Source organism: Streptomyces acidicola, assembly GCF_009377235.1.
Classification (GTDB): Bacteria; Actinomycetota; Actinomycetes; order Streptomycetales; family Streptomycetaceae; genus Streptomyces; species Streptomyces acidicola.
Genome location: NZ_VMNX01000006.1, coordinates 55,806 through 110,989, shown reverse-complemented (window position 1 = coordinate 110,989; position 55,184 = coordinate 55,806). Strand labels below are relative to the sequence as shown.

Sequence of the window (55,184 nt, the reverse complement as noted above, 5' to 3'; positions counted from 1 at the left end):
CGTCCCGGTCCCCCATGCTCATCAGCGCCTCCAGCCCCAGCTCCACCGCCTGCACCGGCACATCGCCGAAGAGGGCGTACTGCGCGGCGAAACCCTGGACCAGCGCGACCATGGTCCGCGCGACGCTGAGGGCGGGGATGTCGGCCCGCATCATGCCGGCGTCCTGGTAGCCCTCGACGATCTTCACCCACAGCACGCGGACCGTCTCGAATCCCTGCCGCAGGACGGCCGCCAACGCGGGGTCACGCAGCGTCTCGGCCCACACCTGGATCATCAGCCGGGGGGAGAGGGAGGTCCATTCCCCACCCTGCGCCGACTTCGCACCGAGCAGTCTGCGCAGAACCGTCCCGATGAGGACGTCCGGGGGTGGCGGCGGGCTGGTGCGGGCTGCCTCCTCGAAGGCGCTGCGGATCTCCTCAAGTACCTCGTTTACGACCGCGGCGATCAACTCTTCCTTGCCCGCGAAGTACCGGTAGACGGCACCGGCGGAGAGGCCGGCCTCCTTCAGCACGTCCTGCATCGACGTGGCATGGAACCCGTTGCGGGCGAAGCAGCGGGCCGCGGCTTCGAGAATTTGGCGGCGGCGGGCGTCGAGGCGTTCCTGGGATACGCGGGGCACACCGCCCAACGTAAAACGAACGTTCCTTTCTTGACAAGCCAGGGCACCGGGAGGATGGTGACCAAAGAAAACGAACGATCCTTCTTTTTAGTGCGGCCCCAAGTCGAGATCCGCCAACCCGAACCGAGGAATGCCATGCCCACCCCTACTCCACCACCCCGGCCCGAATCACCCGCCCAGCAGCAAAACCGCCGGCTGATCGCGGTCATCGGACTGGCCCCCGTCCTCGTGGCGCTGGCGCTCTGGGCCTTCGCCTGGCCGGCCGCCCGTATCGCACCCCGCGACCTGCCGCTCGGTGTGGCGGGTCCTGCGACCGCCACCGCCCCGGTCCAGCGGCAGCTGGAACAGCGCGACGGCGCCTTCGAGATCCACCGCTACGCCGACGAGGCCTCCGCCCGGGACGCCATCGAGGACCGGACCGTATACGGTGCGGTGGTCGTCACCGCCGAGGGACCCAAACTGCTCACGGCGTCGGCCGCAAGCCCGTCCGTAGCCCAGATGCTGCAGCAGGCGGTGGCCGAGCAGACGCCCCAAGGCACCAAGCCCACGACGGTTGACGTCGTGCCCACCTCCGCCGGCGATCCCCGCGGCTCGGCCTTCGCCGCGAGCGTGCTGCCACTGGCGCTGGCCGGCGTCGCCTCCGGGGCCGTGGTCACCCTGCTCGGACTGCACGGGACGCGCGCGGCCGGAGCGCTGCTCGGGGCCGCCGCACTGGTCGGCATGGTCGCCACCGCGATCACTCACAGCTGGCTGGGCGTCCTGGAGGGGAACTGGTGGACCGAGGCCGGTGTGCTCAGCTTGACGGCGCTGGCCGTGGGCGCCGCCGTAGCCGGGCTCGCCGCGCTGACGGGACCGGCCGGGATGGGGTTGGGCGGGCTGCTGGTGGTTCTACTCGGAAACCCCTTCGCGGGCGCGTCCTCGGCGCCGGAGCTGCTGCCCGAGCCGGCCGGGACGATCGGCCAGTGGCTGCCGCCGGGCGCGAGTGCGTCGCTGCTGCGCTCGGTGTCGTTCTTCGACGGCGCCGCGGCGACCGGTCCCGCACTGACCCTCACCTGGTGGGCGGCGCTCGGCCTGGGTGCGGTACTGCTCGGCAGCGCGCTCACACGACGCCGCAAGCCCGGCGCCCCGGCCACGAGACGGGCACCCGCCCTGGCCGGGTGAGCCTGGCGGCCGGGGCCGGGAACCAGCACCAGACCGACCGTGCGCCCCCGCAGTAGCGGACGGGGCGGACGGTCTTTCTCGTAGCACTGCCCGTGTCAGGAAACGCTGGTCCCGCCAGGAAGCGCTGCCCCCGTAAGGAAACGCTGGTCGCGTCAGGAAGCGCCGGTCCCGCGATGCTCCGCCGTGATCCCGAACCGCTGGCGTTCTTGTGGGGCCGACGCGACGTCCCGGACACCGGAGACCGAGGTGATCACAGGCTCCTCCGTCGAGGCCGACTCCTCCAGCCGCTCCAGATCGGCTGCGGAGACCAGGGCGACGAGGGGCTTCCCGTGCCGCGTCACGACGACGCGCTCGCCGCCGTACACGACGCGGTTGATCAGGTCGGCGAGTTCAGCCCTGGCTTGCGTCACCGGAATCTCGTAGGCCATGTCCCCAGCTTAGGGGGCGTCCGCGTGGCATGACCGGGGAAGGGCGGCGAAGACCCAGGTCAGAGCCGCTTTGGCGAGCACGCTCCGGATCGCGGCCCGCGGCCTCGACCAGGCAGGGGGATGGGGGCACGGCCATCAGCCGGCAGTCGGCAGTCGGCAGTCGGCAGTCGGCAGTCGGCAGTCGGCAGTCGGCAGTCGGCAGTCGGCAGTCGGCAGTCGGCAGTCGGCAGTCGGCAGTCGGCAGTCGATCGAACACTCACGGCAGCGGAGCCAAGGCGAAGAGGGTGGAGAGCAGCAACGTACGTCCTGTACATTTCTTACAGAGACCGCCGTGAGGAGGGGTACCCCATGACCCGACCGACCGCCCGACATGTCCTGCCGGAGTTCACCGAACGCACGACCGCGGGCCACCGGACGATGGATCCGTACTCGAAGCTGCTGGAGGAGCGGATCGTGTTCCTCGGGACGGCGATCGACGACACGGCCGCGAACGACGTGATGGCGCAGTTCATGTACCTCGAGCACGCCGAGCCAGAACGGGACATCTCGCTCTACATCAACTCGCCGGGCGGCTCGTTCAGTGCGATGACGGCCATCTACGACACGATCCAGTTCGTCACCTGCGATGTGGAGACCGTCTGCCTGGGCCAGGCGGCGTCGGCCGCCGCGGTACTGCTGGCCGGCGGCACCCCGGGCAAGCGGTCCGCGCTGCCGGGCGCCCGCGTGCTCATCCACCAGCCCTCGCTGCCCGAGCCGGTGGAGGGGCAGGCCACCGACCTGGCCATCCAGGCCGACGAACTGATGCGCAGCCGCCGGATGCTGGAGGAGATGCTCGCCCGGCACACCGGCCAGAGCGCGGAGCGGGTGCGCGACGACATCGAGCGGGACAAGATCCTGGACGCCGAGGCGGCCATGGAGTACGGCCTGGTGGACCGGATCATCCCGAGCCGGAAGACCTCTCGCACCCTGCCCGGTGCGAGGTGAGCCGTCGATGCTCCCACCCGAACTGCCGCCGCTGCCCGCGCTGACCCGCGCCGAGGCCGAGTTGATCGACCGTTACCTCGACGTGGTCGACCTGCTCGGCCGGATCAACCCGGCTCGACCCGGTGACACCTATGGCGGACTGAGGGCGGCCCAGGCCCTGGTCGCCAAGGCGACCGCCCTGCGCAGCGCACTGGAACTGATGCACACCCGGGGTGAGAGCGTGGTGCACGCATCGACTCTCGCGAGGGCCCTGCGGGTCCTTGACGGAGAGCGCCGTGCGGCACGCGTCGCGCTGCCTCCCGGATCGGAGAGTTGACGCGACGACACGGGCCCGGGTCGCGTGCCGAACTGACGAGGCGTCCGACCCGGACCTCGAACGGACCAGACGACGTACCTGCGAACGGGCAGTCTTCGCTCCCGCCGCGGGCCCAGGCGAGTTGCGCGACACGCGTACCGCAACGGCGGAATCCACTGTTTCATCGCTGGTCGGAGGCTCATCGGGCTCCTTGACTTCCGGGCATGCGAAGGGCTGTCCACCCGAACGGGTGAGTGGTGACCAACCCCACAAACAGCCGATTCCGTTCGCTGCTTCCAACATTCGTGCGCCAAGATCCGTATCTGACGACAAGTCCCCGCCGCAGCGGCGGGGCGGTCCGGGCGGACGCCGAATCCTGCCGCCGCCCGGATGACCGGTCGACAGGAGTGGATCGGCAGGAGTGGAGGACCCGAGCACGACGGGCCGCCGGAGCGTCAGTTCCGAGCAGTCCTTGGGGTGAAGCCGCGGCAACGCGGCCGGGCAACTTCGCCAGCCCGAATCCGACAGGTCATCCTTCACAGGCGGCTGACGAAGGGTTGCGCATGACTGCGCTCAATCGTGTCCCGTCGCTCATGGCCCGGGCCGGCACGGCCTCGGCTCTCACCATCGCCGCAGTGGGCGGCAGCATCGCGGTCCCTGGCGCCGCGTCGGAGGCCGAGGCGGCCTCACTGGCGTCGAAGGCGCTCAAGGTCGCGGCCTCCAAGAAGGGCTCGCCCTACAAGTGGGGCGCCGTGGGCCCGAAGCGATTCGACTGCTCCGGTCTGACGCTGTACTCGTTCAAGAAGGCGGGCAAGAAGCTCCCCCGTACGGCCGCGGCGCAGTACAACAAGACGAAGCACATCTCCGCCAAGAGCCGCAAGGCCGGGGACCTCGTCTTCTTCCACTCGGGCTCGTACGTCTACCACGTCGGCATCTACGCCGGTAAGGGCAAGATCTGGCACTCCCCGAAGACCGGGGAGGTCGTGAAACTGGAGAGGATCTGGACGAAGAGCGTCTGGTACGGCCGGGTCCGCTGACCCGCCCGAGGGGCGGCGGCCGTGAGGGCAGCCGCCGCCCCTCGGGGCCCCGGCCCGCGACGTGGCTGCTGGGCCGCCTCGCGGCGCATGACACGGTCCTCAGTGCAACCTCACCCAGGCCAGGTGCAGGTCCTCGTCACCCAGGCCGGGTGCAGGTCCTCTTCACCTTCCTGCTGACCCCGGCGTTCACCCCGCAGCCGCCGCCCCTCAGGGCCCGGCCCGCGATGCCGGCCGCGCACCAACGCTGAAGCCGCCGCCCTGACCCGACGGCAGCCGCACCCGGGCGCCACTCGACGCTCTCCGCGTCAACTCAGGGTTCTTGCTGTCCCCCGGTAGTGACCGGTTGTACGGGGATCGTCCAGGGCAACTCGATGGACACCGTCTTGCCTCCTTCCCGCGTGGGTCTGACGCTGAGTCTGCCGCCGCACTCGGCCGCCAGCCAGCGGATGATGACCATGCCCCGGCCGTTGTCCTGCTGGACGGCCGCGGGCAAACGTTTCGGAAAGCGCGGATGGCTGTCGGTGACGCCGATCCGCAACTGCTCGTCACGGTCGAGTGCCATGTCCACGGTGAAGGTGGGCGACTGCCCGAACGTGTGCTGGACGGCATTGGTGGCGAGTTCGGACACGATCAGCCGTACGGTGTCCGCGACTTCGGTGTCGCTCGGCAGGCCCCATTCGGCCAGCACGGTGGCGACGTATTTTCGAGCCGCGGAGACCGAGGCCGGATCGCTCGGCAGAGTGACGGATGCTTCCTGGTGGTCTGCCATGGCGACGTCGTCCCTTTCCCAGGGGACCGGAGTCCGACACGGAGCGAGTGGATTCGAGTACGGTCCCGGACTGGTGCTTCGCGCCAGATTGCCATCAACCAGGGCCGTCACGGTGCCGATCCACCAAGATATGCATATATCTGTCGCTCGAAGCGGTGAACTATCCGACGACCGACCGTATTTGGGTGGGCCTTTCGGTCCATCCTCTACCGTCGCCCCGACACCGCTGCCGGGCGGAAGGAGACGACCCATGCAATACGGTCCTGCGGTGCGCCGACGCAAGCTCGGCACTGAACTGCGCGACCTGCGCACCCGCGTCGGCCTCACCAGCATCGAGGCGGCCCGCCTCGTCGGCTGGCACCAGTCGAAGGTGAGCCGTATCGAGACCGGCTCCAGCGGAGTGAAACCGGCCGACGTGCGCCGTCTGCTCGACGCGTACGAAGTCCAGGATCCCGAGTTTCGGGAACTGCTGCTGATCCTCGCGGGCGGCGAGGACGGCGGCGGGCGGCAGAACTGGTGGCACGCCTACCGCGGGGTGCTGCCGGCGGCATACCGCGACTTCATCAGCCTGGAATCCCAGGCCAGCGGCATACGCACCCTGGAGACCTCGGTGGTGCCGGGGCTGCTGCAGACGCCCGAGTACGCCCGCGCGGTGACCCGCGCCGCGGTGGAGGGAGTGCCGGAGGACAAACTGGACGCACTGGTGGAGGTGCGCATCGCCCGGCAGGACGTGCTGCGCGCCGATACTCCGCTGAAGTTGAACGCGCTCCTGGACGAGGCCGTGCTGCGCCGGGAGGTCGGCGGCCCGGCGGTGATGGCGCGGCAGCTGCGACAGCTGTGGGAGGCGGCCGCGCTTCCCCAAGTGCGACTCCAGGTACTTCCGTTCACTGCTGGGGCGCATGTTGGCGTCACAGGGCCGTTCGTAATCTTTTCATTTTCGAGCGCATCTGATCTGGATGTGGTTGTTCTCGACAACTTGACGAGTAGCCTCTACCTGGAGCGGAAAGAAGACCTCCAGGCGTATGTCGAGGCCTTCAACGCCCTTCAGATCCACGCCCTTTCGCCCGAGGAATCGTTGGATTACATCGCCGGGATAGCCGCCGGCGCGTAAGGAGGCACCATGTTCACCCCCCCACTGCCTCGGAACATCCCCTCAAGTACCGAACTGCACGATGTGCGGTGGCTGCGCAGCAGCCGCAGCACCGGAATGAACAACTGCGTCGAAACGGCCCGTCCAGGCCCCGGCCCCTGGGTCGGACTGGTCGCGGTGCGCGACTCGAAGAACACGGCAGGGCCCGCCCTGCTGTTCGCCCCCAAGGCATGGGAGGGGTTCATCACAGCACTTCGGTGACCGCCCCGACCACCACAGCCACGATCGCTCCTTCGTGATCATTTCCATCGATCGCGACCCACGGCCGTGTCACGCCGACTCACGGTCGGGTCTCGCCGATCACCCTTACAGCTCGGTCGAGTTGCCCGTCGGTGAGGTCCGCACGGGCGGTCAGCCGCAGCCTTGAGATGCCGTCGGGCACGGACGGTGGGCGGAAGCAGCCGACGGCGAGACCGGCCGCGCGGCAGTCCGCCGCCCACCGCACCGCCTGTTCGGGAGACGGCGCGCGCACGGAGATCACGGCGGCGTCGGGCCGCACCGCTTCCAGGCCCGACGCCGTCAGCCGTGTGTGAAGCCGTGTCGCCACCTCGCGCGCCCGCGCGGCACGCTCCGGCTCCCGGCGCAGCAGCCGCAGCGCCGCGAGAGCGGCGCCGGTCGCGGCGGGGGCCAGACCGGTGTCGAAGATGAAGGTGCGGGCCGCGTTGACCAAGTGGTCGATCACCCGCGCCGGGCCGAGGACGGCGCCGCCCTGACTGCCCAGCGACTTGGACAGCGTGACGGTCGCGACGATGTCCGGCGCTCCCGCGAGCCCCACCGCGTACGGGGCGCCCCGGCCCCCGTCACCCAGGACGCCCAGCCCGTGCGCGTCGTCCACGAGCAGCCCGGCCCCGAACTCCCGGCAGACATCGGCCAGTTCGCCCAGCGGGGCCGCGTCGCCGTCCACCGAGAACACCGTGTCGGACACGACCACCGCCGGCCCGCTGCCGGTGCCGAGCGCCTTGCGGACGGCCTCCGGGTCGGCGTGCGCGACCACCTGGGTGGCGCCCCGGGCCAGCCGGCACCCGTCGATGAGTGAGGCGTGGTTGCCCGCGTCGGAGACGACCAGCGAGCCGTGCGGGGCCAGCGCGGTGACCGCGGCGAGGTTGGCCGCGTATCCGGAGGAGAAGACCAGGGCCGCCTCGAAGCCGCAGAAGTCGGCCAGCTCGCGCTCCAGCTCACCGTGCAACTCGGTCGTGCCTGTGACGAGCCGGGACCCGGTGGCGCCGCCGCCCCACCGCCGCGCGGCGTCGGCGGCGCCCTCGGTGACCTCGGGGTGCCGGGCCAGGCCCAGGTAGTCGTTGCTCGCGAGGTCCAGGAGAGGCGAGTCGGCGGGGCGCGGGCGCAGGGTCCGCAGCAGTCCCGCGCGGCGGCGCGCGTCCGCCTGCTCGTCGATCCAGCCGAACGCCATGGTTCCTCCGAGCGTGCGTGACGTCTCCTGACGTCTGACGTCTTTGTAGGCAGTGCACAGACCCTAGCGGCGCGGCCGGCCACGCAGGATGTGGTCATACCCACACGTCGAACCGTCTCTGTTGTGCGAACCCTCCTTGGCCCGGAGTGCCCGCGTAGGCCAGGATCAGCTCTCATGGACCTGCTGACGACGCTGGTGGACAAGGGGCTTCGGCGCGAGCTGCCGACCCGCGAGGAAGCGCTGGCCGTACTGGCCACCTCCGACGACGACCTGCTCGATGTGGTGGCCGCGGCCGGCAAGGTGCGCCGGCACTGGTTCGGCCGCCGGGTCAAGCTCAACTACCTGGTCAACCTCAAGTCCGGGCTGTGCCCGGAGGACTGCTCCTACTGCTCCCAGCGGCTCGGCTCCACCGCCGGCATTCTCAAGTACAGCTGGCTCAAGCCTGATGAAGCGTCGAAGGCGGCGGCCGCCGGTTTGGCAGGTGGTGCCAAGCGGGTGTGTCTGGTGGCCAGCGGCCGGGGCCCGACGGACCGGGACGTGGACCGGGTCTCCGACACCATCAAGGCGATCAAGGACCAGAACGAGGGCGTCGAGGTGTGCGCCTGTCTCGGCCTGCTCTCCGACGGCCAGGCCGAACGGCTGCGTCAGGCGGGCGCGGACGCCTACAACCACAACCTCAACACCTCCGAGGCGACCTACGGAGGCATCACCACTACGCACACGTACGCCGACCGCGTCGACACCGTGCACAAGGCGCACGCGGCCGGTCTGTCCGCCTGCTCCGGGCTGATCGCGGGCATGGGTGAGAGCGACGAGGACCTGGTGGACGTGGTCTTCTCGCTGCGTGAGCTGGACCCGGACTCGGTGCCGGTCAACTTCCTGATCCCGGTCGAGGGCACGCCGCTGGCCAAGGAGTGGAACCTCACCCCGCAGCGGTGCCTCAGGATCCTGGCGATGGTGCGGTTCGTCTGCCCGGACGTCGAGGTGCGGATCGCGGGCGGCCGCGAGGTCCATCTGCGCACCATGCAGCCCCTCGCCCTGCACCTGGCCAATTCGATCTTCCTCGGCGACTACCTGACCACCGAGGGCCAGGCCGGCAAGGCCGACCTGGAGATGATCGCGGACGCCGGGTTCGAGGTGGAGGGCGCCGACCAGGTGACGCTGCCCGGGCACCGGGCGACGGGCGGGGGCGGGTGCGGCTCGCACGAGAGCGACGGCGGCTGCGGGCCCCAGGGAGTGTGCGGTTCCGCGGCTGCGGCCCCAGTCCAGGAAGCCCGTACGGACCTGGTGGCCGTACGCCGCCGGGGTGCCGGAACGGATCTCGCGCCCAATGCCTGACCTGCCCGTACCGGAGTTGCTGGCCCTCGACCGGCAGCACGTCTGGCACCCGTACGGCCCGATGCCCGGCCTCCAGGAACCGCTCGTCGTGGAGTCGGCGAGCGGCGTACGCCTGAAGCTGCGGACGGCCGACGGAGCCCAGGACGAAGTCGTGGACGGAATGTCGTCCTGGTGGTCGGCCATCCACGGCTACAACCACCCGGTGCTCAACGACGCGGCGCACGAGCAGCTGGCGCGGATGAGCCATGTGATGTTCGGCGGGCTCACCCACGAGCCCGCCGTCCGGCTGGCCAAGCGCCTCGTCGACATCTCGCCCGAGGGCCTGGAGCATGTCTTCCTGGCCGACTCGGGCTCGGTGTCGGTCGAGGTCGCGGTCAAGATGTGCCTGCAGTACTGGCGTTCGCTGGGGCGACCGGCCAAGCAGCGGCTGCTGACCTGGCGCGGCGGCTACCACGGCGACACCTGGCAGCCGATGTCCGTGTGCGACCCCGAGGGCGGCATGCACGAGCTGTGGCAGGGCGTGCTGCCCCGGCAGGTGTTCGCGGACCCGCCCCCGGCCACGTACGAGGAGTCGTACGCCGACCAGTTGCGCGAGCTCATCGCGCGGCACGCGGACGAGGTGGCCGCGGTCATCGTGGAGCCGGTGGTGCAGGGCGCGGGCGGCATGCGGTTCCACTCCCCCGCGTATCTGCGGGTGCTGCGTGAGGCGTGCGACGCGCATGACGTGCTGCTGGTGTTCGACGAGATCGCGACCGGGTTCGGGCGCACGGGCGCGCTGTTCGCGGCCGGGCACGCGGGAGTGACGCCGGATGTGATGTGCGTGGGCAAGGCGCTGACCGGCGGCTATCTGACGATGGCGGCGACGCTGTGCACCGCGCGGGTGGCCGAGGGGATCTCGCGGGGCGAGGTGCCGGTGCTCGCGCACGGGCCCACGTTCATGGGCAACCCGCTGGCGGCGGCCGTGGCGTGTGCCTCGATCGACCTGCTCCTGGGACAGGACTGGCAGACCGAGGTGCAGCGGATCGAGGCGGGCCTGCGGGAGGGGCTCGCCCCGGCGTCGGAGATCGAGGGCGTCCGGGACGTCCGTGTCCTCGGAGCGATCGGCGTGGTGCAGCTCGATCGCGAGGTGGATGTGCGGGCGGCGACGCGGGCCGCCGTACGCGAGGGCGTGTGGCTGCGGCCGTTTCGCGACCTCGTCTACACGATGCCGCCGTACGTGACCGGCGACGCGGACGTGACACGGATCGCGCGCGCGGTGTGCGCGGCGGCGCGGGAGGGCTGACATGCCGGTACTGGTGATCACGGGGACGGGCACGGAGGTCGGGAAGACGGTCACCACGGCCGCCGTCGCCGCGGTGGCCGTCCGGGCCGGGCGTTCCGTTGCCGTGCTCAAGCCCGCACAGACCGGGGTGCGGCCGGACGAGCGCGGCGACGCCGACGAGGTGGCCCGGCTCGCGGGCGCCGTGACGACGCTGGAGCTGGCCCGCTATCCCGAGCCGTTGGCTCCGGCGACGGCCGCCCGGCGGGCCGGTCTTCCTCCGGTCCGGCCCGAGGAGGTGGCCGATGCCGCTGCCAAGCTCGCCGTGGACCACGACCTCGTGCTGGTCGAGGGCGCGGGCGGCCTGCTCGTACGGTTCGACGAGGCGGGCGGCACGCTGGCGGACGCGGCCCGGCTGCTGGACGCGCCCGTGCTGGTCGTCGCCTCGGCGGGGCTCGGCACGCTGAACACGACCGAGTTGACGGCGCGTGAACTCCGGGGTCGTGGGCTCGACCTGGCGGGCCTGGTGATCGGCAGCTGGCCCGCCGAGCCTGACCTGGCGTCCCGGTGCAACCTCGCGGACCTGCCGGTGGTGGCGGGGGCGCCGCTGCTGGGTGCGGTGCCGGCGGGGACGGGAGCGTCCGACCCGGCCGGCTTCCGGGCGGGCGCGGCGCGTTGGCTCGCGCCCCAGCTGGGCGGGACATGGGAGGCGGAGACCTTCACGGCTCGGGAAGCCGCCAGGCGCGGGCCGGGTGAGCACGCCGCTGACCCGGCGGGGTGACCTCGGCCCGCCGTGTGTTCCCGTCGTGCGAGGGGTGAGCCGGAGCGAGGCGAGGGACAATCGCGGTAACCAGCCGCGCTTCTCGGGAGGACCGCCATGGCCCGCGCCACCAAGAACGCCGTCCACCACCCCCTCTTCGCCCGGTTCTACGTCCGTCTCAGCGAGGCGGCCGAAAAAGAGGTGGGCCCCCACCGCGGCGAGCTGCTCGCCGATCTCTCGGGGCGGGTCATCGAGATCGGCGCGGGCAACGGGCTGAACTTCGCGCGCTACCCCTCCACCGTCTCCGAGGTCGTGGCGATCGAGCCGGAGCCCATGCTGCGCCAGTCGGCCCTGAACGCCGCCCGGCGCGCCGAGGTCCCGATCGACGTCGTACCCGGCACGGCGGAGGCGCTGCCGGTCAAGAGCGAGGCCTTCGACGCGGCCGTGGTGTCACTGGTGCTGTGCAGTGTGCGGGACGTCCAACGAGCCCTCGCGGAGGCTCGGCGTGTGCTGCGGCCCGGCGGGGAGCTGCGGTTCTTCGAGCACGGCCGGGGCGGTGGGCGCACTATGACGACGGCTCAGCGAGTGCTGGACCGCACGGTGTGGCCGCTGCTGTTCGGGGGGTGTCACACGGCACGGGACCCGATCGGTTCGATACGGGCCGCCGGGTTCGACATGGGCTCGTACCGGAACGTGCTGGTGCCCGAGAAGGGGTTGCGTCTGCCGAGCTCGTACTGCGTGCTCGGTACGGCGCGGAGGCCCGAACCCGAGGAAGCGAGCGGCTGAGCCGTTCCCGGGACGGCGGGCCGTCCGCGGCTGCCGTGGCCGCGCGGCATGGCCGTATCTCCCGTATGCCGGCAGGGCCCCGCACCGCTACGGGGCGCTCCACCTCCGGAGCTCGTCCGCGATGTCCCGCAGCGTCGCCTCGCCGCTCTTCACCAGTCTGGCCAGGTCCCGTACCTGCACGGGCGACGTGATGACCTTGACGCCGCTGGCGACGAGGTAGGCGTACGCGACGGCGGAGGCGAACAGCGCGTTGGAGCGCTCCAGGGCCGGCACGTGCAGGAGGAGCTGGAGCAGCGCGGCGGCGCGGGCGTGCGGAGTGTCGTAGACAGGGACGTCGAAGATCTCGGCCTGGTGCCGGGCGACGGCCGCGACGAGGGCGCCCCAGTCGGTGACCTCGGGGTCTCCAGGTGTCTTCTGCTCGGCGACCATCAGGAGCCAGGCGAGGTCGATGCTGAGATTACTCAAGGGTTCAGAGCTGTCCTCGGCGGCCTTCGCGCTCCTCCCCCGCTCTCGGCTTGGCGCGAGCGGGGGCACCCCCGTCGAATTCCTCGGCGAAGACGCTCTCGTACTGCTTCATGAAGTCGGCGGCGGCCTCCACGAAGGTGTGTCCCACCTCGCCCGTGTCCTGTCTCACCAGCTCCTCGATGTAGCGGTTGACACTCATCCCACGCTCCAGGGCTCGCTCCCGGGCGGCGCGGGCCGTGTCCTCGTCCACCCGTACGTTCAGCTGGGTCTTGGCCATATCTCGAAGCTAGCGCCAGAGCGCTAGCAGGGCAAGAGGGCCTGGCGTCGCCCCGGAGACCATATTGGGTGCCCCTTACATACGCATCGGGGAACCGACCTACGGGGGAGGGCGTCTGGGCCTTCGGGAGGATACCGAGTGTGTACTCGATCACACTACGCTTGCCGGGAACACCGGGGGCCGTCCCGGAAACACCGGAGTCGTCCTGGTCCGACCAAGGAGGCCGCCTTGCCCACAGCTGCTCCGGAGCACGCCCGCGGCCATGCGGAGGCCGACGGGATCGCCGCCCGCGCGCGGGGGCTGACGAAGGCGTACGGCTCGGGCGAGACGACCGTGCTCGCCCTCGACGCGGTGGACGTGGACATCGCGCGCGGCCGTTTCACCGCCGTGATGGGCCCGTCCGGCTCGGGCAAGTCCACGTTGATGCACTGCCTGGCGGGGCTCGACACCGTCTCGGCCGGTCAGGTGTGGCTCGGCGACACCGAGATAACCGGGCTGAAGGAGCGGGAGCTGACGCGGCTCCGGCGGGACCGGATCGGGTTCATGTTCCAGTCGTTCAACCTGATCCCGACGCTGAACGCGGCCGAGAACATCACGCTCCCCATGGACATCGCGGGCCAGAAGCCCGACCAGAAGTGGCTGGACGAGGTCATCGACACCCTCGGACTGCGCGCCCGGCTGCGGCACCGGCCCTCACAACTGTCCGGCGGCCAGCAGCAGCGCGTGGCCTGCGCCAGGGCGCTCGCCTCGCGCCCCGAGCTGATCTTCGCGGACGAGCCGACCGGCAACCTCGACTCACGGGCCGGCCTCGAAGTGCTCGGCTTCCTGCGGCAGGCGGTCGACAACCTCGGCCAGACCGTCGTGATGGTCACCCACGACCCCGGCGCCGCCGGCCACTCCGACCTGGTGCTCTTCCTTGCGGACGGGCGCATCGTGGACGAGATGCAGCGTCCCACGGCGGAGGCGGTGCTGGAGCGTATGCGCCTGTTCACCGGGGGAACCGGCACCCCGGTACAGGTACGACCCGACGGTGACGCGCACCCCGGCACCATCCCGGAAAAGTCCCCCGAAGGCTCCCCCGACAAGGACTGAGGCCGTGCTCAAGGCGACGCTCCGGAGCTTTCTCGCGCACAAGGGCCGGCTGCTGCTGTCCGCGCTGGCCGTCCTGCTGTCCGTGGCCTTCGTCGCGGGCAGCCTGATCTTCTCGGACACGGTCAGCCGCACCTTCGACCGGCTGTTCGCCTCCACGTCGGCCGACGTGACCGTGACACCCAAGGAGGACCTGGAGTCACAGATCCCGTCGGGTGCGACGCCGACGGTGCCCGCGTCGCTCGCGCAGCGGATCGCCCGGATCGACGGCGTCGCGGACACCCATGTCGACGCCTCCGTGGAGAACATCACCGTCGTCGACCGCGACAACGAGCCGGTCGGCCCGACGACGGGCGCCCCCACCATCGCCACCAACTGGTACGTCACCGACCGCAGCCCGGTGAAGCTGACCTCGGGACACGCGCCCGAGGGGCCGGGCCAGGCGCTCCTCGACGCGGACACCGCGAAGAAGCAGGACGTGAAGATCGGCGACACCCTGACGGTGCTCGCCCAGCCGGGCTCCTTCAAGGTGGAGGTCGTCGGGATCGCCACCTTCACCACCACCAACCCGGGTGCCGCACTGGTGTTCCTCGACACCCGGACGGCACAGACCGAGCTGCTCGGTTCGCCCGACGCCGCCACCGGGATCTCGGTGACCGCCGCACCCGGAGTCGGCGACACGGTGGTCAAGCAGCGCATCGCCGCCGAGCTCGGGCGCACCACGTACGCGTACCAGACCGCCGACGAACAGGCCGAGTCGTCCGCGGCCTCCCTCGGCGGCTTCCTCGACGTCATCAAGTACGTCATGCTCGGTTTCGCCGGGATCGCCACGCTCGTCGGCATCTTCCTGATCGTCAACACCTTCTCGATGCTGATCGCCCAGCGCACCCGCGAACTGGGCCTGTTGCGGGCGCTGGGCGCCGACCGTCGGCAGGTGCGCCGGTCCGTGCTCACCGAGGCGACGCTGCTCGGCCTGGTCGGCTCGACGCTGGGCCTCGCCGCGGGCATCGGGCTCGCCTTCGGGCTGATCGGGCTCATGGGTGCCCTCGGGATGAACCTCAAGTCCACGGAGATCGTGATCGGCTGGGCCACTCCCGTCTCGGCGTACGCCGTGGGCGTCGGCGTCACCTTCGTCGCGGCGTACCTCCCGGCACGGCGCGCGGCGGGCGTCTCGCCGATGGCGGCGCTCGCGGACGCCGAGATCGCCGGTGTGGGACGGCCCCTCAAGGTGCGTGCGGTGGTCGGTTCGGTCGTCGGCGTGGCCGGCGCCGCCGCGCTCGTGGGCTGCGCCGTCTCCACACGGACCGCGTCGGCGGCCTCACTGCTGGGCCTCGGGGTGGTCCTGACGCTCGTCGCGACCGTGACCGCGGGCCCGCTCCTGGTGCGGCCGGTGATCCGGGTGCTGGGCGGGGCCTTCCCCGCGCTGTTCGGCTCCATCGGGCGGATGAGCCAGCGCAACGCCCTGCGCAACCCGCGCCGTACGGGCGCCACCGCGGCCGCGCTGATGGTGGGGCTCGCGCTGGTCGGCGGGATGTCCGTGGCCAGTGCCTCCATGACCAAGTCGTTCGACGACCAGATCGACAAGACGCTGGGCGCCGACTTCATCGTCCAGAACCAGAACTTCACGCCGTTCCCGCCGGAGGTCACCGAGAAGATCCGCGCCACGGACGGCGCCGGACTGGTCGTGCGGCAGCGGTTCTCACCGGTCGCGGTACGGCTGCCGGACGGCGAGCGGATCGAGAGCACGGCCGCTGCCTACGACCCGCGGCTCGACGACGTCGCCCACATCACGTACACCGAGGGCGACACCGCCGCCGCGCTCGCGGACGGCTCCCTCGCCATGGACGGGAAGTTCGCGAAGGACCACGGCGTGAGGATCGGCAGCACCATCCCGGTGGAGTTCCCGGCCGGCCGGAAGGCGGACCTGACGGTGGCCGCGCTCACCGACCAGAACACCGGCGACGGCTTCGGGACCCAGGGCGGGCTGTACTTCGGCTTCGGGACCATCGAGAAGTACGTGCCGGACGGGCAGGACTCGGCGCTCTACGTGAACGCCGCCCCCGAAACCACCGCCGACCAGCTCCGCTCGCGGCTGGAGAAGACCCTCGACCCGTATCCGCAGGTGCAGGTCCGCGACCAGGCCGACTACAAGAAGCTGGTCCGCGACCAGATCGCGGTACTGCTCTACCTGGTGTACGCGCTGCTCGGCCTCGCGATCGTCATCGCGGTGCTCGGCGTGGTCAACACCCTCGCTCTGTCGGTGGTCGAGCGCACCCGCGAGATCGGGCTGCTGCGCGCGATCGGGCTCGCCCGTCGGCAGCTGCGGCGGATGATCCGGCTGGAGTCGGTGGTGATCGCCGTGTTCGGCGCGGTCCTCGGGCTGGCGCTGGGGCTGGTCTGGGGCGTGTGCACACAGCAGGTGCTGGCGCTGCAGGGCATGAAGGCGCTGGCGATCCCCTGGGGCACGGTCGTCGCGGTCGTCGTAGGGTCGGCCGTCGTGGGCATCGTGGCGGCGCTGCTGCCCGCGCTGCGCGCATCCCGGATGAACGTACTGGCGGCCATCGCGCACGAGTGATGTACTCGCCAGGCGTGCTCAAGTCCCTTGAGTGTGAGGAGAGTTCATGCCACGGCCGTTCCGCTTCGGGGTCAGTCTGCTGCAGTCCACGACCGCCGAGGAGTGGCGCGCGAAGTGCCGCCGGGCCGAGGAGCTCGGGTACGACGTGATCCTGGTCCCCGACCACCTCGGTATGCCGGCCCCGTTCCCCGCCCTGGTCGCGGCGGCCGAGGCGACCGAGCGGCCACGCCTCGGCACGTTCGTGCTCAACGCGGGCTTCTGGAACCCGACGCTGCTGGCCCGCGAGGTGGCCACCACGGACGCGCTGACGGACGGCCGTCTCGAACTCGGGCTCGGCACCGGGTACGTGGAGGCGGAGCACGCGACCGCCGGCCTTCCGTGGGGTTCGCCGGGCGAACGCGTCGACCATCTGCGGCACACGATCGAGGAGCTCGACCGGCTCCTCGGCTCGGACGAGTTCCGGCCCCGGACCGTGCAGCGCCCAGGTGTGCCGCTTCTGGTCGGCGCCAACGGCGACCGGATGCTGCGGCTCACCGCCGAGCACGCGGACATCGCGGCGTTCACGGGCGCCCGGTCGCTGCCCGGCGGCATGCTCCAGCCGATCACGGCCGAGGAACTCGACGAGCGCGTCGCCCTGTACCAGGAACTGGCCGCCGGGCGGAAGGAACCCGCCGAGCTCAATCTGCTCCTCCAGGTGGTCGTCGTCACGGACGACCGGAGCGCGGCCGTCCAGGAGTGGTTGCCCCGTATCCCGGACCTCACCGAGGAGCAGGTCCTTCAGCTGCCGATCGTGCTGGTGGGGACGCTGAGGGAGATCGCCGACCAGGTGCGTGCCCAGCGCGAGCGGTACGGGATCTCGTATCTGACGGTGCTGGAGCCGAACATGGAGGTGTTCGCGCCGGTCATCGACGCGCTGCGCGACGAGTGAGGTCCCGCTGTCCCGCTCTGCCGCGGGCGGTGTGCGGATCAGATCCGGGCTTCGACGAATACAGCCCCCGGACAACGCGGGGCCCCTTCCGGCGAAGGACGGCGCGGCCCGCCTCGGCGATGAAGGCAAGGTCCGTGCAGAACTGACTGGGTTGGGCAGCGCAGGGGTGGAGCGGGACGCGGCCCGTGCACCGCGTCGTCGGTGCCGCTGTCACCACCACCGGGCGGGTGGCTGCCGTGGACGGTGCCGACCCGCCCGGAGGCCTTTCGAGGTGTCCGCGCCGCTGCTCACCTCCGCGGCGCAGCGAGCCGAGCAGACTGAGCCCGACCGCCTACGCCGCCGGCCTCATACGCGGCGACACTGCGCAGGGCAGGGCCCGGTTACCAGCTGTGTGCCACGTCCACCACCAGCCGGTCGGGCAGTACCAGCACCCGGAACGGCAGCTTGGCCCGGACACCGAGTCCGATGTGAGTCCCTCCGTAGTAGTAGCCGCCGAACTTTGCGTCCCGGAAGGTCTGGTAGCCGCTGAAGTCCAGTCCCGGCAGTGGATCCGCGAGTCGGACGGGGTACTGCGAGTCATCGACCGGCGCGGTGAACTCGACTTCGATGACGGCCCCGCCATCGACAGGGATGCCGGTCTGGGACGGCGGGTGGGCGAAGCCGGGGACGTACTGCACCCAGTACAGGGCCGGGTCGTCCGTCGTCATGCCTGGAATATCAAAGACCATCCGGTCGTAGCACGCGTGACGGCCGGTCCTGACGTCCGTCAGGGAACCGGTCATCGCTGTCGACCCCGGTGCCGACTTCGCCATACTCCCCCAGCCCGTCTCGCAAGCGCTGGTCTGCGGCGCGGCAGCAGCAGCCGGCACGGCGCCCGCTCCTGTCAACACCAGTGCCAGCAACGCCAGCAACGTTGCACAGCGTCTCATCGATGAACAACTCCTCTCGCTTTTTGCGTATTACGCATCTGCGCCATGTGAGACAAAGAGGGCAGCGAAAGGGTTGGAGGGGGGTGATGGTCAGGTTTCAGACATTTCTGCCTCACGGCCCGTCGCCCGGTACTCCAGTCCGGGTTCGTGATCTGACGTGGGTGCAGTCGCTGATCATGAGTGCGCCCATGAGTTGCCGAAGCTGCGCTTTCCAACGGGCGGGAATCCTGGCGCTGCGGGGATATCCCGTTGTGGGGCCAGGAGCGCGGCCATAGGGTCCCGGCATGTCCCTACGTGTTCGTATGCGTCAAGCCCTTCCGGAAGCGATGCGCTCCCGTGACAAAGCCGCGGTGAGCGCCCTGCGCGCGACGCTGGCCGCGCTGGACAACGCGGAGGCGGTCCCCGTGGCCGAAGCCGCGACGCGCGGCCTTGCCCTCGAACAGTCACCGGTCGGCGTCGGCGCCACCGAGGCAGCGCGGCGTGAGCTGAGCGAGTGCACTGTGGCGGACATCGTGCGAGCCGAGGCCGCCGAACGACTGGAAGCCGCGTCGCAGTTGACTGCACCCGCCCACGCTGACCGAGTCGCGCGGCTCCGCGCGGAGGCCGCTGTGCTGCTTCGCTTTCTCGACGGCCACCCCAGCGCGTAGAACACGGCAGAACCGTCTTCCCGTGCCTGAATCGGCACGGGAGTACAAGTAGCCCGTGGCCCCGGTTGTGAGCGTGTGGCCATCACTTGATCATCAGAGGTTGTGCGGACTCCTGCCCGGATGTCCATCCGCGAGGACTCAGCTTGGATCACCGCAGACACAGCCTTGCTGGAGGCAAAGGGGCCGGCTCAGTGTGCACGAGGCGTACTCGTGGAAGTACACGCGATCCTCCGCGCCCCCAGCGACGCCAGATGCTCCACGGCCTCCCGTCGTATTTCTCTCGGCACGGAAACCGTTCGCCAGACAGACCGGCGCTCTGCTTGGCTCACCCCATGAGTGATCTCCACATCCGCCACGCCACCCTCTCGGACATCGACACCGTGCTGCAGTTCTGGCGCGACGCCGCGGAAGGAACGAGCATCAGCGACGACCACGACGGAGTGGCCCGACTCATCACACGAGACCCCGAAGCCCTGCTCCTCGCAGAGCGCGACGGCCTCCTCACCGGAACCGTCATAGCCGGATTCGACGGATGGCGATGCTCCGCCTACCGGCTCGCCGTACACCCCGACCACCGTCGGCAAGGCATCGCCACCGCCCTGCTGGAAGCCGCAGAACAACGATTCGCCGCCCTGGGCGGGCGACGCGTCGACGCCATGGTCCTGGAAGTCAACGAACAGGCCCACCACACGTGGGCCGCGGGTGGCTACCATCGCGAGGACCACTGGCGACGCTGGGTCAAGCCCCTGTAGATAGGGCAGCGGATGTTGGTGAGCAGCCAAGATTCGACGGCTGGCGCTGCCGTCTGTACCGGCTCGCGGTGCACCCGGACCGCCGCCGTCTCGGCATCGGCTCGGCGCTGCTGGCCGCCGCGGAGGAGCGGTTCGTACGGCTCGGTGGGCGGCGCGGGGACGCGATGGTGCTCCAGCGGAACGGGACCGCGCACCATGCGTGGCGTGCGGCGGGGTACGCGCCCGAGGAGAAGTGGCGGCGGTGGGTAAGCCGCTCGACGACGGGACGGCGTGACACGGCCTGATGCGGACTTGACCCGGAGTAGCCCGGACTGACGCGGAAGGCCCCGGACTGATCGGCGCAAGTGGCATTTCCGGTCCTTACCATGGGGGCACCGTCCCAACCCGTACAGAAAGGTTGTGAGCGTCCCCCCATGGGCGAGCCTCCCAGTAGCCGGCCCTCCGGTCCGCGCGCCCCTCGGCGTCGCGCGAGCGGTTCACCCCTGCCGGATTCTGGGACGGGGGTGAACCGATGACCGAAGTGCTGCTCCTCCTGGTGGCGGTGCTGCTGTGCCTCATCTGCGGCGCCTTCGTCGCCGCCGAGTTCTCGCTGACCACGGTCGAGCGCAGTGAGCTGGAGCGGGCCGTCGAGCGAGGCGTGCGCGGTGCGCCGGGCGCCCTCAAAGCCGTACGGAACCTGACGTTCCAGCTCTCCGGGGCCCAGCTCGGCATCACCGTCACCAACCTGGTGGTCGGCATGCTCGCCGAGCCGTCGATCGCCCGGCTGATCGCGGGGCCCCTTGAGGCCCTGGGCGTGCCGAGCTCGGCGTCGGGCACGCTCGCGCTGGTCATCGGAACGGGCCTGTCGACCGTCTTCCTGATGGTGGTGGGCGAGCTGGTGCCCAAGAACTGGGCGATCTCGTCCCCGCTCGCCGTGGCGAGGCACGTGGCGAACCCGCAGCGCTGGTTCAGTGCCGCGTTCCGCCCCTTCATCACGCACCTCAACAACACGGCGAACCGTCTCGTGCGCCGCCTCGGTATCGAGCCCGCCGAGGAGCTGGCCTCCGCCCGCGGCCCCCAGGAACTGGCCGCTCTCGCCCGGCACTCCGCCCGGGAGGGCGCCCTGGAGGCGGACACCGCCGAGCTGTTCGTGCGCACGCTGAACCTCGCCGACCTGACCGCGGAGAACGTGATGACCCCGCGTGTCCAGGTCATCGCCCTGGACGCCCAGGCGACCTGCGAGGACGTGACGAACGCGACCCGGGCGACCGGCCTGTCCCGCTTCCCGGTCTACCGCGACAGCCTCGACTCGGTCGTCGGCACGGTCCACATCAAGGACTGCCTGGCCGTGCCCGCCGAGAACCGTCTCCACGTCTTCGTGGCCGAGCTGCTGCGCGAGCCGCTCTTCATCCCGGAAACACTCACCGTGGACCGGCTCCTGGACCGGCTCGGCGGCAAGCGCACGATGGCGGTCGTCATCGACGAGTACGGCGGCACCGCCGGCGTCGTCACCCTGGAGGACATCGTCGAGGAGGTCGTCGGCGAGGTCCGTGACGAGCACGACCCGCACGAGACGCCCGACCTGGCGCCGGCGGGCACCGACGACGACGGCCGCGCGCTGTACTCGGCCGACGGCTCGGCCCGTACCGACCAGCTCGTGCGCGTGGGGCTGCGCGTGCCGGACGGGCCGTACGAGACGCTCGCGGGTCTCGTCGCGACCGAACTGGGCCGCATACCGGCCGTGGGCGACACCGTCGAGGTCGCCGGGTGGCGGCTCGACGTGGTGGACGCCTCGGGGCGCCGGGCCGCTCGGGTACTGATGCACGCGCCGCTCCTGTCCGGCGACCCCGACGGTCCCGGCGATCCCGACGGTCCCGGCGATCCCGGCGATCCCGGCGATCCCGGCGATCCCGACAACCCTGCCGACGAGGAGGGGCAGCGATGACCGTCCTCCAGTTGCTGATCGGTCTCGCGACGCTGGTCGTCAACGCCTTCTTCGTCGGCGGCGAGTTCGCGCTGATCTCCGTGCGCCGCAGCCAGATCGAACCGTACGCCGAGCAGGGCGACCGGCGGGCCCGCAGTGTGCTGTGGGGCCTGCAGCACGTGTCCGCGCTGATGGCGGCCGCGCAGCTCGGCATCACCCTGTGCACGCTGGTCCTGGGTGTGGTGGCGGAGCCCGCGATCGCGCATCTGCTGGAGCCGGTGTTCCACGCGGTCGGCGTCTCGCCGGGCGCCGGGCACGCGGTGTCGTTCGTGATCGCGCTGACCCTGGCCACGTATCTGCACATGCTGCTCGGCGAGATGGTGCCGAAGAACGTCGCGCTCGCGGAGCCGGTGCGCAGCGCGCTGCTGCTGGGGCCGCCGCTGGTGACGCTGGCCCGGGCGCTGCGTCCGGTGATCTTCACGGTCAACGCCTTCGCGAACGCGCTGCTGAAGCTGCTGCGGATCGAGACGAAGGACGAGGTGACCGCGACCTTCTCGGATGCCGAGCTCGCCCGTCTCGTCCAGGACTCCGGTGAGGCGGGGCTCATCGACGACCGCGCCCAGGAGCGGCTGCACGACGCGCTGGAGCTCGGCCGCACGGCCGTCCGGAACGTTGCCCTGCCACTGGAACGCGTCGTCTATGCGCGCGTGGGGGTTGTCCCCGAGGAGCTGGAGCGGTTGTCGGCCGAGACCGGCTTCTCCCGGTTCCCCGTGGTGGACGAGGGGCGCCGCATCGTCGGCTATCTGCATGTGAAGGACGCGCTGGACGCGGCGCCGCGTGACGAGCCCTTCCCGGTGAAGGACATGCGGCAGATCGCCCGGGTCCGGGAGACCGCACCGCTCGACGACGTGCTGACGGCGATGCGGCGCAGCCGTACGCACCTGGCCGCCGTGCTGGGCTCGGACGGACGGCTCGCGGGACTGGTGACCATGGAGGACGTGCTGCGGGAGCTGTTCGGGCAGCCGGCCGCCTGAGTGCGCGGGCGCCGACCCGTTTCGCGGGTCTCTCGTCGGGTTACGAAGGCCGACCGACCGACGGGTATGTGCACGGGATACTATCTCTGTCGCCATGCGGACGAACCCCACGAACCCCACGTACACCAGCCTTGTCACGGTCGGCGACTCCTTCACCGAGGGCATGTCGGACCGGTTGCCCGACGGTTCCTACCGGGGCTGGGCCGACCTCCTCGCGGCGCGGATGGCCGCACGGGCGCCAGGCTTCCGGTACGCCAATCTGGCGGTGCGCGGGAAACTCATCGGACAGATCGTCGACGAGCAGGTGGACACGGCGGCCGCGATGCGGGCGGACGTGGTCACGCTGGTCGGCGGCCTCAACGACACACTGCGGCCCAAGTGCGACATGGGGCGGGTGCGCGGGCTCCTGGAGGAAGCCGTGGAACGCCTCGCCCCGTCCTGCGAGCAGCTCGTCCTGATGCGCAGCCCCGGCCGTCAGGGCCCGGTGCTGGAGCGGTTCCGGCCGCGGATGGAGGAGCTGTTCGCCTGCGTCGACGAGCTGGCCGCCCGGCACGGCGCGCTGGTCGTCGACCTGTACGGGGCGCCGTCGCTGAGTGATCCCCAGCTGTGGGACGTGGACCGGCTGCACCTCACGGCCGAGGGCCACCGACGGGTCGCCGAGGCGGTCTGGCAGACCCTCGGCCACGAACCGGAGGACCCCGACTGGCGCACCCCGCCGCCGGTCACGGCACCGCCCGCGTGGGGCGCGCGGCGAGCGGCCGACGTCCGGTTCGCGCGCCGACACCTGCTGCCGTGGATCGGGCGCCGGCTGACGGGCCGCTCGTCCGGGGACGGGAGACCGGCGAAGCGGCCCGAGTTGTCCCCGTACGAAGGTCCGGCAGCGTCTCTGATCGGCTCACCGATCCCGCAGGTTGCACAGGAATCAGGACACGGGGAAACCGCGCCGTGAGCCAATCGCCTTCGTGCCCTGGTGCCGATAGACAAAGTCGTCGGCCCGCGTGGCACGTCCCTCCGGACGCTTGCCGGTCAGGAACATACGTCTTGACCGGGGAGGGTGCCCGACGTCGCCTGTGCGCCGGGCATGCAGGTCACACGCTGCCTGCCTCGTAGCTTCCGCCGAAGAACCCCGGGGCGCCGGCCTGCACTAATCGCCAGTACAATCACGACACGTGACTTCTGCGCCAGCCAAGCCCCGCATCCCGAACGTCCTCGCCGGACGGTACGCCTCCGCCGAGCTCGCCACGCTCTGGTCGCCCGAGCAGAAGGTGAGGCTGGAGCGGCAGCTCTGGCTGGCCGTGCTGCGGGCCCAGAAGGACCTGGGGATCGAGGTGCCGGACGCGGCGCTCGCCGACTACGAGCGGGTGCTGGACCAGGTCGACCTGGCCTCGATCGCCGAGCGCGAGAAGGTCACCCGGCACGACGTGAAGGCGCGGATCGAGGAGTTCAACGACCTCGCCGGGCACGAGCACGTGCACAAGGGCATGACCTCCCGCGACCTCACCGAGAACGTGGAGCAGCTGCAGATCCGGCTCTCCCTGGAGCTGGTGCGCGACCGTACGGTGGCCGTGCTGGCGCGGCTCGGGAAGCTGGCGGGCGAGTACGGCGAGCTGGTCATGGCCGGCCGCTCGCACAACGTGGCGGCGCAGGCCACCACCCTCGGCAAGCGCTTCGCGACCGCAGCCGACGAGCTGCTCGTGGCGTACGGCCGGGTCGAGGAGCTGCTCGGCCGCTACCCGCTGCGCGGCATCAAGGGCCCGGTCGGTACGGCGCAGGACATGCTGGACCTGCTGGGCGGGGATGCGTCGAAGCTGGCGGACCTGGAGCACCGGATCGCCGGGCACCTGGGCTTCTCGCAGGCCTTCACCTCGGTCGGTCAGGTCTACCCCCGCTCCCTGGACTACGAGGTCGTGACCGCGCTGGTGCAGCTGGCGGCCGCGCCGTCGTCGCTGGCCAAGACGATCCGGCTGATGGCCGGGCACGAGCTGGTGACCGAGGGCTTCAAGCCCGGCCAGGTCGGCTCGTCCGCCATGCCGCACAAGATGAACACCCGCTCCTGCGAGCGCGTCAACGGCCTCATGGTGATCCTGCGCGGCTACGCCTCGATGACCGGTGAGCTGGCCGGCGACCAGTGGAACGAGGGCGACGTGTCGTGCTCGGTGGTGCGCCGGGTCGCGCTGCCGGACGCGTTCTTCGCGCTGGACGGGCTGCTGGAGACGTTCCTGACGGTGCTCGACGAGTTCGGTGCGTTCCCGGCGGTCGTGGCGCGGGAGCTGGACCGCTACCTGCCGTTCCTCGCCACGACCAAGGTGCTGATGGGCGCGGTGCGCGCGGGCGTGGGCCGCGAGCTCGCGCACGAGGCCATCAAGGAGAACGCCGTCGCCTCGGCCCTCGCGATGCGCGAGCGGGGCGCCGAGCGCAACGAACTGCTCGACAAGCTGGCGGCGGACGAGCGCATCCCGCTGGACCGGGCCCAGCTCGACGCGCTGATGGCCGACAAGCTGTCCTTCACGGGCGCCGCCGCCGACCAGGTCGCCGCCGTCGTCGGCCGGATCGAGGAGATCGTGAAGCAGCGCCCCGAGGCCGCGGGCTACGCGCCGGGGGCGATCCTCTGACGCGGTTCACCGCTGCGGAGCTGGAGGCCGCCCGCGACCGTCTCGTACCGGACGTCGTCGCGGACGGTCTCCGTGTGCTCTTCTGCGGCATCAATCCGGGATTGATGACGGCCGCGACGGGCCATCACTTCGCCCGTCCCGGCAACCGCTTCTGGCCGGTTCTGCACCTGTCCGGCTTCACACCACGACTCATGAAGCCGTCCGAGCAGGGCCAGTTGCCCACGTACGGGCTCGGGATCACGAACGTCGTGGCGCGGGCGACCGCCCGTGCCGACGAGCTGACCGCCGAGGAGTACGCGGAGGGCGGCCGTCTGCTCACCGCCAAGGTCGAGCGGCTGCGGCCGCGCTGGCTGGCCGTGGTGGGGGTGACGGCGTACCGGGCGGCGTTCCACGATCGCAAGGCCGCGGTAGGTGCGCAGGAGCGGCGGATCGGCGACACGCGTGTGTGGGTGCTCCCCAATCCCAGTGGGCTGAACGCGCACTGGACGGCCGCGACGATGGCGGAGGAGTTCGGGCGGTTGCGGGAGGCGGCGCTCGCCTAGGACTTGTCGTCATGGCCGGGCTGTCCCCGGGACTATGGCTGGGCTGTCCGGGGCTACGGTTGGGCCGTCTCCGTCACTATGGCCAGGAGCCGTATCTCGTCGTCCTGCTCCCGGTCGGCGACACCGACGGCGACCCAGCGGCCGGATCCGTCCGCCTGCCACACGTTCAGCTCGTCCACGACGTGGCTCGACGTGTTCCAGGGCTCGGGTATCACCTCGCCACGATCGATGCGCACTCTGACGGTGAGCATGCCCCAGGGCGGCTGCTGCCGCCCCCAACGGCTGTTCAGCTGCTCCGAGATGGCCTCCTTGACGTCGTGGAAGTCCTCCGCTGTCCCTGTTCGCTCCACCGCGTCGGCCGTCCGTGCCCCGTGGCTCGTCGCTAACTCCGCGATGAAATACCCCGGTCCCGCCATGCCTGCGTCCGACCTGCCGTGCTCCGCCGGGAAGGGGCGGGAGCACAGCTCGTCGATCGCGGCCAGGTACCGCTCGATGTCCATGGGGTCCAGTAAACCTGCCGGGACTGACAGTTGGAGGCGGGGCGCCTGCCCCGCAGGTCACGCGTCCCGGCGCCGTATGCTCCAGGCTCCCGCCAGCAGCGCCGCCACCGTCCAGCACGCGGTCACCGCCAGCCCGCTCCAGGGCCCGAGCGTGCCCTCGGGCGTCTCGTGGAGAACCACCTGTCCCGCCTTGTCGGGCAGGAAGTCGGCGACGGTGCCGGACTTGTCTCCGACCACGAAGGACACGAGGAGCAGAAAGGGGATCAGGATGCCGAGTGTGGCGACACCGCTGCGCAGCAGGGCCGTGAGTCCGGCCGCGAGCAGGGCCATCAGCGCCAGGTAGACGCCGCAGCCGACGGTGCCGCGCAGTCCCTCGGTCCAGGTGAGCCCGTTCGCCTTCTCGCCGAGGACCGCCGTGCCCACGGCCAGGCTCACGACGCCCGTGACCAGACCGACGGCCAGAGCCGGTACGCCGACGGCCACCGCCTTGGCCGCGAACCACCGCCCCCGCTGGGGGACGGCGGACAACGAGACGCGAAGGGCGCCGGCCTGGAACTCGGACGAGACGGCCGTCGCGCCGAAGGCGACCGCCGCGACCTGCCCGAAACTGACCCCGAAGAACGCCGCGAACAGCGGGTCGAAGTCCCCGCCTCCGTCGAGTGCGGCGAGCGCCGAGAAGGCCGCGGTGGCGAAGACGATCGCGCCGAGGGCCCAGAGCATCGACCGCAGGGTACGGATCTTGATCCACTCGGCGTGGAGTACGGGTGCGAACGCCATGATCAGGCCTCCTGGGGCTGGGCGGGGGTCGAGGTGAACTCGGCTTCTGCGGCCGTCAGATCGAGGTAGGCCTGTTCCAAGGTGCCCTCTTCCGCCGAGAGTTCGAGGAGGGGCAGTCCGGCATCCGAGGCGAGGCGGCCGATGTCCTCCACGCGCGCGTGGTGGACGGTCCACCGCCCCTCGTCGTCCTCGCTCGCTTCGTAACCGTGCCGCGTGAGGAGCCCCCGCAGTGCGGGGCCGTCGGTGGTGCGTACCCGGACGCGCGGCTCCACGCGCGCGTGGATGAAGTCCCGCATGGGAGTGTCGGCGAGCAGCCGTCCGCGGCCGAGGACGATCAGGTGGTCGGCGAAGGACGCGGTCTCGTTCATGAGGTGACTGGAGACCAGGACGGTGCGGCCCTCGCGGGCGAGGCGGCGCAGCAGTTCGCGGATCCAGATGATGCCTTCGGGGTCCAGACCGTTGGACGGTTCGTCGAGCAGCACCACGGGCGGGTCGCCGAGCAGGGCGGCCGCGATGCCCAGGCGCTGGCGCATCCCCAGGGAGTACGTCTTCACGCGGCGCCGCGCGACCGAGGCCAGTCCGGCCTCCTCCAGGACCTCGTCGACGCGGCCGGCCCCGATGCGGTTGCCTGCCGCGAGCGCCCGCAGATGGTCGCGGGCGGTCCGTGAACCGTGCGGTGCCTGGGCGTCGAGCAGCGCGCCCACGTGGCGCAGGGGTTCGTCGAGGGTGGCGTAGGCGCGGCCGCCGACCGTGGCGGTGCCGGACGTCGGGCGGTCCAGGCCGAGGACGAGGCGCAGGGTGGTGGACTTCCCGGCGCCGTTCGGGCCGAGGAAGCCGGTGACCCGGCCGGGGAGCACGCGGAAGGTGAGGTGGTCCACGGCGCGGTTGCTGCCGTACTCCTTGGTGAGGTCCTGTGTGTCGATGCTGGTCATGTTGGACAGCCTGGCCCGGGGAACGGGGTCGGTTCCTCCCCCGGGCGCGGAGATCGTCTCCCCCGCTCGGGGGAGGTCCGTTGTCAGTGGTGGCTGGCAGGATGCCGGAATGGCCCGCTTCCTGCGCCCGCTGTTCCGGGGGACGACGTACACGCGCTGGTTGCACCTGTGGGTGCCGATGCTGTTCGAGAGCGTGTGGCTGTTCATCGACATGTCGAAGCCGTGGGTGCCCGCGCTGCTGCTGATTCCGGTCGGGTTGATCCCGGCCGTGCGGCACGGCGAGGGTGTGCAGGCGCAGTTGCTGCTGGTGCCGGGTAAGCGGGACTCGGGGATCTCCACGGTGCCGTCGGTGACCTGGCGGGACCGGCTGCGTACGGTGCTGTGGCTGGAAGTGCGGATGGCCCTGGGCGCGGTGGCCATGGGCACCACCACCTGGGGGCCGTTGCTCACCTTCGACCTGATGGGGGCGGCGTTCGGGCGCGTGCCGTACGACAACCCCATCCTCGACATCGCGCAGCCGCACTGGGCGTACGCCCTGCTGGCTCTGCTCCCCCTCATCGCGCTGTACGGCCTCGTGGTCGGTCTCGGAGAGCTGGTCACCGCCATCGCGCGCCGCCTGCTCGGGCCCTCCCCGGCCGAGCGGCTCGCCGCCCTGGAGGAGCGCACCGAGCAGTTGTTGGAGCGCAACCGCATCGCCCGGGAGCTGCACGACTCCATCGGGCACGCGCTGACGGTGGCGGTGGTGCAGGCGGGGGCGGCGCGGGCCGCGGGCGACCCGGAGTTCACGGACCGGGCCCTGGACGCCATCGAGGACACCGGCCGGGCCGCGCTGGAGGACCTGGAGCGGGTCCTCGGCATCCTGCGCGAGGCGGACCGCCCGGTGAGCAGCCGCCCGACCCTGACCGAGGCCGACCGGCTGCTGGAGTCGGCGCGGGCCTCCGGCGCCAAGGTCGACGCCGAGCTCTCCGGGCCCCTGGAGACCGTGCCCGGCCCGGTCTCCCGCGAGGGTTACCGCATCCTCCAGGAATCGCTGACGAATGTGCTGCGGCATGCGGGCGGCGTGCCCGTCCAGGTCCGCGTCGCGGTGGCGGGCGGCTCGCTCGGCCTGGAGGTCCGCAACCCGCTGACCGCGGAGATACCCGGGCCGGGGCGGGGCAGCGGGCTGCGGGGGATACGGGAGCGTGCGGCGTTGCTCGGTGGCCGGGCGCAGACGGGCCCGGACCGGGGCGACTGGCAGGTGCGGGTCGAGCTGCCGCTGCGCTGACCGGTGGCGGCGCCCGCGCAGGCCGGAAGCCGACCCTGGCATCGCACTGTTGATCTAGGCTGACCGGATGCCGGTCACCGTCCTGCTCGTCGACGACGAACCCCTCGTGCGCGCTGGGCTGCGAGCCGTACTGGAGTCGCAGCCCGACATCGAGGTCGTCGGGGAGGCGGCCGACGGTGCCGCGGTGATCCCCTTGGTGCGGCAACTGCGGCCGGACGTCGTGGCCATGGACGTCCGTATGCCGCTGCTGGACGGCATCGAGGCCACGCGTGCGGTGCTGCGGACCGTGCCGGAGCCGCCGAAGATCCTCGTGGTGACGACGTTCGAGAACGACGAGTACGTGTACGAGGCGCTGCGGGCGGGCGCCGACGGATTCCTGCTGAAGCGAGCCCGGCCTGCGGAGATCGTGCACGCCGTGCGGCTGGTGGCGGAGGGCGAGTCGCTGCTGTTCCCGGCGTCGGTGCGGCAGTTGGCCGCCGAGTACGGGGACGACGGCGGGAACCGGGAGGCGCGGGCGGCCATGGAGCGGGCCGCGCTGACGGGCCGGGAGGCGGAGGTGCTGCGGCTGATGGCCCGCGGACTGTCCAACGCGGAGATCGCCCGGCGGCTGGTCGTCGGCACGGAGACGGTGAAGTCGCATGTGAGTTCCGTCCTCGCCAAGCTCGGCGCGCGGGACCGTACGCAGGCCGTGATCGCGGCGTACGAGTCGGGGTTCGTGGCTCCGGGCTGACGGGAGCGCCGCTACTGCGCCGTCCAGGCCCGCCACCGGTCCGGACGCTGCGGCCCTCGCCGCTGTCGGCCAGGACGAGTACCATCCGCCCAACACGCGCACGAGCTGGGAGGACGGACGTTGGGGCGGCTGACCGGCGGGGACCCTTCGCTGCTGCGCAGGATCAATTCAGCGGTGGTGCTGCACGCGTTGCGCGCGACGGACCACGCGACGCTGACCGAGATCACCCGGGTGACCGGTCTGTCCCGGCCGACGGTCGAGGGCGTGGTCGAGGGGCTGGTCGAGACGGGACTCGTCGTGGAGCGGGCGGCCGACGAGGGCGCCGCACGGCGGCAGGGGCGGCCCGCGCGGCGGTTCCGGTTCCGGGCGGAGGCCGGTCATCTGCTGGGCCTGGACATCGGAGCCCACCGGGTGACAGCGCTCGTCGCGGATCTGGACGGCCAGGTGCTGGGCACGCTGTCCAAGGACGTCGACGAGAAGGCGCCGGCGGACGAACGGCTGGAGCGGCTGCGCACGACGGTCGCGGAACTGCTGCGCCGCGTGGGCGTCTCCCGCGGCTCGCTGCGTGCGGTCGGCGTGGGCAGCCCCGGGGTCGTCGAGACCGACGGCACGGTGCGGCTGGGCACGGCCCTTCCGGAGTGGACGGGGCTGAAGCTGGGCGAGCGGCTGAGCCGTTCGTTCAAGTGCCCGGTGCTGGTCGAGAACGATGCCAACGCGGCGGCGGTCGCCGAGCACTGGAAGGGCGCGGGCACCGACTCCGACGACATGGTGTTCGTGCTGGCGGGCCTCAGCCCCGGCGCCGGTTCGTTGATCGGCGGGCGGCTGCACCGGGGGTTCGGGGGCGCGGCCGGGGAGATCGGAGCCCTGCATCTGCTGGGCCGCGGCGCCAGGCCGGAGGCGTTGCTGTCGACCACCGACGAGCCCCTGCATCCCCTGGACGAGCAGGCGGTGGCCGAGGTGTTCGCGCACGCGCGTGAGGGCGACGAGCGGGCCCGCGCGGCCGTCGACCGCTTCGTCGACCGGCTCGTCCACGACGTGGCGACGCTCGTCCTGGCACTCGACCCCGAGGTGGTCGTCATCGGCGGCTGGGCGGCCGGCCTGGACGGCGTGCTCGACCCGCTGCGCGGCGAACTGGCGCGCTGCTGTCTGCGCCCTCCCAGGGTGACGCTCTCCAAGCTGGGTGCGGCGGCCGTCGCGACCGGGGCACTGCGGTTGGCGCTGGACCATGTGGAGGAGGAGCTGTTCGCGGTGGAGAGCACGGTGACGGCGCGGCGCTGAGCGGCAGAGGAGCCTCGCGCGGTCGGGCACAGAAAATCGCGCCCCGGACATCCCGGGGCGCGACTGGTGCGGCTTCTCGGACGGTTCAGGAGGCGCGGCGCTCCGGACCGTGGTGGATCTCGACACCGTCGTGGTCACCGAAGGTCAGCCGGCAGGTGTCGGCCCGGTAGGTGGCCACGGAGACCGCCGCGGTGCGCCCCGCGGCGAAGAAGCGGGTCGTGACGACGAGGACCGGGGCGCCGGGCAGCCGGTCGAGCTCCTTGGCGTCCTCCGCGCTGGCCGAGCCCAGCTCCACCGCACGGTCCTGGCCCTCCAGCTCCAGGTGCCGGAGCTCGCGCAGCACGGCACGCGCGCGGGCCGCACCGGAAGGGGTGTCTATGGCGGGGAGGGCGGGCACGGAGGACGCCGGGACGTAGACCAGTTCGGCGGCGACGGGCTGGCCTCGGCTCACCCGGGAGCGGCGCACCGTGTGCACCTGCTCGCCGTGGACGGACTCCAGGAGGTCGGCCACCGCCGCGGGCGGAGCCGCCACCGTGCAGTCGGCGGGCTGCCAGGCGTCGCCGGCCGCGCCCGGCCAGGTGTGCTCCTCGGTTCCGACGGCCACCCCCATGCGCGGCGGGGCGACAGTGGTGCCGACTCCGCGGCGGCGCTGGAGCCGGCCTTCCAGTTCGAGCTGCTCCAGTGCCTGGCGGAGCGTGGCGCGGGCCACGCCGAAGCGGGCCGCCAGGTCACGCTCGTTGGGCAGGATCTCACCCACCGAGAACTCGGAGTCCAGTGCTTCACTGAGCACGGTCTTGAGGTGCCAGTACTTCGGCTCCGGCGCCGTTTCGAGCTGCGTGGTCCCCACCCTGTCCTCCGCGTTTCGCCGTGGCCGGCGGCGTTTTAGCGCCCTTGTTTATTAAAGGTTGTTGCACTTTCTCTGCGACCATAAGGCGGCCCTCACCCTTGGTCAAGACCAATCCCGGGGAGTAGGACGGCTGCGTGGTGAGGTGGCTAGTCCCGCGACGGCTGGTGGTCGACCGTCAGCGACAGCAGCTTCTCCGGGTTGCGCAGGATGTAGACGCACTGGACCCGGCCGTCCACGACGTCGAGTTGCAACACGCTGTCGACCTTGTCGCCGGACAGGGTGACCAGCGCGGGCCCGCCGTTGATCTCCATGAAACGGAACGACACGTCCGGTACTCCCTTCCGGGCCGCACCGTGCATGAACCGCCCCACCTTGTCGGCCGACTCCAGCACCCGCACGGGCGCCTGCGCGAGACCGCCGCTGTCGCCCACCAGGCGGACGTCGGGGGCCAGCAGCGACATGAGGTCCTCCAGGTCGCCCCCGGCCGCGGCGGCGAGGAACTTCTCCGTCATCTCGCGGCGCTCGGCCGGGTCCACCTCGTAGCGTGGCCGCCGCTCGTCCACGTGCTTGCGGGCCCGTCCGGCGAGCTGGCGCACGGCGGGTTCGCTGCGGTCGAGGACGGCCGCGATGTCGGCATACGGGTAGCCGAAGGCCTCGCGGAGGACGAAGACCGCGCGCTCCAGCGGTGACAGGGATTCCAGGACGACGAGGACGGCCAGCGACACGGAGTCCGCGAGCACGGCCCGCTCGGCGGCGTCCGGAACCGTGTCCGCGAAGTCGGTGATGTACGGCTCGGGCAGCCAGGGGCCGACGTACGCCTCGTTGCGCGACTTCACGTGGCGCAGCCGGTCGATGGCGAGCCGGGTGGTGATCCGGACGAGGTAGCCGCGTGGTTCGCGCACGTCGGCAGGGTCGGTACCGGACCAGCGCAGCCACGCTTCTTGGACCACGTCCTCCGCGTCGGCCACCCGACCGAGCATGCGGTAGGCGACGCCCATCAGGACGGGCCGGTGTTCTTCGAAGACCTCGGTCGCGGTGTCGGTGGTCACGCCCTCCATCCCATCCGACGGGTGCCGCCCTGTCCAGGCGACGCCCGGCGGCCACTTAGGCGTGGCGACCCGGACGTGGCGCGGGCGGGCGCCCGCGATCCCAGTGCGACCCCGGCACCGACCAGCGCGCTGCCGAGGGCCTGTGCGAGGCCGTACGAGCCCGTGCCGACGAGGGGGGCGGTGCAGGCGGCGGCCACGGGGATGAGACCGGAGAAGAGCGTGGCGCGCTCCGCGCCGATGCGCTCCATGCCCATGTACCAGCAGACGAAGCCGATGACGGTGACGACCACCGCCTGCCACAGCAGCGCGGCCGTCTCGGTCGGGTCCGGTGTGCGCAGCCAGGCGGTGCCCTCCGTGAGGACGCCGGCCGCCGCCGACTCGACCGCGGCGATCCCGCACACCGTGGCCGACAGCAGCCGTGGTCCGAGCGGGCGCAGCACCGGCACGGCGAGCACCGCGAAACCGACCTCCCCCACCAGGGCGCCCAGGGAGAAGGCGATTCCGGCGCCGTCGGTACGGCCCCACCCCTGGACCGTGAACGCGCCCGCCGCGACGAGCGACGCGCCGTACAGGACGAGCCGCTGCGGTCGACGCCCCTCCATGAGGGGGATGACCACGGCGACGACCACGGGCGCACAGCCCACGAAGACGCCGGGTACGGCGGGTTCCGCGGTGCGCTCGGCCGCGATCACCGCGAGGTTGAACCCGACCATGCCGACGGCCGCGAGCAGCGCCAGCCGCGCCCACTGACGCGGGGCCAGCCGCCGCAGGGCTGCCGAGCCGCCGCGGCCGACCAGCGGGAGGAGCAGCAGACAGGCGAGGCCGTAGCGGAGGAACTGGCCGCCCGCGTACGGGTAGTCACCCAGGAGGCTGTTGGCGGTGAAGGAGGCGCCGACGAGGACGCAGGCGAGGGCGGTGAGGAGGGTTCCGCGGGTGGTCGTGGCGTTCATGGTGGTGACGCTATGAAGGCGGGCGGTCCGGTTTAAGGTCCACTTCCATGACGTCATCGGGGACCAATCCGGAAGGCCGGCGAGGTCCGCAGGGTCCGCCGTCGGGTTCCGCTCCGTGGGCCGCCTCCTGGGAACTGCTTCTGCCGGCCGCCTCCGCACCGGCACGCGCGCGTGGGCGCACGTTGCAGGCGGCGCTGCGCGAGGCGGTCCGTACGGGGCGGCTCGCGCCGGGCACCCGGCTGCCGTCCAGCCGTGAACTGGCCGCCGATCTCGGCGTGTCACGGGGACTGGTGACAGAGGCGTATGAACAGCTGGCCGCCGAGGGGTATGTGAGGAGCGGGCGGGGCTCGGGCACCTGGGTGGGCGATGCCGTACGGTCCGCGCGCCCCCGGGCGCGTGACCTCGCCCCGCGTCTCCCCGGTGCCCGCGCCGACTTCCTCCCCGGGACACCGGACCTGTCGCTGTTCCCGCGTGCCGCGTGGGCGGCGGCACAGCGCGGAGTGCTCGCCGAACTCCCGCACCACGCGCTGGGCTACCCCGATCCGCGCGGGCTGCCCCGGCTGCGTACGGCGCTCGCGGAGCTCCTCGCCCGGCGCCGGGGCGTGGTCGCGGACCCGGAACGGATCGTGGTGGTCTCGGGCGTGGCCCAGGCGGCGGCCCTGCTGGGTTTCGTGCTCCACGCGCGCGGGGTACGCACCGTTGGCGTCGAGGACCCCGGGAGCCCCCAGCACAACGCGCTGTACGCCTCGGCGGGCATCGGCGCCGTACCGCTGCCGCTGGACGCGGAGGGACTGGCCATGGGCCCGCTGCGGGAGGCGGGGGTACGGGTCGTCGTGACCACGCCCTCCCACCAGTTCCCGTCCGGGATCGCGTACTCGGCGCGCCGGCGGGCCGAACTCCTCGGCTGGGTACGCTCGTTGGGCGGGTTGGTCGTCGAGGACGACTACGACGGGGACTTCCGCTACGACCGGGCCCCTGTGGGTGCGCTTCAGGGCCTCGACCCCGAGCGGGTCGCGTACACCGGGTCCGTCAGCAAGTCCCTCGCCCCGGGGTTGCGGCTCGGCTGGCTGCGCGTCCCTCAGGCGCCGGCCGAGGAGGTCGTGGAGCGGAAGCGGACCATGGACCTCGGCCATCCGACGCTCGACCAGGCGGTGTTCGCCCGCTTCGTCGAGCGGGGCGACTACGACCGTCAACTGCGGCGCTGCCAGCGCGCGTACCGGGAGCGGCGCGACGCGCTCGTAGCCGCCCTGGAGGAACACCTTCCCGGCACGGAGGTGTCCGGGATCGCGGCGGGGCTGCACGTCATCGCCACGCTGCCCGACGCGTACGGACCGCTGGACCGGTTCATGAGACGGGTGACGGCGGCCGGGGTCTCGGTGCGTCCGCTCGCGGACCACGGGCGGGTTCCGGACGACCGGGTGCGGTTGGTGCTGGGATACGCGCATCTGTCGCCGGGGCGGATTCGTGAGGGGGTGCGACTGATGGCTCGGGTCGCTCCGTGAGGGCACGGGCCGCTCCCTCCCGTGCCTGAGGTCCCGTGCCCGAGGACCCGTGCCTGAGGACCCGTGAACCGGCTCCCGAGGGCGCGACGCGCCCGGAGTCGCACGCCGGTTCCTTTCTTCGCGCGGTCGGCTGTTCACTTGTGGTTTCCGTGTGAGCCGTGGTGCACCAGTAGTTGTGGCAGTGCCCATTGGCCGGATCCGTCCCTGGAGGCGCATTCATGTCACACCGTTCGCAGAGCCCCCTGCCCGGCCGCCGCAGCGTGCTGCGCGGCTCTCTCGCCGCGTCTGCGGCCCTGGCCGTGCCCGCCACCCTCGGCGCGGCACCCGCGTTCACGCTGTCCGGACGGCCGCAGGCCGGATGGGGCGTGCAGACCGGGGACGTGACCACCAATTCCGGCCTGGTGTGGGTGCGCTCCGACCGCCCGGCCCGGATGATCGTCGAGACGTCCGCGACCGAGTCCTTCCGTAACCCGGTCCGCCGGCACGGCCCCCTGCTCGGCTCCGGCACGGACTTCACCGGGACGACCCGGCTGCGCGGCCTGCCGTCGGGCGAGCAGATCCACTATCGCGTCCTGCTGGCCGACCCGGACGACCCGCGCCGCACCGGCGAGCCGGTCACCGGCACGTTCCGTACGGCACCGGCGAAGCGCCGTGACGGAGTGCGCTTCGTGTGGTCGGGCGACCTGGCGGGACAGGGCTGGGGCATCAACCCGGACCTGGGCGGCTACCGCATCTTCGACGCGATGGGCGCGCTGGACCCGGACTTCTTCCTGTGCAGCGGCGACAACATCTACGCCGACGGGCCGATCGCGGCGACGGCGACGCTTCCCGACGGCAGCGTGTGGCGGAACATCACCACCGAGGAGAAGTCCAAGGTCGCGGAGTCCCTCGCGGAGTTCCGCGGCAACTTCCGCTACAACCTGCTGGACGAGAACCTCAGGAACTTCAACGCCCAGGTGCCGTCGATCATCCAGTGGGACGACCACGAGGTGCGCAACAACTGGTACCCGGGCCAGGTGATCCTGGACTCCGACACCCGCTACACCGAGAAGAGCGTCGACGTCCTGGTGGGGCGCGCGCGGCAGGCGTTCAGCGAGTACTTCCCCATCTCCACGCTGCGGCCGGGCGAGCGGGACGGCCGGGTCCACCGAGTGCTGCACCAGGGCCCGCTGCTGGACGTGTTCGTGCTCGACATGCGCACGTACCGCAACGCCAACTCGCCGGACGACCAGACCACCGACCCGCAGGGCATCCTCGGCGCCGAGCAGCTTGAGTGGCTGAAGCGCGAGTTGTCCCGGTCGCGTGCGGTGTGGAAGGTGATCGCCGCCGACATGCCGCTCGGCCTGGTCGTCCCCGACGCGACCGAGGGCAAGCAGCACATCGAGGCCGTGGCGCAGGGCGACCCGGGCGCTCCGCTGGGCCGTGAGCTGCAGATCGCGGAGCTGCTGCGGTTCATCAAGCACCGCAGGATCACGGGCACGGTGTGGCTGACCGCCGACGTCCACCACACCTCGGCCCAGCACTACCAGCCGTCGCGGGCCGCGTTCACCGACTTCGAGCCGTTCTGGGAGTTCGTCTCCGGACCGCTCAACGCGGGTGCGTTCCCGGCGAGCGCCCTCGACAACACCTTCGGCCCGGAGCGGGTGTTCGTGAAGGCGCCGACCGCCTCGAACGTCTCGCCTGCCGGCGGTTACCAGTTCTTCGGCGAGGTCGACATCGACGGTGACAGCGGGGAGCTGACGGTACGGCTGCGCGAGCAGGACGGGACCGTGCTGTTCACGAAGGTCCTGCAGCCGGGACGGGTCGGACAGTAACCCTGAGACGACCCTGACACCGATGGCGTCCGCACCTGCGCGCACAAAGAGCAGCAAAAGGTGCGGAACGCTACTTAACCGATCAGTCACAGAGAGTTCGTGATCACGCAACACCCTACCGTCACAGTGATTGCATGACTCCTGAGATGTCTGATGTGAAGCGGGCGAGAGACGGTCGCCCCGTCCACCACTGGCGACGGGACGTGGTGGAACTCGCCGCGCTGTTCACGGCCGTGGCGGTCGCCGACGCCGTGGCGAACCTGATCGGGCACGGGCCGGACGGTCCGGCGCTGCTGCTGATCTCGGCGTTAGTACTCATCGCCACGGCCGGCTTCCACATGTGGTGGTCACGCCGCCACGGCCACGCACCGCCGGCGGACGATACCGGCGCCCGGCCGCCCGCCGAGGAGCAGCAGGCCGGGCCGTCCGGGTCCGAGGGGGCGTTGGCGCTGTGGCGGATGAGGACGACGGTGAAGGACGAGCCCGGCTCGCTGGCCACGCTGTGCGGCGCGCTGGCCGGTCACCGGGTGGACATCCTCAGCCTGCAGACGCATCCGCTGGCCGAGGGCACGGTGGACGAGTTCCTGCTGCGTGCGCCCGAGGAGCTGCCCGCCTCCGAGATCACCCGTGCGGTGTCGCAGGCGGGCGGCGGAGATACGTGGATCGAGCGGGCCGACGCCCACGACCTCGTCGACGCGCCCACCCGGGTGCTGGGCCTCGCCACGCGGACGGCGCTGGACGCGGCGGAACTCCCGCTCGCCCTGCGCCAGTTGCTCGGCCGGTGCACCATCCGCTCGCTTCCCTCCCCCCAGTTCTCGGCTCCTCCCCCACTCTCGGCTTCGCTCGAGCGGGGGGACCCCCATGAGCAGGAGGGACCTCCGTCGGCTCCCGACGCGGCCCTGCCCCAGGAAGAGGCCCCGGAGGACACGGTGATGCGGCTGCGGGCGCCGGAGGGCGGGGTGATCACGGTGGAGCGGCCGTATCTGCCGTTCACGCCGACGGAGTTCGCGCGGGCGCGGGCCCTGGTGGAGCTGGACGCCCGGCTGGGTCCGCGGATTCCGCGCAGCCAGGACGTGCTGAAGCTGGCGGAGGGCAGCGACATAAAGGTACGGCGCGCCGACACGGACGACCTCGACGCGGCGAAGGCGATGCACGCGCGGTGCTCGGCGCGCACGCTGGGCCTGCGCTACCACGGCCCGGTGGGCGACGCCGACCGCTACCTCAACCACCTCCTCAGCCCCCGCTTCGGCCGCACCCTGGCCGTGCAGACGGCCTCGGGGAAGATCGTCGGTCTCGGCCACCTGATGTGGGACGGCGACGAGACGGAGGTCGCGCTGCTGGTCGAGGACGCGTGGCAGCGGCGGGGCATCGGCAGCGAACTGCTGGGCCGTCTGGTGACGATGGCGGCCGAGGCGGGCTGCGCGAGCGTGTACGCCGTCACGCAGTCCTCCAACACCGGCATGGTCGCCGCGATGCGCGGCCTGGGGCTCCCCCTCGACTACCAGATCGAGGAGGGCACCCTGGTCGTCACCGCCCGCCTGGACGCGACACCAATGGCCTCCCGTCTGCCGTACGAGAGGGCCCAGGAGCGCTAACGCTCCGCCGGGAGCGCCGGTCCGTGCCCAGCGCCCCGTCGAGGTCGCCCCACAGGTCCTCGACGTCCTCCAGGCCCACCGACATACGGAGCAGACGGTCGCTGACCCCGGCCCCGTGCCGGTCCGGCTCCGCGACGATGCGGTGGCTGATGGACGCGGGATGCTGGATCAGCGTGTCGACGCTGCCGAGGCTCACGGCCGGTGTGACGAGGCGGACGCCGGCGATCACCTCGTGGGGGTCGCCGTGGACCTCGAAGGCGACCATGGCGCCGCCGATACGCGGGTAGTGGACGCGGGCGACACGTGGGTCGGCGGCAAGGCGCCGGGCGAGTTCCGCGGCGGTCGCGGAGGCCGCGCGGACCCGTACCGGCAGGGTCGCGAGGCCGCGCAGCAGCAGGTAACCGGCGAGCGGGTGGAGGACGCCGCCGGTGGCGAAGCGGACCTGGCGCAGCCGCCCGGCGAACTCCTCGTCGCAGGCCACGACCCCGGCCATGACGTCCCCATGGCCGCCGAGGTACTTGGTGGCGCTGTGCAGGACGAGCCGGGCGCCGTGTTCCACCGGGCGTTGCAGCACGGGCGTGGCGAAGGTGTTGTCCGCGAGGAGCGGCACCGAACCGCAGGCGTGGGCGATGGCCCGCAGGTCGAGTTCGGCGAGGGTCGGGTTGGCCGGGGACTCGACGAGCACCAGCCCGGTGTCGGGGCGCAGCGCGTCCGCGATGCCGGCCGGGTCGACCCAGGTGACCTCCGAGCCGAGCAGTCCCGCGGTCAGCAGATGGTCGCTGCACCCGTACAGCGGGCGTACGGCGACGACGTGGCGCAGCCCCGTCGAGGCACGTGCGAGGAGCACGGCGCTCAGCGCGGCCATGCCGCTCGCGAACGCGACCGCGCTCTCGGTGCCTTCGAGCCGGGCGAGGGCCGTCTCGAAGCGGGCGACGGTCGGGTTGCCGAGCCGCCCGTAGACCGGTGTCCCCTCCGGCAGTGCGCCGTCGGCGGCGAAGGCGTCGATACGGGCGGCCTCGCCGCGGCTGTCGTACGAGGGATAGGTGGTCGACAGGTCGATCGGCGGGGCGTGCAGGCCCTGGCGCGCGAGGTCGTCGCGGCCCGCGTGCACGGCTTCGGTGGCCAGCGCGCGCGGCGTGGTGCGTGCGCGGTCGTACGCGTGCGTGCTCGATGGGTTCATGGGCGCCAGGGTGAACATCGAGCGGGCTGTCAGCGGTGAGCCCCGTGTTACGTTCGGCGCATGGCTGAATCCGTCGCACTGGATCCGGTGGATCTCCACCTTCTGCGGTTGTTGCAGAACGACGCCCGGACGACCTACCGCGATCTCGCGGCGCAGGTCGGGGTGGCGCCGTCGACCTGCCTGGACCGGGTGACGCGGCTGCGCCGCTGCGGCGTGATCCTCGGTCATCGGCTGCGGCTCGATCCGGCCAAGCTCGGTCGCGGCCTGGAGGCGCTGCTGTCCGTGCAGGTCAGGCCGCATCGACGGGAACTGGTGGGGCCGTTCGTGGAGCGCATCCGGGCCCTTGAGGAGTCACGGACGGTCTTTCATCTGACCGGCCCTGACGACTATCTCGTGCATGTCGCGGTCGCGGACATGGCGGATCTGCAGCGGCTGGTCCTCGACGAGTTCACCTCACGGCGGGAGGTGGCGCGGGTGGAGACCCGGTTGATCTTCCAGCAGTGGGACTGCGGGCCACTGCTGCCGCCTCGCGCCGACCGCGTCATGCCCTGAGCGGAATCCGGCCGTCCGGCGGCGCGCGCCTGGTTCACCGGGCTGACGCCGCCCCCACCGCCGTACCAGGATGGCCCGTATGTCTGACACCAAGAGCCCACTGCCCCGTGAAGTCGCCGACGCCTACGTCGACGAGCTCGTCGCCTTCGACCCGGTGACCGGTACGTACCTCGGTGTGAAGGAGAGTTCGAGCAAGCTGCCCGACACGTCGCCCGCAGGCCAGGAGGCCGAGGCGGAGCTGATGAGGGCGACGCTCGCCCGGCTGGACGAGGCGGAGCGGCAGCCGGGCGCGGACAGCGACATCGAGCGCCGCTGCGCGCGCCTGCTGCGCGAGCGGCTCACCGCGCAACTTGCCGTGCACGAGGCCGAGGAGGGCCTCCGGGCGGTCGGCAACATGTCGACGCCGGCGCACCATGTGCGCGACATCTTCACCGTGACCCCCACCGACACGGACGAGGACTGGGCGGCGATCGCCGCCCGGCTGCGCGCGGTGCCGGCCGCGCTGGCGGGCTACCGCGAGTCCCTCTCCCTCGGTCTGGAGCGCAAGCTGTACGCGGCTCCACGCCCCACCGCCACGTTCATCGAGCAGCTCACCGAGTGGGCGGACATGGACGGTTCGGGCCGTGGCTGGTTCGAGGACTTCGCGTCGGCGGGCCCCGACGCGCTGCGCGCCGAACTGGACGAGGCGGCCGGCACGGCGACCGCGGCCGTCGTCGAACTGCGGGACTGGATGCGCGACACGTACACACCCACCGTCGAGGGCGCCCCGAACGTGGTGGGCCGCGAGCGGTACGCACGCTGGTCACGCTACTTCAACGGTACGGACCTGGACCTGGACGAGGCGTACGCGTACGGCTGGTCGGAGTTCCACCGTCTGCTCGTCGAGATGAAACAGGAGGCCGAGAAGATCCTCCCGGGCGCGAAGACGCCGTGGGAGGCGCTGGCGCACCTCGATGAGCACGGCCGGCACATCGAGGGCGTCGACGAGGTCCGGGAGTGGCTGCAGGTCCTGATGGACCGGGCGGTCGAGAAACTGGACGGCACGCACTTCGAACTCGCGGAGCGGGTACGGAAGGTGGAGTCCCGCATCGCCCCGCCGGGCGGCGCCGCGGCCCCGTACTACATGGCTCCGTCCGAGGACTTCTCACGCCCGGGCAGTACCTGGCTGCCCACCATGGGGCTGACCCGCTTCCCGGTGTACGACCTGGTGTCGACCTGGTACCACGAGGGCGTCCCCGGCCACCACCTCCAGCTCGCGCAGTGGGTGCACGTCAAGGACGACCTCTCCCGCTACCAGGCCGCCGTCGGCGGCGTCAGCGCGAACGTGGAGGGCTGGGCCCTGTACGCGGAGCGGCTCATGGACGAGCTGGGCTTCCTGGCGGACGCGGAGGAGCGGCTCGGCTATCTCGACGCGCAGATGATGCGTGCGGCCCGCGTCATCGTCGACATCGGTATGCACCTGGAGCTGGAGATCCCGGCCGACTCCCCCTTCCGTCCGGGGGAGCGCTGGACGCCCGAGCTGGCCCAGGAGTTCTTCGGCGCGCACAGCAGCCGCCCGGCGGACTTCGTGGAGAGCGAGCTGACCCGCTATCTCACCATCCCCGGCCAGGCCATCGGCTACAAACTCGGCGAGCGCGCCTGGCTGTTGGGCCGCGAGAACGCGCGGCGGCGCCACGGCGACGCCTTCGACCTCAAGGCCTGGCACATGGCGGCCCTGTCCCAGGGTGCCCTGGGCCTGGACGACCTTGTGGACGAACTGTCGCAGCTCTGACGGTGCGGTGGGCGGGGGACGGATGCCGGCGGGTCTCCGCGGCATCCGTCACGCGCCCACGCGTCCCGTCTCAGCGACGGAACCCGCCCTCCGAGTCGATGACCTGCCCGGTGATCCACGCGGCCTCGTCCGTGGCAAGCCAGGAGATGAGGCGGGCGGGGTCGTCGGGCATGCCCCAGCGGCCGGCCGGGAACATCGCGGCGATGGCCGCGTAGTCGTCGCCGCTTCTGTAGTCCGTGTCCACGGGGCCGGGGTTGACGGTGTTCACGGTGACGGCGAGGTCGGCGAGGGTGGTGGACAGAGAGCGGGTGATCGAGGCGAGGGCGCCCTTCTGGAGGGCGTACGCGATCTCGCCCGGCATGCCGCCCGCGATGTCCTGCCCGGAGGTCATCATCATCACGCGCCCGCCCGGGGTGCGCGGCGGGAGGGCGGCCCGGAGCCGGGCGTACGCCTGGACGAGGAGGAGCACCGAGCGGGTGTCGACCGCCCAGTGGGCGTCGAGCATCGCGGAGTCGATGGTGTCGAGCGCGCCGTCCGAGCCGGAGAGGGCATGGTTGGCGACGAGGATGTCGAGGCGTCCGCCGAGCGCGTCCGCGGCCCGTGACACCAGTTCGGCGGGCGCGGCCGGGTCGGACAGGTCGCCCGGCCCGTCGAGCACCCGCGCGTCCGGGTCGCCGAGCACCTCGCGCACACCGGCGGCCACTTCCTCCGGATGGTCGGCGCCCCAGGGCATGGCGGTGTCGTGCGGCACGTGGTGGTGCAGGTACACGCTCGCCCCGTACGCGGCGAGACGGCGGGCCACGGCGTAACCGATGCCGCCGCGTCTGCTCGCCCCGGTGACGAGGGCCGTGCGACCGCGCAGGGGCAACGGGTCGCGACGCAGTTCTTCCGGCGCGGGGTGTGGGAACTGAGGCATGGGCGCCCATGATGCGGGGCGGGCGCGTGCGGCGCATGCGAATTTCGTACGCCCCGCACCGCGGCGCCGGTCAGGCGGCGAGCTGTCGCAGCCTGACGAGCCCCAGCCAGGTCTCGGGACCGGCCGATACGTACGCGGCGCTCACCCCGTAGCGTCCCGGCTCCAGTTCGACGCGCAGATGGTCCGTGCGACGCGAACCGTCCCCCGGCCAGGCGGCGTCGAACACGACCACCGAGCCCGGCACCCGCCACTCCACCTCCGGTTCCCACAGCGCGGACTCCAGCGCCGTGGGAACCCCCGCGAGGAGTTCGTCCTCGGAGTTCGCTGCGTACCACCGGACGAAGGTGCCGTGCTCGGGGAGGTAAGCGGTCGAGGCGGGTTCGTCGCCCAGCACGAGAGCCCTGGTGTCACCGACGGGGAGTAAACCGATGGAGCCGTTGATGTCGCAGGCCCGATCGTAGTCGGACGACAGCTCGCCGCCGTCCGCTCCCGTCCAGAACGGCAACACCACTTCAGGTACCGCGATGAGCGGTCCCCCGCCCGACTCCACCCACTGCGTCACACCTGGAACCGCGTATCGAGACATGCGAAGAGAAACTACACGGGGCGCGCCGGACGATGATCAGTGTCCCCTACATTTTCAGCAGCCGCAGTCCTCCGCGTCCACCGGTGCGGTCAGCATGTCGGTGGCGCGGCGTTCAGGGCCCTCCCACGTCTCGTACGCGAAGCCCTCCCGCACCCAGTACTCGAAGCCGCCGAGCATCTCCTTGACCCGGAAACCGAGTTCGGCGAGGGCGAGGGCAGCACGGGTGGCACCGTTGCAGCCCGGGCCCCAGCAGTACGTGACGACGGGGACCGCCTTGTCGAGGAGTCGCTCCGCCTGGTCGGCGATGAGGGCGGTGGGCAGGTGGACCGCACCGGGGACGTGGCCCTGGTCCCAGGACTCCGTGGAACGGGAGTCGAGGATGGCGAAACCGGGGTCGCCGTCGGCGGCGAGGGCGGCGGCGACGTCGGACACGTCGGTGTGGAAAGCGAGGCTCGCGCGGAAGTGGGCGGCGGCGGCCGCGGGGGACGCCGGGGCGACGCGCAGGACGGGGTTCACAACAGTCGTCGTGGTCATGGCGGGAAATCTATGTCCGGTGATCCAGCTCCCTGAAGAGGCAATCCACGGCGTGGGTCTTGATCGGCCGGGGATTCCCCTGTTGTGTGAGGGGCATGACCTCGTATTCTCCGGACGCCACCGACTGGCGCATCCTCGACGTCCTCCAGCGGGAGGGCCGGGCCAGTTTCGCCGAGCTGGCGCGGGCCGTCTCGATGTCCGCGAGCGCGGTCACGGAACGGGTGCGGCGGCTGGAGGAGGCGGGCGTCATCCAGGGGTACGCGGCGGTCGTGGACCCGGAGCGGCTGGGGCTGCCGATCCTGGCGTTCGTGCGGCTGAGGTACCCGCACGGCAACTACAAGCCGTTCCACGACCTCGTCGCCGCGACCCCGGAGATCCTGGAGGCGCACCACGTCACGGGCGACGACTGCTTCGTCATCAAGGTCGCGGCCCGTTCGATGCGTCATCTGGAGGAGGTGACGGGGAGGATCGGCGCGCTGGGGTCGGTGACCACGAGCGTCGTCTACTCGTCGCCGCTGCCGCGCCGCCCGCTGGGCCGCTGACCGCGCCCACCCCGCCTCATCCGGCCCCCCTCTGCCGTACGACCGACCCCGACCTGCCCTTCACGATCTCCAACTGGGCGTGGATGCGCCGTCGGAGGTCGGCGACGTGGCTGACGATGCCGACGCTGCGGTCGCGCTCGCGGAGCGCGTCCAGGACGTCCAGGACCTCGTCGAGGGTCTGGTCGTCGAGGCTGCCGAAGCCCTCGTCGATGAAGAGGGTGTCGAGGCGCACGCCGCCCGCCTCGTCGGTGACGACGTCCGCGAGGCCGAGCGCCAGGGCGAGCGACGCGAAGAACGTCTCGCCGCCGGACAGTGTCGCGGTGTCCCGCTCCCGGCCGGTCCAGGCGTCGACGACGTGGAGTCCGAGTCCGCTGCGGCCGCGTCCGGCGCGGTCGGCGGAGTGGACGAGGGTGTAGCGCCCGGACGACATGCGCCGCAGCCGTACGGTCGCCGCGGCGGCCACCTGTTCCAGGCGGGCGGCGAGCACGTACGCCTCCAGGCGCATCTTGCGTTCGTTGTCCGCGGAGGTGCCGGCCGCGAGGCCGGCCATGCGGGCCACGCGGTCGTACTCCTCGCGCAGCGGCGCGAGCCGCCGGACGGAGACGGCGGCCCGGGCGGACAGCCGGTCGAGTTCGGTGCAGCGGCGCGCGGCCGCGTCCCACGCGGAGACCGTGTCCTGGAGCCGCCTCCCGGCGGCTTCGGCGGCCCGCTCGGCCGTGTGCAGGTCGGCGGGCGGCTGCTGGGCGGCCGCGGCGGTGTCGGCCTCCGCCAGGACGGCGCGCACGGCGGCCTCCTCCGACTGCCAGGCGTCGAGCCGCCGTTGGAGGTCGCGGTGCTCCGCATCGTCGAGAAGCGCGGCCGCCGCGGCCTGCGGGGTGTCGAACCCGGCGCGGAAGGCGGCGTCGGCAAGACGGGCGTCGGCGTCCTTGAGCCGCTGCGCCGAGTCGTCGGCCGCGCGGGCCGTGTCGGCCGCTTCGGTGAGCAGTGCGGCCTGCCGTTCCAGTTGGGCGGCGCGTGCGGCCACGGAGTCGGCGGTGCCGCGCGCCTCGGCCAACTCGGCTTCCAGGGACGCCTTCTCGCGGTCCAGCGTGTCCCGCCGGGCGACCCTGGACGCGCCCCGGACCGCAGCCTCCTGCCCGGCGGCGAGCCGTAGCTCCCGCTCGTGCTCGGCCCTGCGCAGTTCCTCCTGCGCGGAGTGAAGCCCCAAGGCGCCTCGGCGGGCCTCGGCGTGTCTCTCCTCCAACTCGACCATCTGCTGGGCGAGTTGTCCGGTGGCCGTGTCTCCCGCCTCGGCGCTGGCCGCGGCCAGCGCCTCGCGTACGACACCGAGGCGCCGCTCGTCCTCGGCGCTCTCCTCCTCGGCGCGCTGGTGGGCGGCGAGGGCCTGCTCCTCGGCCTCACGACCGACGTGTCCGGCCACCTTGCGGGCGGGCCTCGGGTGTTCGGTGGCGCCGCAGACGGCACAGGGCTCACCGTCGGCCAGTTTGACGGCGAGCTCGGCGGCGATGCCCCGCAGACGCTGCTCCTTGAGGTCGAGCCAGTGGGCGCGGGCGTCCACGGCCCGTTCGCGGGAGGCGAGCGCACGCTGGTGAGCCTCATCCGTGTCGCCGGCCAGCTGGTCGCGCAGCCGTGCGGCGTCCAGCCGCCCCCGCGCGGGGTCGCGCTGCACACCGAGCTGTTCGGCCCGGGTGGCGGCCTCCTGGGCGGACTCGATCCGGCTCTGGAGGGCGGCGCGGGCCGTGTCCCAGCCGGAGAGCCAGCTCTCGGCCTCGTGGAGCACGTCCTCGTCGGCCCGCTCCTGGCGGTCCAGGTCGGCGCGCTCGGCGACGAGGCCGGCCAGCCGCTGCTCGGCGCGCCGGGCCGACTCCAGTCCGCCCAGCTCCTCGGCGGCCTTGCGTGCGGCGGCGGCGAGCCCCGCCGCACCGGCCTCGGCGTACGCCTGCGGGAGCAGGGCACGCGCGCGTGTCTCGTCCGTCGCGGCGCGGTGGTGCTCGGCCTCGGCCGCGTCCCGGAGGTCCAGCGCGGGCGCGACGGTCTCGGCCTTGCGGCCGCGCTCCATCCGCGTCTGCGCCTGGCGGTGGGAGTCGGCCCGCTCCTGAAGGAGCCGGGCCCGCTCCTTGGCCTCCGCGAACCTCCGTTGCTGTCGCGCCAGTTCGCGTACGTCGTCGAGGGTGCGCTCGGTGGCGGCCCGTGCCGAGTCGGCGGCGGCCCGTGCGCAGTGCGCGATGGTGAGCCGCTCGCGCGCCGTACTGCGGGCCACGGCCGCCCAGGCCAGCACCGCCTCGGCGAGCCCCGGGTCGCCCGGCGCCAGCTCGGGTGGGGGCGTCGCGTCACCGGCGGCCTGCTGCATGCGGTGCGCGTCGGCGAGCAACTCCGTGTCGCCCGCCCGGACTTCGGCCTCCGTGGTGCGCCTGCGCTCGGCGAGACGCTTCTCGACCTCGGCGAAGCGGTGCGTGTCGAAGAGCCGACCGAGGAGCTTTCCGCGGGCCTCGGCGTCGGCACGCAGGAAACGCGCGAAGTCCCCCTGGGGCAGCAGCACGACCTGGCAGAACTGCTCGCGGCTCATGCCGAGGAGCTGGGTGATCTCCTCGCCGATCTCCTGGTGGGAGCGGCTGAGGTCCTTCCAGGAGCCCGCCACCGGGTCGTACTCGCGCAGCCAGCTCTGCGCCTTGTCGAGTGTCGTGCCCGTGCCGCGCTTCTTGGGGCGCTCCCAGGGCGGCTGCCGGGTGACCTCCAACCGGCGTCCGGCGACGGTGAGTTCGAGCCGGACCTCGGTACGGGTCGTGGGCGCCGCGTGGTCGCTGCGCAGGGTCAGCCCCTGGCTGCTGTGCCGGGCGCCCGGCACCGAGCCGTACAGCGCGTAGCAGACGGCGTCGAGGACGGACGTCTTGCCCGCGCCCGTCGGACCGTGCAGCAGGAAGAGCCCGGCCGCCGACAGTTCGTCGAAGTCGACCTGCTGGGAGCCGCCGAACGGCCCGAAGGCCGTGATGTCCAGGTGGTGCAGCCTCACCGGGCGCCCTCCCGCACGGCCTCGTCGGCACGTACCGCGTCGAACGCGTCCTGGAGCACGGCCTGTTCGCGCTCGTCGGGCCCCGCGCCGCGCACATGGGCCACGAAGTCCTCCGCGATCTGCCGGTCGTCGCGGCCCGCGAGGCGTCTGGCGTAGGAGACGTCCGGGTCCTCGGGGGACCGCTCAGGGGCGAAGACGAGGCTGAGCGTGTGCGGGAAACGCTCACTCAGCCGTGCCATGGGGTCGGCCGGGCGGACGGGGTCGGTGAGGGTCGCCTCGATCCACGCGCCCTCGTACGGCGCGAGCTCCGGGTCGGCGAGCAGGTCCTCCAGCTCCCCCCGGATACGGGCCAGCGGGCGTGGCACCGGGCAGTCGACCCGCTCGGCCTCGACCGAGCCGTCGGCGCCGAGGTCGACGAGCCACATGCTCTTGCGGTGGTCCGTCTCCGAGAACGAGTACGCCAGCGGGGAGCCCGAGTACCGCACGCGCCCGGTGATGACCTGGCTGCCGTGCAGGTGGCCCAGCGCCACGTAGTCCACGCCGTCGAAGACTCCGGCGGGCACCGAGGCGACTCCACCCACGGAGATGTCGCGCTCGCTGTCGCTGGCCTCGCCGCCGGTGACGAAGGCGTGGGCGAGCACCACGGAACGCGTGCCCCCGGCGCGTGTGGCGAGATCCGCGCGGACCCGGTCCATGGCGGCGGCGAGCACGGCCTCGTGGCCCGGCTTGTCGACCCCGAACTCGTCCTTCACCAGCGCCGGTTCCAGGTACGGCAGCCCGTAGAACGCCACGTCGCCGTGGGCGTCGGCGAGCACCACGGGTGTGCCGCACGCCGAGGCGTCGGTCCGCAGATGGATGCCCGCGCGGCCGATGAGCCCGGCGCCGACGCCGAGCCGGCGCGCCGAGTCGTGGTTCCCGGAGATCATCACCGTCGGCACCCCCAGCTCCGCCAGCCGGTGCAGGGCGTCGTCGAACAGCTCGACCGCGGCCAGCGGGGGCACCGCCCGGTCGTACACGTCCCCCGAAACGACCACCACGTCCACCTCGCGCTCGCGCACGCATCGGACGAGGTGGCCGATGAACTCGGCCTGGGCCCCGAGCATGTTCACCCGGTGGAACGCCCGGCCGAGATGCCAGTCGGAAGTGTGCAGCAATTTCATGAAATCGCTCTGACCTGCACGTTTACCCCCATTACGCTGAAAAACCAGCACGAGCCAGCACGGGCTCTCCGTCAACACCCGCCACGCTAATGCATGCCGTCCCCTGATCCGGTATCGCGATCCGGGCGGTGGGAGAAGCGGCAGCGGGAAAGGGAGCCTGTCGGGGGTCCGGGCACCACGACGAGGAAGAACTCGGCTCCCGAGGCTGCACATTCGCATTCCTTGGCGGTGTGGGTCACCGTGTCCTGTTCGGGCCCGTAGGCCGTCGCCGGATGCTGAGTGGCGCCATCGGCCCGCGCCTGGCCCTCTTCCTCATGAGTGTCCGGGCCGGCCACCTCAGCGACCAGACGGAGGCGATCGAGTCGACCCTCGCACTGGCTGCCCGGCCGCCGCGCTGACAGCTCTTCTGGGCCGGGACGCCCACCGCCGGATCAGGAGGCCGGGGCCGGCCGCTTCAGCAACGTCTTGGACGCGAAGCTGATGAACAAGGCGGTCCAGTGCATCAACACCGGACGTAAGTGCAGCTGAGTCCGAGTACCGAGCAGTGGGCATCGCGCTGACGACGCTCACCGCTTGTTCGCGGTCGTCACAGGCCGCCGAGCGAACATCGCGGGGCCGCCCCATCTGCGTACGGCCCGGCCCCGCACGGCCTCATGGCGCCCAAAGTGGCCGCAGAACCTCCGGATGGCCACAGCGTGGGCAGCTTTCACGGCTGGGACAGCGTCGGCTCACCAGCACCGTGCCCGCGCTCCTCGACAGGTGGAACTGCACAACGCCGCTCGAAGAGTTGCCGGTTCGGCACACCCCGCGGCCACCCCCGCCTACCGGCCGGCGGGCAGCCGCAGGGTGAACACCGTCTGCGTGCCGGGCACGCTCGTCACGGAGACCTCTCCCTTGTGGGCCTCGATGAGCTGCCGGACGATGGACAGGCCGAGGCCGCTGCCTCCGGTGCGCCTGCTGCGGGACTTCTCAGCCCGCCAGAAACGGTCGAACACCTTGGGCAGGTCCTCCGGCTGGATGCCGCTGCCGGTGTCGGCGACCTGGATCTCGACCTCCTCGACGCCGCGGTGGGCGGTGAGCGTCACCGTGCCGCCGGGCGGGGTGTGGCGTACCGCGTTGGACATCAGGTTGCCCAACATTTGGCGCAGCCGGACCGGGTCGGCGTCGACAACCGGATCACCCGCGGTATGGGTGAGCACCGTGACACCCGCCGACTGAGCGTTCGCCCGGTGCGCGGCGGCGACCTGCTCGACCACCTCGCGCACAACCAGCCGCTCCGGGTGCAGCCGCAGCGTCCCGGCGTCGGCCGCGGCAAGGACCTGTAGGTCGTCGATGATGTGCTGCAGCAGCAGTGCCTGGTCCTGGAGCGAGGAGATCAGGGCGGCGTCGGGCACGGCGATACCGTCCTGCGCGGCCTCCAGCCACCCGCGGATATTGGTCAGCGGTGTGCGCAGCTCGTGCGCGATGTCGCTGACCATGGCCTTGCGCAGCTCCTCGATGCGTTCCCGCCGTTCGGACAGGTCGTTGAAGGCGGCGGCCAGATAGCCGGTCTCGTCCTTGGTGGTGACCGGGACACGGACGTGCTGCCCGCTCGGGTCGTGGGCCGCGTCGGCCAGCGCACGCAGCGGCCTTACCAGCCGTACCGCGATGACGGTGGTCACCGCGACCGTCAGTGCCAGGACCAGGCCGGTGACGCCCACGATCCGGGCGGTGTTGGTCGGGGACAAGTCGAACACGGGGGTGGCCGGGCCGGAAGACGCCGCGACGAACAGGAGGGCGGGCGGGGCCACATAGCCGGCCAGTTGGTCACCCCGCGCCTCCTCGACGCAGTTCTCGACGGTCTCGATCTCGTCCGGAGTCCCCTTGAACGGCACGACGAAGTCCGCAAGTGGCACCAGGCGGTCGTCGTAGGTGGTCACGCCGCGGCGCCGCGCGCAACCGGCCACCAGCCTCCCCAACTCCTCAAGAGCGCCGGCCTCAGTTCTGGTGGGTTCCTCGAGTGCTGTGGCAGGGCACACCTGCTCGCTCAGACCTCGGGAAACGGAGGCCGAAGGGGACGTCAGGACGTAGGGCCGCCCGCCGGCCCGGACGGCCACCTGGGCCCGAAGTCCTATGCCGGACAGGCACGTGGCGCGGTCACGGGCAAGGCGTTCGAGGCGCTGTCGTTCCCGGGCGGGAAGGCGGTACGGACCCACGGCCCGCGGATCGATGCGTGAAGTCTCCCAGCCGGTGCCCCCTCCTGCGTCTGCGGGCGTATTCAGCGGGTCGATGACCGCCGAAGCCCGGGCCGGCAGGTCGGACTGCCCTCTGCCGGAGTCGGCGATCACCCGGCGTTCCCGGGTGGTCAGGGTGATGCGACGGCCGGTCTTCTCGGCCAGCCGCCGAACGGTCCGGGACACACCTTTCCAGTCCCGGTGGCGGGCCGCGTAGCCGGTCAGCGCGTCCTGGATCCCCACGTCGTCCGCCAGGACGTCGCCCCGCTCCTGCTCGATCGCCAGGGTGGTGCTCCGAAACACGAGCCAGGCGGTGGAACCGATCGACAGCAGGGCAATGAGCACGGAGATGCTCAGCAGACGTGCCAGCAGGCTGCGGCGCAGCGGGATCCTACGCGCCACGGCGGCCACCGGCCAGCTTGTAGCCGACGCCGAACACGGTCAGCAACAGTTCCGGGGCGCGCGGGTCGATCTCGACCTTCTTGCGCAGGTTCACGATGTACACATCGACGGCGCGTTCGGTCGAGGCCCGGTCGTAACCTCGTGTGCACTCCAGTAACTGGCGTCGGGAGAAGACCCGGCCCGGCGCCGCGGCCATGGCCTCAAGGATCCGGAATTCGCCCGGAGTGCAGGACACCGGCCGGTCACGACAGGTCACGGCGTGCCTGGCCGGGTCCACGACGAGCGGGCCGACGCGCAGCGCCCGCTGCTCGCCGGAGGCCGACGGCCGGGCGCGCCGCAGCAGGGTTCGGACCCTGGCCACCAGTTCGCGTGGACTGTAAGGCTTGGTCATGTAGTCGTCCGCGCCCAGTTCCAGACCTCGCAGCAGGTCCTCCTCGGTGGAGCGGGCGGTCAGCATCAGCACCGGCAGGTCGCCTTGGCCGCGGATCCGGCGGCACACCGCGGGCCCGTCCATGTCGGGCAGCATCCAGTCGAGCACGAGCAGGTCGGGCGGCTGCCTGAAGACCTCATCGATCGCCGCTCGGCCGTCATGGACGACGGTGACGATGTGACCTTCGTGTTCGAGGTAGCTGCGGACCAACGCGGCCTGGGTCTCGTCGTCTTCTGCCACCAGCACATACGCGCACATGGCGCCGATGTTAGACGCGCAGGAACACCGTCAACGGGCGAAGAAAGGGGTGGAGAGACTGATCTCGCACCATGCCGAATTCCTAACATCCGTGTGCCATCACGCGCCGGACATCGCAGGCTGCGAAGAGACCTCCCCATCCTCCGGTCGGTGCTTCCGGCCGTCGGCGGGCCGCTCGGCTGAGTTGCCCCCGGCCCTAACAACTTCCTCACAGGGGCGGTCGACGATCGTGGCATGGCGAATTCCGCAACCAGCTTCCCCGGCGCCGTACGGCGCCCGCGACGGTCCGTCCTGGCCGCCGCCTGCACCATGACGGCTCTCTTACTGGTCACCGGCTGTTCCACAGGCTCGGACAGCAGCGACAAGAGCGGCGGCCAGGACGATGACGTGGCGTCCGTCTCCGATGCGGGAGGAGGGAACAAGAAGAAGCCGTCGGGCGAGGCCGATTCCGCGACTGGTGCCCCTCAGGAGCGGCTCGACACCACGGAGGCGGAGAAGCTGGAGATGTTTCAGCCCTACCTGTCGTGTCTGAAGGACAACGGGGTGCCGATTCAAAAGGCTGGTGCCATGGAGAAATGGGCCGGCAAGTTCGCCGGGGACCCGTCGCAGTACTGGTACCCCAACGTCGACGTGTCCAAGTATCCCGCCGCGGAGAAGAAGTGCGGCGGGAAGAGGCCGCTGCCGCCGCCGGAGCTCGATCCGAAGACGAACCCCGACTACATGGACCAATTCCGCGCCCAGATCGAGTGCCTGAACCGCGAGGGACTCAAGGTCGACGGTCTGCCCGACGGCAGCGGCTGGAACTATCGAGGTGAGTCCTCCCTGTCCGCCGCCGAGCAGGCCCGTGTCGAGGGCAAGTGCCGGATGGAGGCGTTCGGCGGCGATGACTGAGCACTCCGAGTCCGAAAGGGACGGCCGGCCCGGAAGCGTCCGTGGTCGACGTTCCCCTCGCCGCAAGGCCACGTCCTTGGCCGTCGCCACGGCCGTGTTGCTCACGGTCGGCGTCGGCGCGGGCCTGGTGTGGGCGGGCGGCGGCAAGGAAGGGGACACCGGCTCGAAGCAGCGGCCGAAGGCCACGATCGTCGCCGTCTCCAGAACTGATCTGTCGGACACCAGGGAGATGGAGGGCACCCTGGGATTCGGCGCGGCCCGGATCGTCAAGGGCAGCGACGGCGGCAAGGTCACCTGGCTACCCGCCGTCGGCGCGAGCGTCACCCGCGGCAAGCAGCTGTACCGAGTCAACGACCGGCCTGCCGTGGTCTTTTACGGCAGCACACCGCTGTACCGCACGCTCGACACCATCGGGTCGGTGGGACGGGACGTGCGGGTGGTCGCCGACAACCTCAAGGCGCTCGGCTACGACATCGGCTCCCAGCCCGCCACGGGCACCACCGTGCGGCCGCAGGCGCCCGCTTCCGGTGCCTCCACCGACGAGGAGCCGCAGACAGAAGACAAAGACCCCGATGCCTCACCGGGCCCTTCGGGGGCGGGCAAGAGCGCCGACGAGCGAGCCGGCCGGCCGAGTGCGTCGCCCCGCCCGGGCACGGACAGTACGCCGCCCCGCGCGGTCACGGTCAAGGAAGGCGACGGCGTTCTCACCGCCTCCCTGATCGATGCCATCAAGCGCTGGCAGCCAACGGCCGGCATGGAGCCGACCGGTGTCCTCGACGTCAACGATGTCGTGGTGACGACAGGTGCGGCCCGGGTCGGCAAGGTCAACGCCCAGCTCGGCACCGACGCGTCGGCGGACCTGCTGACCATCACCGCCACCACGAAAACGGTGACCATACCGGTGGACGCCCTCGACGTCGGCTCGATCAAGAAGGGGCAGAAGGTGAGCGTGACCCTGCCCGACCAGTCCGCGACCCCTGGCAAGGTCTCCGCGATCAGCACGATCATCCAGGGCGCTGCGGATGCCGAGGGCGGCGGCAGCGGCGATCCGTCCCAGCAGCTCAGCGTCACCGTCTCGCTCCAGGACGCGGACGCCGTACAGGAGGTGGATGCCGCGAAAGTCCAGGTGCAGTTCGCCGCCGAGACCCGCAAGGGCGTCCTCACCGTCCCGGTCGGCGCGCTGCTCGCCCTCAGCGAGGGCGGCTACGCCCTGCGGACCCCGGAAGGCAAACTCCTCCCCGTCGAGACCGGCTTGTTCGCCAAGGGGCTGGTGGAGGTCAGCGGCCCGGGCATCGCCGCGGGAGTGAAAGTGGAGAGCGCCTCATGACCCCGGTCCTCACCGTCCGAGGCGCGACCATGGCCTACCCGGGCGGCGTACGCGCCCTCGACGATGTCTCCCTGACCATCGAGCAGGGCGAACTCCTCGCCATCGTGGGCCCGTCCGGATCCGGCAAGTCCACGCTGCTCAACATCATGGGCACTCTGGACCGGCCCACCGGGGGCAGTGTGACGATCGGCGGCCAGGACGCCGCCGGCCTGTCGGACCGCCAGTTGTCCGCCCTGCGCGGGCGGTGGCTGGGCTTCGTCTTCCAGCAGTTCCACCTGACCGACGGGCTCACCGCCGCGGAGAACGTCGCCACCGGTCTGCTCTACGCGGGCGTGCCCAGGCGACGCAGACGCTCCCTGGCCACCGAGGCCCTGGGGCGGGTCGGCCTGGCACGCCGGACCGGCCATCTGCCGCACCAACTCTCCGGA

Annotated in this window: 55 protein-coding genes and 1 riboswitch (2 of these 56 cut by a window edge); of the genes, 34 read left to right on the top strand and 21 right to left on the bottom strand. The window is 71.6% G+C overall.

The features are described from left to right. Positions 1–619 carry the 5' portion of a TetR/AcrR family transcriptional regulator gene (locus FPZ41_RS04345; protein ID WP_322619810.1) on the bottom strand. It extends 56 nt beyond the left edge of the window, so 619 of the gene's 675 nt are visible here — the first part of the coding sequence; its start codon is at positions 617–619; its stop codon lies off the left edge, out of view. A 135-nt stretch (positions 620–754) separates the two neighbouring features. Here FPZ41_RS04345 and FPZ41_RS04340 point away from each other — a divergent pair, with 135 nt between their 5' ends. Then, positions 755–1,780 carry an ABC transporter permease gene (locus FPZ41_RS04340; protein WP_152859243.1) on the top strand — a complete coding sequence of 342 codons (1,026 nt, stop codon included), beginning with the start codon at positions 755–757 and terminating at the stop codon, positions 1,778–1,780. A 152-nt stretch (positions 1,781–1,932) separates the two neighbouring features. Here FPZ41_RS04340 and FPZ41_RS04335 read toward each other — a convergent pair whose 3' ends face one another. Continuing rightward, positions 1,933–2,208 (bottom strand): type II toxin-antitoxin system Phd/YefM family antitoxin, encoded by a 276-nt coding sequence (locus FPZ41_RS04335; RefSeq protein WP_152859241.1) that lies wholly within the window; start codon positions 2,206–2,208, stop codon positions 1,933–1,935. Positions 2,209–2,556: 348 nt separating this feature from the next. Here FPZ41_RS04335 and FPZ41_RS04325 point away from each other — a divergent pair, with 348 nt between their 5' ends. The 3 genes from FPZ41_RS04325 to FPZ41_RS04315 all read left to right on the top strand — a co-directional run bounded on the left by FPZ41_RS04325 (position 2,557) and on the right by FPZ41_RS04315 (position 4,524). Then, on the top strand, positions 2,557–3,192 hold the full coding sequence (locus FPZ41_RS04325) for an ATP-dependent Clp protease proteolytic subunit (protein ID WP_152859237.1): 636 nt from the start codon (positions 2,557–2,559) through the stop codon (positions 3,190–3,192). A gap of 7 nt (positions 3,193–3,199) precedes the next feature. After that, on the top strand, positions 3,200–3,508 hold the full coding sequence (locus FPZ41_RS04320) for a hypothetical protein (RefSeq protein WP_152859235.1): 309 nt from the start codon (positions 3,200–3,202) through the stop codon (positions 3,506–3,508). A gap of 336 nt (positions 3,509–3,844) precedes the next feature. Further along, positions 3,845–4,047, top strand: a riboswitch (cyclic di-AMP (ydaO/yuaA leader). Between the two features lie 3 nt (positions 4,048–4,050). After that, on the top strand, positions 4,051–4,524 hold the full coding sequence (locus tag FPZ41_RS04315; protein WP_131563791.1) for a C40 family peptidase: 474 nt from the start codon (positions 4,051–4,053) through the stop codon (positions 4,522–4,524). A 310-nt stretch (positions 4,525–4,834) separates the two neighbouring features. Here FPZ41_RS04315 and FPZ41_RS04310 read toward each other — a convergent pair whose 3' ends face one another. After that, complete coding sequence (locus FPZ41_RS04310) at positions 4,835–5,293, bottom strand: ATP-binding protein (RefSeq protein ID WP_152859233.1); 459 nt, start codon at positions 5,291–5,293, stop codon at positions 4,835–4,837. 250 nt (positions 5,294–5,543) lie between these two features. Here FPZ41_RS04310 and FPZ41_RS04305 point away from each other — a divergent pair, with 250 nt between their 5' ends. Continuing rightward, positions 5,544–6,404, top strand: coding sequence for a helix-turn-helix domain-containing protein (locus FPZ41_RS04305; RefSeq protein ID WP_152859231.1), 861 nt, complete (start codon positions 5,544–5,546; stop codon positions 6,402–6,404). A gap of 9 nt (positions 6,405–6,413) precedes the next feature. Next, positions 6,414–6,644 carry a DUF397 domain-containing protein gene (locus FPZ41_RS04300; protein ID WP_152859229.1) on the top strand — a complete coding sequence of 77 codons (231 nt, stop codon included), beginning with the start codon at positions 6,414–6,416 and terminating at the stop codon, positions 6,642–6,644. 79 nt (positions 6,645–6,723) lie between these two features. Here FPZ41_RS04300 and FPZ41_RS04295 read toward each other — a convergent pair whose 3' ends face one another. After that, positions 6,724–7,851 carry an 8-amino-7-oxononanoate synthase gene (locus FPZ41_RS04295; RefSeq protein ID WP_152859226.1) on the bottom strand — a complete coding sequence of 376 codons (1,128 nt, stop codon included), beginning with the start codon at positions 7,849–7,851 and terminating at the stop codon, positions 6,724–6,726. A gap of 174 nt (positions 7,852–8,025) precedes the next feature. Here FPZ41_RS04295 and bioB point away from each other — a divergent pair, with 174 nt between their 5' ends. The 4 genes from bioB (at position 8,026) to FPZ41_RS04275 (ending at position 11,993) form a co-directional block, all read left to right on the top strand. Next, positions 8,026–9,189 (top strand): biotin synthase BioB, encoded by a 1,164-nt coding sequence (gene bioB / locus FPZ41_RS04290; RefSeq protein ID WP_152859224.1) that lies wholly within the window; start codon positions 8,026–8,028, stop codon positions 9,187–9,189. Further along, the gene (locus FPZ41_RS04285; RefSeq protein ID WP_152859222.1) at positions 9,182–10,471 is read left to right on the top strand and encodes an adenosylmethionine--8-amino-7-oxononanoate transaminase; all 1,290 of its coding nucleotides are present in this window, start codon (positions 9,182–9,184) and stop codon (positions 10,469–10,471) included. The genes bioB and FPZ41_RS04285 overlap by 8 nt, the downstream gene beginning before the upstream one ends. Before the next feature lies 1 nt (position 10,472). Then, positions 10,473–11,228, top strand: a complete 756-nt coding sequence (gene bioD / locus FPZ41_RS04280; protein ID WP_152859220.1) for a dethiobiotin synthase — start codon at positions 10,473–10,475, stop codon at positions 11,226–11,228. Between the two features lie 96 nt (positions 11,229–11,324). Further along, a complete protein-coding gene (locus FPZ41_RS04275; protein ID WP_152859218.1) occupies positions 11,325–11,993 on the top strand; it encodes a class I SAM-dependent methyltransferase in 669 nt (222 codons plus the stop codon). Between the two features lie 87 nt (positions 11,994–12,080). Here FPZ41_RS04275 and FPZ41_RS04270 read toward each other — a convergent pair whose 3' ends face one another. Continuing rightward, the gene (locus tag FPZ41_RS04270) at positions 12,081–12,458 is read right to left on the bottom strand and encodes a fic family toxin-antitoxin system, toxin component (protein WP_152859216.1); all 378 of its coding nucleotides are present in this window, start codon (positions 12,456–12,458) and stop codon (positions 12,081–12,083) included. A gap of 4 nt (positions 12,459–12,462) precedes the next feature. Beyond that, entirely contained in the window at positions 12,463–12,735 is a 273-nt protein-coding gene (locus tag FPZ41_RS04265) for a toxin-antitoxin system HicB family antitoxin (protein ID WP_152859214.1), read from the bottom strand. Between the two features lie 228 nt (positions 12,736–12,963). Here FPZ41_RS04265 and FPZ41_RS04260 point away from each other — a divergent pair, with 228 nt between their 5' ends. The 3 genes from FPZ41_RS04260 to FPZ41_RS04250 are packed head-to-tail and all read left to right on the top strand — an operon-like array spanning position 12,964 to position 17,327. Beyond that, positions 12,964–13,827: an ABC transporter ATP-binding protein gene (locus FPZ41_RS04260; protein WP_152859212.1), complete on the top strand. Its 864-nt coding sequence runs from the start codon at positions 12,964–12,966 to the stop codon at positions 13,825–13,827. A gap of 4 nt (positions 13,828–13,831) precedes the next feature. Further along, positions 13,832–16,399: an ABC transporter permease gene (locus FPZ41_RS04255; RefSeq protein ID WP_322619809.1), complete on the top strand. Its 2,568-nt coding sequence runs from the start codon at positions 13,832–13,834 to the stop codon at positions 16,397–16,399. A 46-nt stretch (positions 16,400–16,445) separates the two neighbouring features. Beyond that, positions 16,446–17,327 (top strand): LLM class F420-dependent oxidoreductase, encoded by an 882-nt coding sequence (locus FPZ41_RS04250; protein WP_152859210.1) that lies wholly within the window; start codon positions 16,446–16,448, stop codon positions 17,325–17,327. Positions 17,328–17,707: 380 nt separating this feature from the next. On the opposite strand, the gene FPZ41_RS50550 is transcribed toward FPZ41_RS04250, so the two are convergent. Continuing rightward, complete coding sequence (locus tag FPZ41_RS50550; RefSeq protein WP_152859208.1) at positions 17,708–18,256, bottom strand: AMIN-like domain-containing (lipo)protein; 549 nt, start codon at positions 18,254–18,256, stop codon at positions 17,708–17,710. A gap of 326 nt (positions 18,257–18,582) precedes the next feature. Between FPZ41_RS50550 and FPZ41_RS04240 the strand changes: the two genes are divergently transcribed. The 8 genes from FPZ41_RS04240 (at position 18,583) to mug (ending at position 25,746) form a co-directional block, all read left to right on the top strand. Next, positions 18,583–18,903 (top strand): hypothetical protein, encoded by a 321-nt coding sequence (locus FPZ41_RS04240; RefSeq protein WP_152859290.1) that lies wholly within the window; start codon positions 18,583–18,585, stop codon positions 18,901–18,903. Positions 18,904–19,235: 332 nt separating this feature from the next. Then, positions 19,236–19,655, top strand: coding sequence for a GNAT family N-acetyltransferase (locus FPZ41_RS04235; RefSeq protein WP_152859206.1), 420 nt, complete (start codon positions 19,236–19,238; stop codon positions 19,653–19,655). After that, on the top strand, positions 19,595–19,939 hold the full coding sequence (locus FPZ41_RS04230; protein ID WP_407698747.1) for a GNAT family N-acetyltransferase: 345 nt from the start codon (positions 19,595–19,597) through the stop codon (positions 19,937–19,939). The genes FPZ41_RS04235 and FPZ41_RS04230 overlap by 61 nt, the downstream gene beginning before the upstream one ends. A 227-nt stretch (positions 19,940–20,166) precedes the next feature. After that, positions 20,167–21,579 (top strand): hemolysin family protein, encoded by a 1,413-nt coding sequence (locus tag FPZ41_RS04225; protein WP_152859204.1) that lies wholly within the window; start codon positions 20,167–20,169, stop codon positions 21,577–21,579. Next, positions 21,576–22,592 carry a hemolysin family protein gene (locus FPZ41_RS04220; protein WP_152859202.1) on the top strand — a complete coding sequence of 339 codons (1,017 nt, stop codon included), beginning with the start codon at positions 21,576–21,578 and terminating at the stop codon, positions 22,590–22,592. Before FPZ41_RS04225 ends, FPZ41_RS04220 begins: the two co-directional genes overlap by 4 nt. A 94-nt stretch (positions 22,593–22,686) precedes the next feature. Beyond that, on the top strand, positions 22,687–23,541 hold the full coding sequence (locus tag FPZ41_RS04215; RefSeq protein ID WP_152859200.1) for an SGNH/GDSL hydrolase family protein: 855 nt from the start codon (positions 22,687–22,689) through the stop codon (positions 23,539–23,541). A gap of 220 nt (positions 23,542–23,761) precedes the next feature. Then, positions 23,762–25,204 carry an adenylosuccinate lyase gene (gene purB / locus FPZ41_RS04210; protein WP_322619807.1) on the top strand — a complete coding sequence of 481 codons (1,443 nt, stop codon included), beginning with the start codon at positions 23,762–23,764 and terminating at the stop codon, positions 25,202–25,204. After that, on the top strand, positions 25,201–25,746 hold the full coding sequence (gene mug / locus FPZ41_RS04205) for a G/U mismatch-specific DNA glycosylase (RefSeq protein WP_152859288.1): 546 nt from the start codon (positions 25,201–25,203) through the stop codon (positions 25,744–25,746). Before purB ends, mug begins: the two co-directional genes overlap by 4 nt. 53 nt (positions 25,747–25,799) lie before the next feature. On the opposite strand, the gene FPZ41_RS04200 is transcribed toward mug, so the two are convergent. From FPZ41_RS04200 to FPZ41_RS04190, 3 genes are read right to left on the bottom strand one after another with little or no spacing between them, the layout of a single operon-like run. Continuing rightward, the gene (locus FPZ41_RS04200; RefSeq protein WP_152859198.1) at positions 25,800–26,246 is read right to left on the bottom strand and encodes a hypothetical protein; all 447 of its coding nucleotides are present in this window, start codon (positions 26,244–26,246) and stop codon (positions 25,800–25,802) included. Positions 26,247–26,303: 57 nt separating this feature from the next. Then, positions 26,304–27,023 (bottom strand): ABC transporter permease subunit, encoded by a 720-nt coding sequence (locus FPZ41_RS04195; RefSeq protein WP_152859196.1) that lies wholly within the window; start codon positions 27,021–27,023, stop codon positions 26,304–26,306. Between the two features lie 2 nt (positions 27,024–27,025). Beyond that, positions 27,026–27,955, bottom strand: coding sequence for an ATP-binding cassette domain-containing protein (locus tag FPZ41_RS04190; protein ID WP_152859194.1), 930 nt, complete (start codon positions 27,953–27,955; stop codon positions 27,026–27,028). A gap of 109 nt (positions 27,956–28,064) precedes the next feature. On the opposite strand from FPZ41_RS04190, the gene FPZ41_RS04185 reads away from it, so the two are divergent. The 3 genes from FPZ41_RS04185 (at position 28,065) to FPZ41_RS04175 (ending at position 31,227) form a co-directional block, all read left to right on the top strand. Further along, on the top strand, positions 28,065–29,219 hold the full coding sequence (locus FPZ41_RS04185) for a sensor histidine kinase (protein WP_152859192.1): 1,155 nt from the start codon (positions 28,065–28,067) through the stop codon (positions 29,217–29,219). A 67-nt stretch (positions 29,220–29,286) separates the two neighbouring features. Then, complete coding sequence (locus FPZ41_RS04180) at positions 29,287–29,949, top strand: response regulator transcription factor (protein ID WP_152859190.1); 663 nt, start codon at positions 29,287–29,289, stop codon at positions 29,947–29,949. A gap of 120 nt (positions 29,950–30,069) precedes the next feature. Continuing rightward, positions 30,070–31,227 (top strand): ROK family transcriptional regulator, encoded by a 1,158-nt coding sequence (locus FPZ41_RS04175; protein ID WP_152859188.1) that lies wholly within the window; start codon positions 30,070–30,072, stop codon positions 31,225–31,227. A gap of 85 nt (positions 31,228–31,312) precedes the next feature. Here FPZ41_RS04175 and FPZ41_RS04170 read toward each other — a convergent pair whose 3' ends face one another. The 3 genes from FPZ41_RS04170 to FPZ41_RS04160 all read right to left on the bottom strand — a co-directional run bounded on the left by FPZ41_RS04170 (position 31,313) and on the right by FPZ41_RS04160 (position 34,073). Then, positions 31,313–32,074, bottom strand: coding sequence for a GntR family transcriptional regulator (locus FPZ41_RS04170; RefSeq protein WP_322619806.1), 762 nt, complete (start codon positions 32,072–32,074; stop codon positions 31,313–31,315). 146 nt (positions 32,075–32,220) lie between these two features. Further along, positions 32,221–33,123, bottom strand: coding sequence for an RNA polymerase sigma-70 factor (locus FPZ41_RS04165; protein ID WP_322619805.1), 903 nt, complete (start codon positions 33,121–33,123; stop codon positions 32,221–32,223). Next, positions 33,120–34,073 (bottom strand): DMT family transporter, encoded by a 954-nt coding sequence (locus FPZ41_RS04160; protein WP_152859184.1) that lies wholly within the window; start codon positions 34,071–34,073, stop codon positions 33,120–33,122. Before FPZ41_RS04160 ends, FPZ41_RS04165 begins: the two co-directional genes overlap by 4 nt. 47 nt (positions 34,074–34,120) lie before the next feature. Here FPZ41_RS04160 and pdxR point away from each other — a divergent pair, with 47 nt between their 5' ends. The 3 genes from pdxR (at position 34,121) to FPZ41_RS04145 (ending at position 38,984) form a co-directional block, all read left to right on the top strand. Continuing rightward, the gene (gene pdxR / locus FPZ41_RS04155; RefSeq protein ID WP_152859182.1) at positions 34,121–35,575 is read left to right on the top strand and encodes a MocR-like pyridoxine biosynthesis transcription factor PdxR; all 1,455 of its coding nucleotides are present in this window, start codon (positions 34,121–34,123) and stop codon (positions 35,573–35,575) included. 218 nt (positions 35,576–35,793) lie between these two features. Continuing rightward, complete coding sequence (locus FPZ41_RS04150; RefSeq protein ID WP_152859180.1) at positions 35,794–37,389, top strand: alkaline phosphatase D family protein; 1,596 nt, start codon at positions 35,794–35,796, stop codon at positions 37,387–37,389. Between the two features lie 134 nt (positions 37,390–37,523). Continuing rightward, on the top strand, positions 37,524–38,984 hold the full coding sequence (locus FPZ41_RS04145; protein WP_152859178.1) for a GNAT family N-acetyltransferase: 1,461 nt from the start codon (positions 37,524–37,526) through the stop codon (positions 38,982–38,984). Here FPZ41_RS04145 and FPZ41_RS04140 read toward each other — a convergent pair. Continuing rightward, a complete protein-coding gene (locus tag FPZ41_RS04140) occupies positions 38,917–40,164 on the bottom strand; it encodes a trans-sulfuration enzyme family protein (RefSeq protein WP_152859176.1) in 1,248 nt (415 codons plus the stop codon). The genes FPZ41_RS04145 and FPZ41_RS04140 overlap by 68 nt on opposite strands. 60 nt (positions 40,165–40,224) lie before the next feature. Here FPZ41_RS04140 and FPZ41_RS04135 point away from each other — a divergent pair, with 60 nt between their 5' ends. Then, positions 40,225–40,716, top strand: a complete 492-nt coding sequence (locus FPZ41_RS04135) for an Lrp/AsnC family transcriptional regulator (RefSeq protein WP_152859173.1) — start codon at positions 40,225–40,227, stop codon at positions 40,714–40,716. A gap of 79 nt (positions 40,717–40,795) precedes the next feature. After that, entirely contained in the window at positions 40,796–42,487 is a 1,692-nt protein-coding gene (locus tag FPZ41_RS04130; RefSeq protein WP_152859171.1) for a DUF885 domain-containing protein, read from the top strand. Between the two features lie 70 nt (positions 42,488–42,557). Here FPZ41_RS04130 and FPZ41_RS04125 read toward each other — a convergent pair whose 3' ends face one another. The 3 genes from FPZ41_RS04125 to FPZ41_RS04115 form a co-directional block, all read right to left on the bottom strand. Further along, positions 42,558–43,403 (bottom strand): SDR family oxidoreductase, encoded by an 846-nt coding sequence (locus FPZ41_RS04125; RefSeq protein WP_152859169.1) that lies wholly within the window; start codon positions 43,401–43,403, stop codon positions 42,558–42,560. Between the two features lie 70 nt (positions 43,404–43,473). After that, the gene (locus tag FPZ41_RS04120; RefSeq protein ID WP_152859167.1) at positions 43,474–43,989 is read right to left on the bottom strand and encodes an immunity 21 family protein; all 516 of its coding nucleotides are present in this window, start codon (positions 43,987–43,989) and stop codon (positions 43,474–43,476) included. 54 nt (positions 43,990–44,043) lie between these two features. Next, the gene (locus FPZ41_RS04115; protein ID WP_152859165.1) at positions 44,044–44,523 is read right to left on the bottom strand and encodes a rhodanese-like domain-containing protein; all 480 of its coding nucleotides are present in this window, start codon (positions 44,521–44,523) and stop codon (positions 44,044–44,046) included. Positions 44,524–44,618: 95 nt separating this feature from the next. Between FPZ41_RS04115 and FPZ41_RS04110 the strand changes: the two genes are divergently transcribed. Next, complete coding sequence (locus tag FPZ41_RS04110) at positions 44,619–45,065, top strand: Lrp/AsnC family transcriptional regulator (protein ID WP_131561477.1); 447 nt, start codon at positions 44,619–44,621, stop codon at positions 45,063–45,065. 16 nt (positions 45,066–45,081) lie between these two features. On the opposite strand, the gene FPZ41_RS04105 is transcribed toward FPZ41_RS04110, so the two are convergent. Beyond that, the gene (locus FPZ41_RS04105) at positions 45,082–48,075 is read right to left on the bottom strand and encodes an SMC family ATPase (RefSeq protein ID WP_322619804.1); all 2,994 of its coding nucleotides are present in this window, start codon (positions 48,073–48,075) and stop codon (positions 45,082–45,084) included. Continuing rightward, positions 48,072–49,235: an exonuclease SbcCD subunit D gene (locus FPZ41_RS04100; protein WP_152859163.1), complete on the bottom strand. Its 1,164-nt coding sequence runs from the start codon at positions 49,233–49,235 to the stop codon at positions 48,072–48,074. Before FPZ41_RS04100 ends, FPZ41_RS04105 begins: the two co-directional genes overlap by 4 nt. 230 nt (positions 49,236–49,465) lie before the next feature. Here FPZ41_RS04100 and FPZ41_RS46850 point away from each other — a divergent pair, with 230 nt between their 5' ends. Then, entirely contained in the window at positions 49,466–49,633 is a 168-nt protein-coding gene (locus tag FPZ41_RS46850; protein ID WP_194235979.1) for a hypothetical protein, read from the top strand. A gap of 423 nt (positions 49,634–50,056) precedes the next feature. On the opposite strand, the gene FPZ41_RS04095 is transcribed toward FPZ41_RS46850, so the two are convergent. Next, a complete protein-coding gene (locus FPZ41_RS04095) occupies positions 50,057–51,850 on the bottom strand; it encodes a HAMP domain-containing sensor histidine kinase (RefSeq protein WP_322619803.1) in 1,794 nt (597 codons plus the stop codon). After that, the gene (locus FPZ41_RS04090) at positions 51,840–52,538 is read right to left on the bottom strand and encodes a response regulator transcription factor (protein ID WP_152859161.1); all 699 of its coding nucleotides are present in this window, start codon (positions 52,536–52,538) and stop codon (positions 51,840–51,842) included. Before FPZ41_RS04090 ends, FPZ41_RS04095 begins: the two co-directional genes overlap by 11 nt. Before the next feature lie 234 nt (positions 52,539–52,772). Here FPZ41_RS04090 and FPZ41_RS47900 point away from each other — a divergent pair, with 234 nt between their 5' ends. The 3 genes in view from FPZ41_RS47900 to FPZ41_RS04075 are tightly spaced (each overlapping or abutting the next) and all read left to right on the top strand, a layout consistent with a single transcriptional unit that may run on beyond the window. Next, entirely contained in the window at positions 52,773–53,429 is a 657-nt protein-coding gene (locus tag FPZ41_RS47900; protein ID WP_228022439.1) for a hypothetical protein, read from the top strand. Next, complete coding sequence (locus tag FPZ41_RS04080) at positions 53,422–54,756, top strand: efflux RND transporter periplasmic adaptor subunit (protein WP_228022437.1); 1,335 nt, start codon at positions 53,422–53,424, stop codon at positions 54,754–54,756. Before FPZ41_RS47900 ends, FPZ41_RS04080 begins: the two co-directional genes overlap by 8 nt. Next, on the top strand, positions 54,753–55,184 hold the 5' portion of the coding sequence (locus tag FPZ41_RS04075; protein ID WP_152859159.1) for an ABC transporter ATP-binding protein. 279 nt of this gene lie beyond the right edge of the window; the window shows 432 of its 711 coding nt (coding positions 1–432); its start codon is at positions 54,753–54,755; its stop codon lies beyond the right edge, outside the window. Before FPZ41_RS04080 ends, FPZ41_RS04075 begins: the two co-directional genes overlap by 4 nt.

Coding starts and splice junctions, on each gene's coding strand:
- FPZ41_RS04340 (WP_152859243.1), top strand. CDS start 755: ATGCCCACCCCTACTCCACCACCCCGGCCCGAATCACCCGCCCAGCAG.
- FPZ41_RS04335 (WP_152859241.1), bottom strand. CDS start 2,208: ATGGCCTACGAGATTCCGGTGACGCAAGCCAGGGCTGAACTCGCCGAC.
- FPZ41_RS04325 (WP_152859237.1), top strand. CDS start 2,557: ATGACCCGACCGACCGCCCGACATGTCCTGCCGGAGTTCACCGAACGC.
- FPZ41_RS04320 (WP_152859235.1), top strand. CDS start 3,200: ATGCTCCCACCCGAACTGCCGCCGCTGCCCGCGCTGACCCGCGCCGAG.
- FPZ41_RS04315 (WP_131563791.1), top strand. CDS start 4,051: ATGACTGCGCTCAATCGTGTCCCGTCGCTCATGGCCCGGGCCGGCACG.
- FPZ41_RS04310 (WP_152859233.1), bottom strand. CDS start 5,293: ATGGCAGACCACCAGGAAGCATCCGTCACTCTGCCGAGCGATCCGGCC.
- FPZ41_RS04305 (WP_152859231.1), top strand. CDS start 5,544: ATGCAATACGGTCCTGCGGTGCGCCGACGCAAGCTCGGCACTGAACTG.
- FPZ41_RS04300 (WP_152859229.1), top strand. CDS start 6,414: ATGTTCACCCCCCCACTGCCTCGGAACATCCCCTCAAGTACCGAACTG.
- FPZ41_RS04295 (WP_152859226.1), bottom strand. CDS start 7,851: ATGGCGTTCGGCTGGATCGACGAGCAGGCGGACGCGCGCCGCCGCGCG.
- bioB (WP_152859224.1), top strand. CDS start 8,026: ATGGACCTGCTGACGACGCTGGTGGACAAGGGGCTTCGGCGCGAGCTG.
- FPZ41_RS04285 (WP_152859222.1), top strand. CDS start 9,182: ATGCCTGACCTGCCCGTACCGGAGTTGCTGGCCCTCGACCGGCAGCAC.
- bioD (WP_152859220.1), top strand. CDS start 10,473: ATGCCGGTACTGGTGATCACGGGGACGGGCACGGAGGTCGGGAAGACG.
- FPZ41_RS04275 (WP_152859218.1), top strand. CDS start 11,325: ATGGCCCGCGCCACCAAGAACGCCGTCCACCACCCCCTCTTCGCCCGG.
- FPZ41_RS04265 (WP_152859214.1), bottom strand. CDS start 12,735: ATGGCCAAGACCCAGCTGAACGTACGGGTGGACGAGGACACGGCCCGC.
- FPZ41_RS04250 (WP_152859210.1), top strand. CDS start 16,446: ATGCCACGGCCGTTCCGCTTCGGGGTCAGTCTGCTGCAGTCCACGACC.
- FPZ41_RS50550 (WP_152859208.1), bottom strand. CDS start 18,256: ATGAGACGCTGTGCAACGTTGCTGGCGTTGCTGGCACTGGTGTTGACA.
- FPZ41_RS04240 (WP_152859290.1), top strand. CDS start 18,583: ATGCGCTCCCGTGACAAAGCCGCGGTGAGCGCCCTGCGCGCGACGCTG.
- FPZ41_RS04235 (WP_152859206.1), top strand. CDS start 19,236: ATGAGTGATCTCCACATCCGCCACGCCACCCTCTCGGACATCGACACC.
- FPZ41_RS04225 (WP_152859204.1), top strand. CDS start 20,167: ATGACCGAAGTGCTGCTCCTCCTGGTGGCGGTGCTGCTGTGCCTCATC.
- FPZ41_RS04220 (WP_152859202.1), top strand. CDS start 21,576: ATGACCGTCCTCCAGTTGCTGATCGGTCTCGCGACGCTGGTCGTCAAC.
- FPZ41_RS04215 (WP_152859200.1), top strand. CDS start 22,687: ATGCGGACGAACCCCACGAACCCCACGTACACCAGCCTTGTCACGGTC.
- FPZ41_RS04200 (WP_152859198.1), bottom strand. CDS start 26,246: ATGGACATCGAGCGGTACCTGGCCGCGATCGACGAGCTGTGCTCCCGC.
- FPZ41_RS04195 (WP_152859196.1), bottom strand. CDS start 27,023: ATGGCGTTCGCACCCGTACTCCACGCCGAGTGGATCAAGATCCGTACC.
- FPZ41_RS04190 (WP_152859194.1), bottom strand. CDS start 27,955: ATGACCAGCATCGACACACAGGACCTCACCAAGGAGTACGGCAGCAAC.
- FPZ41_RS04185 (WP_152859192.1), top strand. CDS start 28,065: ATGGCCCGCTTCCTGCGCCCGCTGTTCCGGGGGACGACGTACACGCGC.
- FPZ41_RS04180 (WP_152859190.1), top strand. CDS start 29,287: ATGCCGGTCACCGTCCTGCTCGTCGACGACGAACCCCTCGTGCGCGCT.
- FPZ41_RS04160 (WP_152859184.1), bottom strand. CDS start 34,073: ATGAACGCCACGACCACCCGCGGAACCCTCCTCACCGCCCTCGCCTGC.
- pdxR (WP_152859182.1), top strand. CDS start 34,121: ATGACGTCATCGGGGACCAATCCGGAAGGCCGGCGAGGTCCGCAGGGT.
- FPZ41_RS04150 (WP_152859180.1), top strand. CDS start 35,794: ATGTCACACCGTTCGCAGAGCCCCCTGCCCGGCCGCCGCAGCGTGCTG.
- FPZ41_RS04145 (WP_152859178.1), top strand. CDS start 37,524: ATGACTCCTGAGATGTCTGATGTGAAGCGGGCGAGAGACGGTCGCCCC.
- FPZ41_RS04140 (WP_152859176.1), bottom strand. CDS start 40,164: ATGAACCCATCGAGCACGCACGCGTACGACCGCGCACGCACCACGCCG.
- FPZ41_RS04135 (WP_152859173.1), top strand. CDS start 40,225: ATGGCTGAATCCGTCGCACTGGATCCGGTGGATCTCCACCTTCTGCGG.
- FPZ41_RS04130 (WP_152859171.1), top strand. CDS start 40,796: ATGTCTGACACCAAGAGCCCACTGCCCCGTGAAGTCGCCGACGCCTAC.
- FPZ41_RS04125 (WP_152859169.1), bottom strand. CDS start 43,403: ATGCCTCAGTTCCCACACCCCGCGCCGGAAGAACTGCGTCGCGACCCG.
- FPZ41_RS04120 (WP_152859167.1), bottom strand. CDS start 43,989: ATGTCTCGATACGCGGTTCCAGGTGTGACGCAGTGGGTGGAGTCGGGC.
- FPZ41_RS04115 (WP_152859165.1), bottom strand. CDS start 44,523: ATGACCACGACGACTGTTGTGAACCCCGTCCTGCGCGTCGCCCCGGCG.
- FPZ41_RS04110 (WP_131561477.1), top strand. CDS start 44,619: ATGACCTCGTATTCTCCGGACGCCACCGACTGGCGCATCCTCGACGTC.
- FPZ41_RS04100 (WP_152859163.1), bottom strand. CDS start 49,235: ATGAAATTGCTGCACACTTCCGACTGGCATCTCGGCCGGGCGTTCCAC.
- FPZ41_RS04090 (WP_152859161.1), bottom strand. CDS start 52,538: ATGTGCGCGTATGTGCTGGTGGCAGAAGACGACGAGACCCAGGCCGCG.
- FPZ41_RS47900 (WP_228022439.1), top strand. CDS start 52,773: ATGGCGAATTCCGCAACCAGCTTCCCCGGCGCCGTACGGCGCCCGCGA.
- FPZ41_RS04080 (WP_228022437.1), top strand. CDS start 53,422: ATGACTGAGCACTCCGAGTCCGAAAGGGACGGCCGGCCCGGAAGCGTC.